This window comes from Spirosoma arcticum (assembly GCF_054779955.1).
Genome location: NZ_BAAGXG010000003.1, coordinates 230,686 through 288,356 on the forward strand (window position 1 = coordinate 230,686; position 57,671 = coordinate 288,356).

A 57,671-nucleotide genomic window follows, 5' to 3' on the forward strand; every position below is an offset into this window, starting at 1 on the left:
TGGCGGGCGGGCTGCTGCTGGGTCTCGCGCACCGCATTCGTCACACGTTCGGGGCGTTCAGTTCGGTGCTGGTGGCGGGCGGGTTGTCGGTGCTGTATTTCACGATTGCCATTGCCTTTGCCGACTACAAGATTTTCAGTCAAACGGCAGCTTTCGGGCTGATGGTGGTCATTACGGGCTTTGCTGTGCTGCTGTCCATTGCCTACAACCGCGTTGAACTGGCCGTGATGTCGCTGATTGGCGGATTTGCCACGCCGTTTATGGTCAGCACGGGTCAGGGCAATTATGTAGTGCTGCTGTCGTATCTGCTCATTCTGGATGTGGGTATGCTGGTGCTGGCGTATTTCAAGAAGTGGACGATTGTGCATTTGGTGGCCTATGGATTTACCGTGCTGCTCTACGGTTCCTGGCTCGGCCTGTACGTGCTGGATGCGCCCAACGCTCCGTATGGTGGCGCACTTATTTTCGCTACGCTGTTCTACATGGTTTTCATGGCCATGAACCTGATTTACAACTTACGGTCAGGAGCGAAATTCTCGGCGGTAGAAATTAGTTTGCTACTCAGCAACACCGCTTTTTACTACGCAGCCGGGATGTTGATTCTGGCGAACGTGCAGCAGGGTGCTTATCAAGGTTTATTTACGGCCGCGTTGGCAGTTGTGAACTTTGGTATTGCTACCTTACTATACCGACGCGGCACGATTGACCGAACGCTGATTTACCTGCTCATTGGTTTGGTTATTACCTTCGCCAGCCTAAGCGTGCCCGTGCAGTTATCCGGCAATTTCATTACCATGTTCTGGGCGCTCGAAGCCGTGCTGCTGCTGTGGTTAGCGCAACGGTCAGGACTGACGCTGCTGGCAACGGGAGCCGTGCTGGTGATGGGCCTGATGCTGATTAGCCTGACGATGGACTGGTCGGCGCTGTACGTGGTCGAGTCCATTCCCGCCCGGTCGCCCCTGCCCATTTTGATCAACAAAGCGTTCATCACCAGTTTAGTCGCTATCGGTAGTCTAGTGGTCACGAACCGGCTGTTGCGAAATCAGTTGTCGCCGTTTCAGTTCTGGGCGGGTCAGTTGAGCGTGGCGGCCTACCAACGCATCATTGGCTACCTGACGGTTATCATTACGTACTTCGCGGGAGCTTACGAGCTTGATTACCAAGCCACCATTGCGTTCGGATACGGCCCCAACCGGACCGTTTTAGTGGGTGCCTATAACCTAACTTTTGCCCTCGTCCTGCTGTTCATTGCCCGGCGGTATGCCGTGCGAAATTGGCTGTTGCAAGCGGCTGCGCTGGGTTTGCTTGTGCTGCTGTTATACGTGATGGTGTTCGACCCGGCGGTGCATGACCTGCTGGGTGCGTATGTTCAGGGCAATGAGCCGGGTCGGGTCGGTTATCCGGTTCATTACCTGAGTTTGGTTTGTGTACTTGGCCTGTTGTTTCTGCTGCACACCCTCCGGCCTTTGCTGACGCCCTTGCCCCCACTCATCGACCGACTTTGGCCCTGGTTTCTGGGATTCGTACTGGTTTACTCTGCCAGTTCGGAATTGTTTTCGCACGTAGTTTATTTCAACTTCTCGGGAGCCAACCTACCAGTTTCGCCCGCCCAAAAGGTCGCCGTGGCTACTCGCTACGCTGATCTGCTGACCCAGATCAACAAAGTAGGTTTACCAATTCTGTGGGGCGTTTGCGCATTTGCGTTCATGTACGTGGGTCTCACGCGCCGAAACCGCCAATTCCGCATCCTGTCGCTTAGTTTGTTTGCGCTGACTCTGCTCAAACTATTTCTGTACGACCTGCGGGGCATTTCGGAAGGCGGGCGGATTGCGGCATTTATTTCACTGGGTGCGTTGCTGCTCATTATTTCGTTCATGTACCAGCGCATCAAACGCCTGATTCTCGACACCGACGCTCCCCAACCTGCCCCCTCCGACGTATGAACAAACTAATCTGTCTGTTACTGTCGGGTTTGCTGATTCAATCGGCGGGTTGGGCACAGTCGTTTCGATTCCGGGCTACCGTCAATACGGTTGAGCAATCGGGTTTCCACCGGATTCTGTTGCCGCCCGGCGTAGTTGGCCATCTCAACGACAATCTGACCGACGTCCGGCTCTATGATGGTCAGCAGCGCGAAGTACCGTACCGACTCATCCGGCAACAACCCACGCAAACCGTGCCATTTGTGGATTATGAGCTTGTCAGCAAACAAGCGCTCCCGAATGTGGCGACAACGGTAATCGTCCGCAACCGGACCAAAAACCCCATAAGCTCCTTGGGAATTGTCATAAAAAATACGAACGTGGGCAAAAAGGGCCGGCTCAGCGGCAGTTCGGATGCTCAGAACTGGTACGCCATCGACGATAACCTCTGGCTTGAGCCGACGCAGGCCAACCAACGCACGACCGAAACGAAACGGCTTTCGTTTCCGCTGAGCGATTATGAATATTACCGCCTGGAAGTGAACGACTCATTGAGCACACCGTTGAACATTCTGCGGGTTGGCCGTTACGCCCCGGTGGCATCAGCGGGCGCATACACAGCCATTCCAGGCCTGGCCGTCACGCAACGCGACAGCAGTGACAAACGCACGTACGTTCACCTGACCCGAACCGACAATGCCCGATTCGATAGATTCATCTTTAGGACTGAATCGAATACGCTCTTTCGTCGGCGGGCTGAAGTTGGGCAGTTTCGCTCCCGGAAATTGAAGCGGGGTCGGATTGAGCAGAGTTTCGAGGTGGTGCGTTCGTTTGAGTTGAATACTGCCGACAGCAACATCGTGGACTTGCCCGGCCTAAAAGCCAAAGACCTGTACGTTGTCATTGCCAATGACGACAATCCACCACTCCTTATCCGCGACGTTCGGGCGTATCAATTGACGACCTATTTACTGGCGAACCTGACGGCCGGTTCACCCTACCAACTTCGCTTTTCGGCCGACGACGTTGCCGCTCCGGCTTACGACCCGACCCAGTTCAGCGTCAACGTACCGGCTAATCCGCCAATCATCACCGCGAGGACTATAATGGCAGATCAGGCTGGTGACGCGAACAACGGGTCGCTTTTTACCGACAGCCGCATTATCTGGCCCGCCCTGGGACTGGTGTTAGCGGTGCTGGGTCTTTTGTCGTACCGGATGCTGCGGGAGATGGGACAGCCGAACGGATGAGCCAGACCAAACCGCCAACTCACCTTACTTCCTCGAAGAAATACGTTTTTCGTTCGTTCTCCACGTCGTCGTAGGTGTAAATGGTGCGATGGCGGTTTTTGCGGTGATAATTAATCAGCACAAAATCGCCGATGCAGGCGCTGGTGTGAATGAGCAGCAATATCACCCAGAACAGCCAGTATGCCGGTAACAGAACCCAGCCAAAGAGCAAACCGGCCGTGATAATGACAAAAGGCAGCGCAGCTACAAACGCCAGTTCGCGCGTGGTAGCCGGGAAATTTTGGCTGTAGGCATACACCATCAGGCTTTTTAGCGAGTACCCATAGCCAATCTTAGGTGCGCCGACGCGTTTGAAAGCCAGTCCGTGGATAAATTCATGAATCGGCAGCAGGATGAAGAAGCCAATGAAAGCCGCGCCAATCTGCCACAGTAACGACCCTCCCTCCCCACTGGGCTGGCTCTTCAGTGAGGAGCCGCCCACGTACCCGATGACGCCCCCAATCAGCGCCAGGCCCACTAAAGGCAACCACCGCTGCAGACCGCGTTTGGGGCCAGTCTGGTCTGCTTTGGGAGTCATACCTAATTCGCGAACGATGAAGTGATTCATGTCGTCAAGGGCAAACGATTCGATCAGTAGGTAGCGGCCGGACGAGTGAAGCTGGTCGACGGTGGGGCGCATGAGGTCAGTAAATTAGTTTCTGTAACAAAGCAAAAGTGGGTTGGTTCTCCTGCAAAAGCAACGCTATGAAACAGATTGACCAACTGCTCCACTTATTCGGGGCCGACGATACCGCGCAACCGGCGGGCGTATCGCGTAAAGATTTTCTGAAAACCGCCAGTCGAACGTTGGCCGTAGGTGTAGCCGGTGGACTGGCCGCTTCCTGCAAAACGAACCAGGCTGCGGGCCGCTACCCAGCCAACCCGTCAACGGTCTACCGGTCACCAGCGGGTCAGCAGGTGCCGTCGTCGGCTCCCTACTCGCCCCCGGCCAAGGTGCCCCAAAAGGTAGATGAACCCATTGAGTTGGAGCCGTGGAAATCCGACGCCGACCGTAAATCGGCCCCAACGCCCACGCCCCTGCCCCGCGATCAGCGGGTGGGATACGCACTGGTAGGTCTGGGTCACCTGACGCTCGAAGAACTCCTGCCCGCGTTTGGCGAATGCAAAAAGTCGAAGCCGGTGGCACTGGTGAGCGCCAGCACCGAGAAGATGCAGAAAGTGGCCCAGCAGTACGGCATCAAGCCCGAAAGCTGCTACAGCTATGAGCAGTATGACCGGCTGAAAGACAACCCGGAGGTGCAGGCCATTTACATCGTACTGCCCAACTCAATGCACGCTGAATACACCATTCGGGGAGCGCAGGCCGGAAAGCATATTCTGTGTGAAAAACCGATGGCCAACTCCGCAGCCGAGTGCCAGGCCATGATCGACGCCTGCAGCCGGGCCGACCGCAAACTGATGGTCGCTTACCGGATTCAGTACGAACCGAATAACCGGATGATTCGCGACATAGTGCGGTCGAAACAGTTTGGCAGTCCCAAGTTTGTGGAAGCCTTCAATTGCCAGAGTTCGGCCAATCCGAAGCACTGGCGACACATCAAAGCGCTGGCCGGGGGCGGGGCGCTGCCCGACATTGGGTTGTACTGCCTGAACACCACGCGTTTTATTCTGGGCGAAGAGCCGACCGAAGTCTTTGGTTACCAGTATAGCACACCCGGCAACGCGCTGTTTCGGGAGGTGGAAGAGGTGATGTCGTGGCAGATGCGGTTTCCGAGTGGCGTGATTGCCAACTGCGCCACGCACTACAACGTGCACGAGTCGCGCCGGTATCGGGTGCTGGCCGAACGCGGCTGGATGGGTCTCGATCCGGGCTTCTCGTACCGGGGCATCCAGATGGAAACCGCCCGCGCCGACGGTATGATCGAACGAAAGGAAACGCCCATTCTGAGCGAGAAAAACCAGTTTGCCACCGAAATGGATCACTTTTCGGATTGCATATTGAGCAATAAACAACCGTTCACGCCCGGCGAAGAAGGTCTCCAGGATCAGAAAATCATGGAAGCCATTTACCAGTCGGCGCGGGACGGTCGGCCAGTGAAGCTGGCGGCTGTGAGCAAAAAAGACGCTTTCCGGGGACCGGAGCCGGACTTGCAGTAGAATGGCTCACCAGGTAAAAACACAAACAGCCGGGGCTTGCGCTCTGGCTGTTTGTGTTTGGTATGGTAAATTAACCTCGTTTGTAATATTTCATGGCTTCGGGCAGCAGCGCCTGCAAATCCCGAATCCGGCGGGTGTCCGACGGGTGCGTCGACAAAAACTCAGGCGGCTTGCGGCCGCTACCACCGGCTTTGGCCATGCGACCCCAGAAGTTGATAGCTTCCTGCGGATTATAACCCGCCATGGCCATAAAAATCAGCCCCAACCGGTCGGCTTCCGACTCTTGTTTTCGGTTGTGGGGCAAGGCCCGGCCAACCTGATAGGCAACCGGCAAAGCCGCCCCAACCGCCTGCATCAGCACCGAACTCGCCTGGGTACGGCTGTTTTCAGCGGCCACTCCGGTTACGATCTGTCCACCCTGCAACAAGCCGTTGGCCACTAAGCCTTCACTCATGCGCTCGGCACCGTGTTCGGCAATGGCGTGCGAAATTTCGTGGCCCATCACCGCTGCGGCCCCGGATTCGTTCTGCGTGTAAGGCAGAATACCCGTGTAAAAGGCCACTTTTCCACCCGGCATGCACCAAGCGTTGACTTGTGGGCTTTGGATCAGGTTAAACTCCCACTGAAATCCGTTCAGGCGGCTGCCGAGGTTATTCGCGTTTAAATACTGCTCCATCGCCTGACGCAGGTTGTTACCAACGCGCTGAACCATCTGCGCGTCATTATTTCCCCGAACAACGCGGCTGGTATCCAGAACGCCCCTGTAACTGGAAAAACTCAGCGGCAGCAGTTGCGCATTGGAAACGAGCTTAAGCTGGCTCCGGCCCGTGAGCGGCACCTTCTGGCAACCGATGGCTAAACCAATCAGCACCATAGCGATCATCATTTTCTTCATCGAATAATGGGGTTTTGTTAAGTACTTCATTCAACACTATACGACCGTCAACGTAGCGGCTTTGTTCAAATTTTTCCGAACGAGCGCGGTCAGGCTTGGTTTAGTTCTTAGATTTGTGCCATTCAGATTCGTTTAACGGACCGTCGTTTCTAATCGTTTTTCAACGCATCAAAGCAGGTTTTAGCCTGTGCTACTGATGAAAATTATCGCCGTTGGCCGCAATTACGCCGAGCATATCAAGGAACTCAACAACGCACAACCCGACGACCCGGTTATTTTCATGAAACCCGAAACGGCCATTCCGCTGAAAAACGAGCCGTTTTTCTACCCTGATTTCTCCAGCGACGTTCACCACGAAGTTGAAATTCTGGTCAAGATTAACCGGGTTGGCAAAAACATCGACGAACGGTTTGCGCACAAATATTACGATGAGATTGGCGTGGGCATCGACTTCACGGCCCGCGACGTGCAGAGCAAACTAAAAGCGAAAGGGTTGCCGTGGGAGTTGGCTAAAGGGTTTAACGGGTCCGCGCCGATCTCGGGCTTTGTACCGAAGGCCGACTTCGCCGATCTGCAAAACATCAACTTTCGATTAGATGTCAACGGCGAAACCCGGCAGCAAGGCAACACGAGCCTGATGCTGTTCAAAATTGATTACCTGATCGCATTCGTATCGCGGTATTTTCTGTTACAGCAGGGCGACATTTTGTTCACCGGCACCCCGAAAGGCGTCGGCCCGGTGCAAATCGGCGACCGGCTAACGGCCTATATTGAGGACCGCAAAATGCTGGAGTTTGACGTTAAGTAATGAATTGAACGGTATAACCGCCATTGGTCATCAGTGAGTAAAAAGCAAAGTTGGTTTGGGTGGTTAGTCTGGCTAATCAGTGCGGGTACGGCCTTTGGGCAACTGCCGACTACGCCTGTACCCGTTGGTGAGACGCTACGCACCGCGCAAACTCCGTCAACCGGCTATGTGCAGCCCGGCACAGTTCAGCCTGGTTATTTCCTGTTCCCAATCATGCCGGGCGGAGCCAATTCGCTGTCGGGCGGGATGGGCGATTTGCGGGCGAACCACTTCCACGCGGGTTTAGACATTCGCACGGGAGGCCGCGAAGGGTTGGACGTACACGCGGCTGCGGATGGGTATGTGTCGCGGATTGCGGTGTTCACGGGCGGCTACGGAAACGTCCTTTTCATCAAACATCCCAACGGCCTGACTACGGTTTATGGCCACCTCAAAACGCTGAACGACACCCTCGGCACGTACCTCCGGGAACAGCAGTACGCCCGCAAAACGTTTGAGATCGACCTGCGGCCCGAACCGGGTCAGTTCCCGGTTAAGCAGGGCGACATCATTGCCGCATCGGGCAACACAGGTGGGTCGGGTGGGCCGCACCTGCATTTTGAAGTGCGCGACGCTAAAGACAACCTTATTAATCCCCTGCTTTACGGCTTTTCGGAACTCCGCGATGAGATACCCCCCTACTTTGAGCGTATCGCCCTGAAAACCATGACGCCGACCTCACGCATCAACGGCGAATACCAGCGCGTCAGCTACGTCCCCGTTCGGCGGAGCGATGGCACCTACACGATCACGAAACCCATTACGGCGTCGGGGCTGGTGGGGCTGGAGGTGCTGGCGTATGACAAAACGAGCGGGTCCCCCTACCGCAACGGCATCAGTTGCTTAGAGATCCGGCTCGACGGCCGCGAGGTGTTCGCCTACAACATGAACAGCTTCCCTAACGAGCAAACACGGTTTATGAACGTTCACGAAAACTACGAAGTTGAGCAGATGACCGGTCAGCGCTACCACCGGGCTTACATCGCCGATGGAAACGTACTGAACCTCTATAAACTGCAAAGCAACGCTGCCTACCGGGGTCGGTTGCCGCTGTTAGATGGCCAGCCGCACGAAGTTACACTGACACTCTACGACGCCTTCGACCACGCAGCCCGGCTGACGTTTACGCTTCTGCCGGAAACCACCACGAGCAACTACCCTCGCGTGGATTCGGTTGACCGTCAGCTACTAAGTGATACAGTTGACTCCGAACAGGCCCGTGTAGCACCAATCATCAATGATCCAGTCATTGGAGCGCCGACCGTCGTAGCGCCGACCGTCACCATTACGACGGATGAGAACGTGTTGAAATTGACGGTGAAGAATATTTCAACAATTGATCCGCCGGTAGCCAAATTGTTCACGGGACGGACTATCACGGAGCAACCCGTGAGCTACGTGGGTATCAACCAGGCCATTTATCTCATAGATTTGCGCCGGACGATGCCCGACTCCGTACAGTTTGGGCGGGGCGTGGTGCGAACAAATTTCAAAAAGCGCATCATACCGGGCCGGGCGGAGGTTTTGGTGGATGGGAACGCCCGATTGGAATTCAGCCCCAAAACCCTGTTTGATACCCTGCATCTGGCCATACGACCCGTGGCGGGTGGTGGTCTGGAAATTAATCAGCCGACGATTCCACTCAATGATTACCTGACGGTTCAGTATGTTCCCAATTACCCAATTGCCATCGACACCATGCGTACGAAGGCGTATTGGACGAGTGGTGGACGGGAGAGTTTCCTGGGCGGAACGTGGACCAACGGGCGGATTCAGTTTAAAACCCGGTCGCTGGGGCGGTTTCAGTTGCTGACCGACGCTAACCCGCCAACGGTCGAGATTCTGTCGGCAACGCCGAAAGGCATCTCAGCTAAAATTCGGGACGACTTGTCGGGCGTTGCTCAGTTTCGGGCGCTGGTCAACGGCGAATGGGTGTTGATGCAGTATGATTACAAACGGGCGTTGCTCTGGTCCGACAAACTGGACCCAGACATGCCGTTTGAGACGGGTGCCGAGGTGATTGTACAGGTAAAAGACCGGTCCGGCAACATTGGCTCCGATAGCATAACGATTGAGGAACCGCGCCCGGTCGTCCGGCGAAAAGCCACGCCGAAACGCAGAAAAAGAAGGTAAAACTGTTTGTAGTTTGTGGTTAGCTGACGCCCGAAGGCTTGCGCCGGTCCCCCGGTGCAGTCAGTCCCGGCGGGAAACCGCAACTACAAACCACAAACCACAAACTTAAAACCCATGACCTTGAATATTGGCGACCCCGCCCCCGACTTCAGCAGCATCGACCAAACCGGTCAGCCCATTCGGCTGTCGGATTACCGAGGCAAAAAAGTGGTTCTGTACTTTTATCCCAAAGACAATACATCGGGCTGTACGGCTCAGGCGTGTAGCCTGCGCGACAGCCACGCCGATCTGCGGGCGGCTGGTTACGAGGTGCTTGGCGTGAGCGTCGATAACCAAACCTCCCACCAGAAGTTTATCAGTAAGTATAACCTGCCATTTTCGCTCGTGGCCGACACCAACAAGCAGGTGGTCGACGCTTATGGGGTCTGGCAGGAGAAGTCGATGTACGGCCGGAAGTACATGGGCACGGTCCGAACTACGTTTCTGATCGACGAAAACGGCATCATCATCGACATTATCGGCAAGGTCGATACCAAAAAACACGCAGAACAGATTTTAAAATAGGTGGCGTATCATGGTGATACGGCAACCCGGCGGCCACGTCCGGGTTTGCGTAAACAAAATCATTAACCTAACACCCGGACGTGGCCGTCGGGTTGCCGTATCACCAGTCTACCAAAACACATGGAACTCGAAAAACTCGAAGGCATCGCCACCGCCGTACGGCGCGACATTCTCCGCATGGTTGCAGCCGTTAACTCTGGTCACCCCGGCGGCTCATTAGGCTGCACCGACTTTATGGTTGCACTCTATTTTGAGATTATGCGCCGTAAGAAGGACGAAGATGGAAAGCCCATTTTTGACATGGACGGTCGCGACGAAGATTTGTTCTTTCTGTCAAACGGCCACATCTCACCCGTTTTTTACTCGGTGCTGGCGCGGGCGGGTTATTTCCCAATTGACGAACTGGCCACGTTCCGTAAACTGAACAGCCGCTTGCAGGGCCACCCCGCCACGGCTGAGCACATTCCGGGCGTTCGCATTGCGTCGGGGTCGCTGGGGCAGGGGTTGTCAGTGGCTAATGGAGCGGCTTACGCTAAAAAACTCAACGGCGACGACAAGCACGTGTACGTGCTGATGGGCGACGGTGAGCAGCAGGAAGGGCAAGTTTGGGAAGCGGCTCAGTTTGCGCCGAACAAAAAACTCGGCAACCTGACGGCCATCATCGACCTCAACCACGCCCAGATTGACGGCACCACGCAGAACGTGAATGACAACCGCGACCTGGGGGCTAAGTACCGGGCGTTCGGCTGGTTTGTGGATGAGATGGAAGGCAACGACATGGCCGACGTGATCCGGACGCTCCGCAAATCGCAGGAAGACCCGGAGGTGCCGACGATGATTCTAATGCACACTGAAATGGGTTTCGGCGTCGAATACATGGTGGGCAACTACAAATGGCATGGCACGGCCCCCAACGCTGATCAGCTTCAACAAGCGTTGAATGGCCTACCGCTGTCGGTGGGGGTGTCGGATTATTAAATGTCCCGAACAGCATGGCTCCGGCCACCCGGCCTGCTGTTTGCGTCTAAGATAAATGCAAACAGCAGGCCGGGTGGCCGGAGCCATGCTGTTCGAGACAACAAACATGAAAATCAAACGGGTTGTCATTGAAAATTTCAAGTCCATTGAGCGCATCGAGCTTATTGAGCCGAATCCGTTCACAGTCTTTGTCGGCCCCAACGGGTCGGGCAAATCGAATATTTTCGAGGCTTTGGAGTTTGTGAATATTGATTATGTATCTGATAGGGCTATTAACCTGTTTGGCGTAGATAAAATCGGCAGAAGAGTCGCAACGGCAGACAGTTTCAGCTTTCGGTGCGATTTAGAAGGCTTTAGCGTTGTCAAAAACCATATTTCACAGCGAACAGGAATTAGTACATCTGAAGGCTCCGAATTGCTTTTTGAGGCAGACATCAGGCGTATGATGTTTAAGTATGACTCTGACTATCAGCAATTTATTACAAACTTCGCCAGAATCTTCGTGCGCAATGACAGGATAGTAAAACAACCTTTTAAAGATGACAGTCGATTATCGTTAGATGCAAGTAACCTTGAACCTGTCCTAAAACGCATCTTGAATGAAGATGTATTACGATCCGAAATCTTCGAGTGGTTAGAGATGTTCGTACCAGGATTCACGGCAATTGAGATCGATGATAGAAATGAACTTCATTGGTTCGAGGGACATACCTCGGAGTACTTTACCAAAGACCTAATCTCAGACGGTACATACAATATTCTGGCTCTGCTGACTGCCGTATATCAAAGCGATGAGCCGCAATTTCTGTGTATTGAGGAGCCGGAAAACGGCTTACACCCTTTAGTAATTGAATCATTGATTTCATTCTTTCGAAATGTGTGCACTGAAAAAGGGCACTACATTTGGCTGAATACCCACTCGGCCTCGTTGGTTTCGCAACTCCAACCCAGCGAAATAGTGCTGGTTGAAAAGAAGGAAAGTGCAACAGTAATAAAACAGGTTGGTAGTCGAAATCTTTACAATTTGGAGGTAGACTACGCTTGGTTGTCAGGCGCACTGGGAGGAGGATTGCCGTGGTAAATGTTGGCTTTATGGTGGAAGGAGCAACCGAGCGGCTCATTATCAAATCAGTGGCTTTTCAGAACACACTTCATAAGATGGGACTGGAGGTAGCAGGCGACGTAATTGACGTGAGAGGTAGAATGAACTTGTTATCGGATAAGACTGATGGAATCCGCCAAGTATTATGGCAGAATGGAGCAGAGAAGTTGATAATTTTGACTGACAAAGAAGACGTAGCTTGCTATAGTAGTTTGAAAGCACAGATAAACACGCCTGTTGACTTGATTGCTATTGCAAACCGGACCATCGAAGCTTGGTTTTTGGCCGACTCAGAAACATTATCAACGTTATTTCAAACCAACTTTTATTGCGAGTTTCCTGAAGCAGTGGTCAGCCCAATTGACGCACTCAAAGCACACCGACAGCAGTTCCGGGGAATTGGTATTGGTGACAAGAAAGTGTTTGCCCGGACAATGCTCGCTAATGGCTTCACCATCGAGCAGGCGGCTCAGCACCCCAACTGCCCGTCGGCGCGTTATTTTCTAACTAAATTGCAAACCCTCGCTTCGGCGAACTGATCTCAAAACGAACGAAAACAGACGCAAGGTATTGCGTCTCTAACGAGATGAAAAAATACGAATACACCGAAAAGAAAGACACGCGCTCGGGCTTCGGCGCGGGCATCGCGGAACTGGGCCGCTCGAACCCCAACGTGGTAGCGCTGACGGCCGACCTGGCCGGGTCGCTCAAACTCGAAACGTTTATAAAGGAAAACCCAGAGCGGTATGTGCAGTGCGGCATTGCGGAGGCCAACATGATCGGCGTGTCGGCGGGGCTAACCATTGGCGGCAAAATCCCCTTTGCCACCACGTTCGCCAACTTCGCCACGGGCCGGGTGTATGACCAGATCCGGCAGTCGGTTTGCTACTCGAACAAAAACGTCAAAATCTGCGCATCCCACGCGGGCGTGACGCTGGGCGAAGATGGGGCCACGCACCAGATTCTGGAAGATCTGGGCATGATGAAAATGCTGCCCAATATGACCGTGATCAATCCCTGCGACTACAACCAAACCAAAGCTGCCACCCTCGCCATCGCCGACCACGTCGGGCCGGTGTACCTGCGCTTTGGCCGACCCGTGATTCCGATTTTCACCCCCGCTGACCAGAAGTTTGAGATTGGCAAAGCGTGGCACGTGAATGAGGGCGACGCGGTGTCGATTTTCTGCACGGGGCACCTGGTTTGGGAAGCCATCAAAGCGGGTGAAATGCTGGCCGAAGAAGGCATTGAAGCGGACATTATCAATATTCACACGATTAAGCCATTGGATGAAGCCGCCATTCTCGCATCGGTGAAGAAAACGGGGTGCGCCGTGTCGGCTGAAGAGCACATGCTCAACGGCGGTTTAGGCGACAGTGTGGCGCAGGTGCTGGCCCGCCACTTCCCCGCCCCGCTCGAATACGTCGGCGTGCACGACACGTTCGGCGAGAGCGGCACACCCGATGAGCTGATGAAGAAGTACGGACTCACCGCCGACAAAATCGTTGAGCAGGTGAAAAAAGTAATGACAAGAAAATAGGTTTGTAGTTTGTGGTTGGTGGTTTGTGGTTGGCTGACGCGTCGTATTGCTTACGCGTCAGCCAACCACAAACCACCAACCACAAACTACAAACTGACAACGAATGACTGACGCAGAACTCCTCGCTAAATACCGCGATCCGTCGAGCCGGAACTACGCCTTTAATCTGCTGGTGCGACAGTACCAGCAGAAAATTTATTGGCACGTCCGTAAAATGGTCATCGACCATGACGACGCCGATGATTTGGTGCAGGAAACATTCATAAAAGTGTGGAACAGCCTGGAACAGTTTCGGGGTGATAGTCAGTTATATACGTGGATATACCGCATTGCTACCAACGAATGCCTGAACTTCCTGAGCAAGAAACGCCGACGATTTTTTCTACCTATTGGCGACGTTGAAGGCGAATTAATGGAGAAGCTGGAAAGCAACTCTGACTACGTCACGTCTGGGGGGGAACTGAGCGGGGAGCAGGTGCAACTAAAGCTACAGAAAGCGCTGCTCAAACTACCCGACAAACAGCGGCTGGTGTTCAACATGAAGTACTTCGACGATATGAAATACGACGAGATTGCGGAAATAACCGGAACGTCGGTAGGCGCGTTGAAGGCGTCATATCATCTCGCTGTTAAGAAAATCGAGGATTATCTGACGAAAACGGATACAACCGATTAAACCTCAGTCATACTGATCTGTCAAATTCCAAACAACGCAGCAACTAAATCGTGTAACTTGTACACATGTAGCTAATGAATGATAAAAATCCTTTCCGGCTCGACGAACTACCACCCGAACACCCACTTCGGCAGCAGCCGTTTACGGTGCCGGATGGCTATTTCGACCAGTTGCCCACCCGGATACAAGCTCGGGTAACGCGTCGGCCCAAACCAGCCTTTTCGATTAGCTGGTCGTGGCAGCGAACGGCGGCTTCTCTTGCCGGAGCCAGTCTGATTGCCGTGCTGATCTGGCAAACGCTGCCCCAACGGCAGGAATCGCTGGGCAGCGAGGTGTTGACGGGTGTGAGCGATGAGGTGATTGCGGCTTACTTAGACGACCAGGGCATTGAGGCCGCTGAACTCGCCGACAGCCAGCAACTGCATTCTTCCTTAGGCAACGACACCACGGCCATTCAGTACCTGAACGTGAAACCAGCCGATATTCAAACAATAATTGACGAGCAGAGCGTACTGGATACCCAGCAGGCAGGCTCCTGATAGCAGGTTAATACACTACCCAAATGAAACAAGCATGGATTAACTGGCTGATTGTGTTGACCTTAACGGCTCACATAGCCGGAGCGCAGGATGACGCGAATGGACGCCAAAAAATTGAATCAGCAAAAATTGGCATGATTACTAACCGGCTGAATCTGACCACCGATCAGGCTCCTCAATTTTGGGCCGTTTACAATGAATATAACGGCAAAAAACAGGAGCTGAACCGGCGGGTTCGGCAGCTTAATAACCAACCGTCGCGGAGCAATCTTAACAACGATCAATTGGTGAATGGTCTGCGCGAAGTGAATGCAACCAAGCAGAAAATCGCCGATCTGGACGAAGAGTACCTGAGTCGGTTTCTGAAAGTTATTTCGCCCGCTCAATTAGCCGAGCTGTATAAAACGGAGCAGGTTTTCAACAAAATGCTGCTTCAGCGCCTGAATAACCAGAATAAGTAGCTGTTTTGGGAACACACAAAAGCCCGGTTCGATGAGTCAAACCGGGCTTTTGTGTGTTCGATTTACCCCACCCCCGGTTCCTCCCCGTGAAAAAAGTGGAGGGGTTGGGACGGTCGGCCGCTGCCGTGGGATAGAGCGCGATCAATACCGCACCACCTTGAATCGGGATATGCCACCGTCGAAGCGTATGGTCATTTTTTTTGTGGCAGCTTCGTAACCAGGACTGACAAACTCACCCCCGCCAACGTCCGTAAAATCGTCTAACTGTTCCAGATTGAGTGCGCTGTCTTTCTTGATTCGGCAACCTACTTCCTTCGGTACGCGCACCGTCACCGAAGCCGCCCCGACGTCTAATTTCACGTCTGACACATCCGCTTTCGCGCCTAATTTCAGGTCGAGATCGGCGGCACCAACAGCTATTTTCAGATTTCTGACGGTGTAAGCGCTGAGGTCCAGATCACCCTGTCCTGCGCCGAGAGCCACGTCCATTGTCCAAACCGGTTTCGCATTCAGATGAACATCGACGCGATTCTCAAACTTACCATTGGATAGATTGACTTCCTGATTTTCTTCGGTCGGTTTAAGCTCAATCGTCGGAATGTGCGTCGTCGCGTCGCGGTCGACCGACATCGAGTAGCTACCAACGCTCTGCTTCGTATCGGCTTTGATGAGGTCGCCTGTTGGGTCGCTGATGATGAAGCGGCCCGCACCTCCCGACAGTTTCAGTACGGCTTCGCGGGTTTCGGCGTCCATCGACTCCGAAAACGTGTTAGTCTGCACCTTGTCTGTATCGGCATCATTCCGGCGTTCGCGTTCCGACCGATAGGCTTCATCCGCATTTTCATCATCGCCGTTTGTGTCGTCGTCATTATCGTCATCATTGCTGTCATCGTCATTCTCATCATCGTTGTCCTCATAATTCCACCGCATGCCATAATTGTCACGGTCGCGGGCGAAGAAACCGAACAGCGTAGTGGGCACGGCAACGGCCAGCATAATTGTGGTGATAAAAGCCGCTGCATTGCCGCGCCGTTCCAGGATCAGGTTAACACCCGCCAGAATCAGCAGTACCGGCCACAGGTTCACGAGTGAGTGCCAGTCTACGTCTAACCAGCCCGCCCGCCGGGCCAGGAATAAGACGCCAAACGTCAGCAGAAATATACCCCAGAATAATCCGTTTCGGCGTTGCATGATCAAATGGGGTTGTTGGGGTTGTTCAGGTCGTTCGGACTATTGGGATCATTGAAATTGTTGCGGTTCTGGTCGAACGGCGTTTTGATCCGATCCCGGAAAATCAGCCACAGCCCGATAGCAATCAGGATAAACGGCCACAGATCGCTGAAGTCGATGTCGAAATACCGGTCGATCAGGAACATAACGCCGAGCAAAATCAGGATGGCTCCACCGATAAGGCCCCGGTCGGGAGATGCAGGTTGATTGGGATTGTAAGGGTTCATAGAAAAAACAGGGTTTGAATACACGGTTAATTGATTGACGGATGCCCCGAAAGGCTGCTTCGGCATGGCGATCCACAAGATAGCGTAAATCAGCAAGGCCGGAAAACCCGGTAATGGAATGCCGATCAGGAAAAGTAGCCGCACCACCGTGCGATTCAATCCAAAATAATGGGCTAAGCCCGCACATACGCCCCCGATCATAGCCTCGTCGGAGATGCGTTCCAATCGTTGTTTCATGGCTTATAGTGTCTAAAACCGATGTAAACGTAGCAGGTAGCGGTGTCGTGAAGAAATAGAATTAGACAAATGGACGCGCGTATTGATGGATGTGTGTTTTGACTGATAGTAGGTTATACACAGTAGTAGAAACCGCACCGGCGGACCGGTAAGGGATTACGTCTCTACCTCAATTGCTTCCAGAATGTCCATTAACTCGCCAAACTCTTTGCTGCCGGGTCGCTCTTCATTACCTCCACTGAGGGCAATGCCCCGCACGGGCAGGTCGGTCAGTAGACCGTGGATATTGCTGACTGATATTCCGGTGCCAAGCAACACCGGATAGCGGCTTGCCACCCGTTGCAGTACGATTTTAAGGTCATCGTCGAGATGTAGTGTTCCATTACTTTCGAGCAGTACATACTCGGCTCCGGCCGAACCAGTCAGAAAGAGTGTATCAAGTTGGTCGAGCGTCAATTGTGACAGATTGGCGCGAAGAATAATCGGCCTTCCGAACGTACCAAGATACGGCAGCAGGGCCGCTTCGTCAACCTCCAGCAGATCGGGTTGGTAGGTGTCGAGCAGTTGCTCAATGACGTCAGGATCGGTGCTCGTAGTTTCGCCCACGATTAGTACGCCAGCCACCCACGAGCGCATTTCGGTAAATTTAGCAGGTTCAACATAGTCCGGTGAGTCGGCGTCCATTGAGAAACCGAGCATATCGACGCCCATGCCAGCGCAGTAGCGGGCATCGCTGAGGTTGGTGACGTTGGAGATTTTAACGAGGGTTTTCAGGGCCATCTTTTCAGTGATCAGTGGTCAGCCAACAGTAATTAGTGTACTGAACAGGACCGCTAAGTTAGGAGCAGTCACAATTGATAGTGTACTGTTCCACACCGGAAATGTTCGGCATCGGACACGTTTTGTCCGAAATCGTACACCCCCGGCTCAACAAAACCTGCTTTCAGCGCTTCAGGACACGATCCTATGAATTGGCCCTTTATTTGTTCTACAAACATTGATTATACCAATACGCATGAAACGAACGTACTTAGGTGAGTTTGAAGAAGTGGTCCTGCTAACCGCAGCCGTGCTCGGCGAGGGCGCGTACGGCGTGGCCATTACCGACGAACTGGACCGGCAAACGGGCCGCTTGGTGAGCATTAGCGCGGTTCATGCCGCCCTCCACCGGTTGCAGGAAAAAGGGATGCTCTCGTCCCGCTTAGGCGATGCCACCGCCGAACGGGGCGGACGCCGGAAGCGCCTGTTCACCGTCACGGCGCTGGGCAGCCGGGCCTTGCACGACATTCGGGCGGTACGTGAGCAATTATGGGCATCCATTTCGCCAAACGCCTTACCCGCCGTCAGTATATGAAATCGCCTGAAACGTCTCACCCACCCCGCGCGGCCGACCGTCTGCTGACCTGGTTTTGCGCTCCGCATCTACTGGAAGAAGTGCAGGGCGACTTGCACGAACGCTACGGCCGGGACGTGCAAATGGCCGGTGTCCGAACCGCGAACTGGCGCTATTGGCTCAACGTGCTCCGGTTTATGCGCCCGTTCGCCATCAAGCGGAAGCAAAGCGAGTATTCTTCACCTTTTCTGCTAAACCCTGACATGTTACGGAATTATCTCAAAATCGCACTGCGCCAGTTGTGGCAAAACCGGCTGTTTAGCCTGCTTAATATTACAGGATTGACGGTCGGACTGGCCGTCAGCACGTTCATTGCGCTTTACGTCTGGCATGAGTTTCATTACGACCGCTTTCAGCCGTTTGCCGACCGCACGTATCGAATTCTGGGCACAACGAAATTTGGAGAGCAGGACATCACGTTTTCCAGCATCCACGAATCGTTCGGGCGGGAAGTGAAACGGCAAATTCCCGACGTAGCACAAATAGTCCGGTATTCAGACGGGCTGGGCGATGTTGTGCTACAGTCAGACCCAGACCATCGATTTAAGGAAATAAATATTGGCTATGCCGACGCTGCCTTGTTACCAGTGATGGGGTATAAACTACTTCAGGGCGACGCCAAAACGGCCCTGAGCGAACCAGGGCGAATTGTACTGACCCGTCAGTTGGCCGAGAAGTATTTTGGGCGTCAAAATCCGTTGGGCAAAACGCTGCTGTTCGACAAGCATTTTCCGCTCACCGTTTCGGCCGTGCTTGATGACTTACCAACTAATTCGGTCATCGGGTTCAATGGGTTAGTTTCACTGAGTTCCATGCCGACACTGGGGACACATCAGCAGGGCGCGTTCAAAGGTGGTGGTTTTCTGAGTACCTATGTAGTCCTGCGTCCGGGGGCAAACGTCAGCGCGGTAGAGAAGAAATTACAAAAAATAAAAGCGGACGTAAAGTTCGCCGATATCACCGCCAAATACTTTCTTGAACAACTGCCTTCACTCCATCTTGACAGCCGTAGTGTTCCGAAGGATATCCGACAATCGCTCTACATTCTGCTTACGATTGCGCTAATTATTCTGTCATTGGCGATCATCAATTACGTTAGTCTGACTACCGCCCGCGCCACGAAACGCGCCCGCGAAGTAGGGATTCGCAAGGCCATCGGCGGGCAGCGACGCGAACTGATCGGTCAGTTTTTTCTCGAATCGTTTCTAACTACCACGCTGGCCTTCGGTTTATCGTTGGTGTTGGTTCGGGTCATGTTTCCTTGGGCCAACCACACCCTCGATCTGCACATGGACAACCGGGTGCTGAGCCAGGGGCCGTACTGGGGCCTACTGCTCACTTTGTGGGGTAGCTGTTCGTTGCTGGCCGGAACCTATCCGGCGTTGTCGCTCTCCGGTTTTCGGCCCGCGCTGGTGCTGAAAGGTGCCGTAAGTTCGCGGTACGGGGGTGCCAGGCTGCGGCAGGTGTTCACAACGATTCAGTTCACCACCTGCATTGGCTTGCTGATTTGTAGTCTGGTGCTGTACACCCAAATGCGGTTTTTACGCACAAAAAATCTGGGTATCACTCGGGCACAGGTTGTGGCTATATACATCGACGGCGACATGGTACCGCAGTTTCCGGCCCTTCGCGACGCGGTACGGCAATGGGCGGGAACTGACAATGTAGCCATGACAAACACAAAGTTGTTCACCAACAACATAATGACGTGGTTTTTAACTGCCGAGAAAAACAAGAAACAACTTGCTGTTAACGCCCTAACCGTTGACAAACCTTTTTTCAACATGATGGGTGTCCGTTGGCAGCACCAACCCATTGGCTGGGAAACTGGCCCTGTTACCAAGGAATTGACGATTTATAATCAGACCGTTATGAAAGAAGCGGGCATCAGCGGTAATCCACTGCAACAACCCGCCCCCTTCAAAGATCAACCCGTTAACGGAGTCGTGGCCGACTTTCACGTACGCAGCCTGCACGGGCCGGTATCGCCGATGCAAGTAACCGTCGTTAGTGACACAAACCGTTCGGTCATAGCAAGCGGTGGTTATCTACTGGTTCGGTTAAAGCCAGAAACCAACGTACCGGAAGCTCTCGCCCAACTCAAGACAATCTACGACCGCAACCAGCCACCCGCCCCGTTCGACTATTATTTTCTGGATGATGCGTATGATCGGTTGTACGCCAAAGAAGCCCGGTTAGCCCGGCTGTTTAATGGGTTCACGGCCCTCACCTTACTCGTAGCGTGTTTGGGATTGCTCGGATTAATGACATTCTCGGTCGAAGTGCGCACCAAAGAGATTGGGGTGCGAAAAGTGCTGGGCGCCAGCGTTACCAGTCTTGTGGCGCTGCTCTCGAAAGACTTTCTGAAGTTAGTCATCATTTCGATTCTGATTGCTTCACCCGTTGCGTGGTATGCCATGAACCGGTGGTTACAGGACTTTACTTATAAGATCGACATTGAATGGTGGGTATTTGCCCTGGCGGGCGGTTTAACAACAGGTATTGCCCTGCTGACGGTCAGTTTTCAGAGCATCAAAGCCGCGCTAACGAACCCGGTCAAAAGCCTGCGTAGCGAGTGAGCGTATGAATACATCTCCTACCCCGCCCCACTGGGCCGACCGCCTGCTGACCTGGTTCTGCGCTCCGCACCGGCTGGAAGAAGTGCAGGGCGATCTATACGAGCGCTACAGCCGGGATGTACGAGTAGTAGGTGTCCAAACTGCCAACTGGCGCTACTGGCTCAACATGCTGCGATTTATGCGACCGTTTGCTGTTAAGCGCCAACCGAGTGAGTATTCTACACCTTTTTTGCTAAACCCTGATATGCTACGCAATTACTTGATCACCACTCTGCGCAGCCTTCGGAGAAATCCGGTTTACACGGCTATCTACCTGACGGGCTTAGCCGTTGCCCTGGCGTTTGGGCTGCTCACGTTCACGTTTGTTCATCACGAGTGGTCATTCGACCGGGCGTATCCAGACGCCGACCGCCTTTACCGCTTCGAGTCCACCGACTTGTTCGACTTCGATAAAATACCGGCCCGCTCCCCGCTTAATCTACCCTTTTTACCCACCGAAATACACCGGAGTTTTATCTTTCCGGTGGTGTTCAGTCAGGAGATCAGGTCGCAACTCCCCGAATTGCAGGACGTTCTACGCGTCACGGGACTGAGCGATGGTTTAGTGCGACATGACTCCATCACAGTGCACGAAGAAGCCATCGTGTTTGCCGATACGAACTACTTCCGCTTTTTTGGTCGACCGCTCATCATTGGCCAGCCCGACCGAGTACTCGCGGGCCTGACAAATGCCGTTATCTCTGAGACCCTTCGCCAAAAACTATTCGGCCCGAGAAATCCTATTGGTCAACCCATTCAGTACGAGAGTCAACTCTATACAGTTTCGGGAGTGATGCAAAACCCGGACGATAATACATCGTTTCCATCCGAATTGATTCTACGGGTGGAAAGCCAGTCGAATTATCAGAGTAACCTCACTCAGCGATACAATAACAGTAACGTGTACACCTTGGCAAGACTACTGCCGAGTGTTAGCCTCGACCGGGTACGGGCTAAATTGAAGAGTCTTGGGCCACTTTTATTTAAACAGCCCCTCGACGACCGGCGCAATGCTTCGCTACCAAACAGTCCTCAGATTAAACCGGACGATTTTCTGCTGACGATCCGTCCGCTGACCGACACCCATTTTTCGTTCAGTGATCGCTGGGAACGGGCCGTCTCACCGACCAATGTCTACCTACTAATTTTTATCAGCCTGTTAATTTTGCTGGTGGCCGGGCTGAACTACATCACCATTTCGCTGGCGAAGCTGGGCGGGCGATTGCAGGAGGTGGGCGTTCGGAAAGTGGTCGGGGCGGTGCCGGGTCAGTTAGCGGGTCAGTTGTGGATCGAAACGGTGCTGGTCGTCAGCCTTGCCTCGCTGCTAGGCATCCTGATAGCCGTGATCCTGTTGCCAACCTTTAACAACCTGACCGACCGGCAGTTTCAGGTACTGGATTTGTTGCGCCTACCCAATCTGGCGGGGTTGCTGGCCATCGGATTAGGGATCAGTACCCTCGTCGGTGTATATCCCGCTTACCTGTTTGCCCGGTTCCGTCCCACCCTATTTTTGGGTCAAAATCGCACATACCGCATCAACCCAACGCTGATTCAGGGAATGATGACTACGCAGTTTACAATCTCGCTGGTGCTGGTGATGGCTGCGCTGACCATGTACCAACAGTTGGCTTACGTCCGCAATCGGGATTTAGGATTGAACAAAGAGTTGGTTTTGAAGGTGAAGAATCTGCGGATATTCGATGAAGGCGTTGGGCCGGTGCTTTACGACCGGATGCTACGCTATAAAAATCAAAATGCCGACATACTGAGCGTTGCGGGTAGCGCGGGCGGTTACGGGGAGGGCGGTTTTAACCGGAATGGCACGATGATCAACGGTCAGCAATACTGGGTGCTGGAACAGTATGTCGATTATAATTTTTTCAGTTTACTGGGCATGTCGATTGCTCAGGGCCGATCGTTTTCCCCGGTTATCTCATCCGATACGGCCAGCAGCGTTCGAGCGGTAGTTATCAATAAAACGCTGGCGAAACTGCTGGGTCGAGATTTGATTTTTAACAAACCCCTGGATGTGCTCAACGGCCGAACCGTGGTGGGTGTGGTGAACGATCATAACATCGAAGACCTCACGAAGGCTATTGCACCGGCTACCTACAAATTAGCGTCGAAGTACTACGGCACGTTTTACCTTAAACTCACCCCCGGCAACGTAGCTGCCAAAGTAGCCCGTATTGCCCGCGACTGGCCACCGTTGGCCGATGGGCAACCGTTCGAGTACTCCTTTCTGGATCAGGATCTGGAAAATCAATACCGCGATTATCAGCGCTGGACTACGCTTACCCAACTCGCCACGGCTATTGCCTTACTCATTGCCGCGCTGGGTTTGTTTGGCCTGTCGGGTATTCACGCGCTAAACCGACTCAAAGAAGTAGGCATTCGCAAAGTGATGGGAGCCACAACTCAGCAACTGTGGACGCTACTGAACCGCCGAACGCTGACGTTGGTAGCGATTGCTTTTGGGCTGGCAGTTCCCCTGTCGGTTTGGCTGATGAACCGCTGGCTGGCCAATTTCGCTTACCACATTTCTATCGGTTGGGAATTGGTAATGCTGACCGGCCTACTGGGTTTTCTGACGGCCTTGACCGCCGTCAGCTACCACTCGTTGCGAGCCGCGCTGATGAACCCGGTGGAGAGTTTACGGAGCGAGTAGCCGCGCGCAACGCTTAACAATTCTTAACAGCCATTGCTGCCTGTTTATCAATATCTTGCTCCCGGAAATAATGCTCCTCAAAAGCAACGTTCCGATTAACGGCTGTGTCATTGGCATGAGCCATTTTCTGACCACCTGACCTTCATGTATCGAGTCATTTGTACCACACTCCTTTCTTTATTGACGTACTATTTGTCGGCTCAAAGTACGCCAGCGAGCAACGTCCCCATCGAGAAGAAACAATACCATACCAAAAAAATGGTCAGCTCGCCCATTAAATTGGATGGTGTCCCTGACGAAGCAGCCTGGGACGCCGTGGCCTGGGGTGGCGATTTCACGCAGTACCAACCCAACGAGGGCAAAGGCCCGTCGCAGCCAACGAGTTTCAAAATACTCTACGACGATAAGTTCCTGTACGTTGGCTTTCGTTGTGCCGATGCCGCTCCCGATTCGGTCGTCAAACGGATGAGTCGGCGGGATGAGTTTCCGGGCGACTGGGTCGAAATCAATATTGATAGTTACCACGATAAACGCACCGCTTTTTCGTTCTCACTGTCGGTTTCGGGGGTGCGGGGCGATGAGTTTGTCTCGCAAAACGGTAACAACTGGGACACGAGCTGGAACCCGATCTGGTACGGCAAAACGCACCTCGACACGCTGGGCTGGACCGCCGAAGTGAAAATTCCGCTGAGCCAGTTGCGCTACGGCAACGAGGCCGAAAAAGTCTGGGGCATTCAGGTAACCCGGCGGCTGTTTCGCAAAGCCGAACGCTCCATCTGGCAGTATATTCCGCAAAATTCGGGCGTGTGGGTGAGTGGATTTGGGGAGTTGCACGGCCTGACGAACGTGCCCGCCCAGAAACAAGTTGAAATCGCGCCGTACGTCGTGGCCCGCACCGAAACGTACCGCAAAGTAGAAGGCAACCCCTTCGCCACCGGTGCCGATTCAAAAGTCACCGTTGGGCTGGATGGCAAAGTAGCGGTAACGAGTGACCTGATTCTCGACTTCACGGTCAACCCCGATTTCGGACAGGTCGAAGCCGATCCCTCACAGGTCAGGATCGATGGTTTTCAGAATTTCTTCGAAGAACGTCGCCCATTTTTCATCGAGAGCCGCAACATTTTCGATTATCAGCTCACCGGCTCCGAAGCGGGCGACGATTATGATTCAGACCTCTTGTTCTACTCGCGCCGGATTGGCAGCTCGCCCCACGGCAATCCCTCATTAGCCAACAACGAATACGCGAATATTCCCCAGAATACTGCCATTCTGGGCGCGGCAAAATTCAGCGGCAAAACAAAAAAAGGCTGGAGCATCGGCGTTCTCGAAAGCATCACCCAACGGGGCATGGCGCAGATCGACCGCGACGGCGACCGACGCAGCGAAGTAGTGGAACCGCTCACAAGTTATTTTGTCAGTCGCTTACAAAAAGACATCAACGCGGGCAACACGGTGCTGGGCGGCATTTTTACGGCTGTCAACCGGGAAAACAATCTCAACAATCAACTCCATACCGGCGCCTATTCGGGTGGGCTGGATTTTTTGCATTACTGGAAAAACCGTACCTGGTACATTCGGGGAAACGTCGTTTTTAGCCGCGTGGAAGGCTCCAAAGAAGTTATCGCGAACACGCAGCGGGCGTTTGAGCATCTTTTCCAGCGCACCAATGCCCCGGAAGTGGTCGTGAACGAAAACCGCACGTCGCTTACGGGTACGGGCGGCACCATCCGGTTTGGGAAATCGGGTGGTAAGTCGGGCAAGTTAGGGCAGGTGTTCAAGTTTGAAACCGGCGCTACGTTCCGTTCGCCCGAACTGGAACTGAATGACATTGGCTTTATGCTCACGGCCAACGAGATCAACCATTTCACCTGGGCCGGGCTACAGTACCCCAAATCGTTTTCTGTTTTTCGCTCGGCCCGCGTCAACTACAACCACTGGTCGCGGTGGGATTTTGGTGGGCAGTTTCTCTATCAGGCTTTCAACACCAACGCGCACGCCAACTTCAAAAACAACTGGCAGGTGGGCGGTGGCGTGACCTGGAATCCGTATGAGGTATCGAACAATGCCCTGCGGGGCGGGTCGTCGCTGCGCCGGCCGGGGGCCATTGCGCAGTGGGCGTACGTTCAGAGTGATTCGCGCAAAAAAATGGTAGCCGACCTGAATGTGTCTACGGTGTGGGGGTTTGAGCAAACCGTGCGAAACAGTAATTACAGCGTGGGGCTTCGGTTGCAGCCCCTCGATGCGCTCAACATCCAGTTAAGTGCGGGTTACAGCAACAACTGGCGGAAACAGGATCAGTTCGTAGACAACGTGTCGTACAAGGGTCAGACCCGCACGATTGTGAGCGAGGTAAGCCAGAAAACGATGCGCTACACCCTGCGCCTGAACTACAACATCACCCCCGACCTCACGCTTCAGTACTACGGTCAGCCGTTTATCACGCGCCCGCTTTACAAAAACTTTGCTTACGTGACCGACCCGCTCAACAAGGTGTATGACAAGCGGTTTCGTCGGTTCAGGGCGGGAGAAATCCGTTTAAACAGCGACGGCTACGCGGTTGATGAAAACCAGGACGGGTTGACTGATTATACTTTTGGCAAACCTGATTTCAATTTCGTACAGTTCCGGTCTAATCTGGTCGCTCGTTGGGAATACAAGCCGGGGTCTGAAGTGTACTTGGTCTGGTCGCAGGGCAACACGCCTGATGTAGCCACCGACCTCGATTCACCGCTGAACGGCAGCCTGTTCGACAACGTGTTTGCCCAGCAGTCGCGCAATATCTTTTTGGTGAAGCTAACCTACCGGTTTTTGAAGTAGGAGTTAGTTCGAGGGACTATTATGTCAGAATGCGAAAAATTTTGTTGAACGGAATCTCAATACCAACAACAGGGTCTTTAATAATTCCCTCCGTAAACGTTAGCTTTCCTCCATCTAACGTGCGAATAACTACCGTTTGCAACAGCGGCACGATAATCCAGACAGATTGAACACCAGCCGGAAAATATACCGTACTGATTTTATCCGTGATTTCGCTCAGAGCCTGCTTGGGCGATAACACTTCAACCGCAATAATTGGCGCTTCCGTAAAGTAGATGATGTCAGTATTCCAATCTTCGGGAAGGTTTGGAAAAACCGAAATATCAGGCTTGACCGGCTTTCCGTTCAGTTTCAACTCCAACTCTGGAAACGTATCAAAATCGCTGTCGAACAATTCAAAATGTGTGCAAATGCGCTGAATGGTACGTGAATGATTGACAGACATAATGTCCTCGGAATGAAATTCTCCGATTAAATCGTACGTTGTCTCTTCCATCGTTCATTGAATTTTTCCAGAATGAATGTCTAAAGATAGCCAAAAGCCGCTGGCTTTACCCGGAAACCAAACCCGGCCTGTTGATTGTTCGCTATGAAGTCGGTAATCGTACCGAACACTTTATAAATCGGAGGGCTTTGAACCCTCGCAGATCACACAATGAGCAAACACGGACGTATTTTGGTCGCCATGAGTGGCGGCATCGACTCGTCGCTGGCAGCCGTCATGCTGCACGAACAAGGCTACGAAGTCATTGGCATGACCATGAAAACGTGGGATTATGCCTCCTCGGGCGGGACTAAAAAGGAAACCGGCTGCTGTAGTCTCGATAGCATCAACGACGCCCGCAACATTGCCGTTAGTCTCGGCTTTCCGCATTACATCTTAGACATCCGCGAAGAGTTCGGCGACGCCGTCATCGACCATTTCACGGGAGAATACCTCGAAGGTCGCACTCCCAATCCGTGCGTGATGTGCAACACCCACATCAAATGGGACGCGCTGCTCCGCCGGGCCGACCGGCTTGACTGTGCCTCCATCGCCACGGGTCACTACGCACACATTCGTGACGAGAATGGCCGGTATGTGCTTTCGAAAGGCGTCGATACGCTGAAAGATCAATCCTACGTGTTGTGGGGCGTGTCGCAGGCCAGTTTGAGCCGGACGGTGCTGCCGCTGGGACACCTCCGCAAATCTGAAATTCGGGACATGGCCACCGAACGCGGGTTCATGGAACTCGTGACTAAGTCGGAATCCTACGAGATCTGTTTCGTGCCCGACAACGACTACCGGGGTTTCTTGAAACGGCGCGTACCGGGTTTGGAAGCCGACGTCGCGGGTGGTAATTTTATTATGGAAGGCACCAGCAAAATTCTCGGCAAACACGAAGGCTATCCGTTCTACACCATCGGTCAGCGGAAGGGATTGGGCATGGCGTTTGGGCAACCGATGTTCGTGACCGAGATTCGCAAAGACACGAACGAGGTGGTGCTGGGTGTGGACAAAGATTTGTTCCGCGATGGCATGATCGTGAGCAAACTGAACCTGCAAAAATACCCCGTCATCACCGGACCGATGGAGACCGTTACCAAAGTGCGTTACAAAGACGCAGGCACCCCGGCCACGATTTCTCAAACAACCGACCCGCGCACGGGCGACGACCGCATCGAAGTGCTATTTCACGAAGGCGTGTCGGCCATTGCGCCAGGGCAGGCCGCCGTGTTCTACGAAGGCGACGACGTGATTGGGGGCGGCTGGATTATGAAGAGTTTTCGACGGTCCGACGCTCGGCAGGGGGATGCATGGCAAAGCGAGTGCGCTGATGTAGACCGCCAGTCGGTTGCGTCTTCATTGGCTGCTCAGCTTGCTGGATGATCCAAAGTAATCCATTGATTCTAAATAAAGAGCCGGTCGTGATGAGAAAATCGCACCGGCTGTTTACTTTGTTGGCTAAACTAATCCCAGTCGATGAAACTATTCCTGTTGCTCACCTGTCTTGCGCTGCATTCAACCACCTGCCTGTATGCTCAATCATCACCGACACCACCCAAAGGCCACCCCAACACCAATACGGCAGGCTGGAAGCCGCTTTTCGAGTCTGACCTGTCCGACGCAGGATTTCCCAAAGGCGTCTGGACCACATCAGAGGGCGTCCTGACGGCCAGCGCCGACAACACCATCTGGACGGCCGTACCCTACGATGATTTTGTGCTGGATTTATTGTTTATGACGGCCGACGGCACCAACAGTGGCGTGGTTGTTCACTGCTCCGACACGACTAACTGGATTCCTAACTCCGTCGAAATTCAGATTGCCGACGACTACGCCAAACAATGGGCCGAGTCGCCCACCAACTGGCAGTGCGGGGCATTATTCGGCCATCAGGCCCCCACAAAAAGCGTGGTCAAAAAACCTGGCGAGTGGAACCGCTACACCGTAACCTGCCAGGGCAAAATGATCTACATTGTGCTCAACAATCAGTTGGTCAACAGTATCGACTTAGCCAAATTCACGTCGGCTAAAACCAACCCCGACGGTTCGCCCGTACCCGAGTGGCTCAACAAACCCGCTGCCGACCTGCCGCTGCGTGGCTTCATCGGTTTGCAGGGCAAACATGCCGGAGCACCGATTTACTTCCGAAATATGAAGATTAAGGTGTTGTAGTGCCGAATCGGCACTACATACGCCCGGCGGTTGTTGTGTCTGTATGCAACCCGAATCCCAAACCCGCCACAGCCGCGCCCTGCCCGAACTACGTTTTTCGCTCAACCTGCTCTACGTTGGGCGGTTTTTGCTGGGCATGAAAGCGCCGTCAGCCACTGATCTGGACGCATTCGATGAACGCATTGAAACCGTTACGGATGAACTGGTTGCCACAGAGCTTCTTCATGAAGCGGCCATTTTAGCGGGCGACGTTTTGTCCACGCCCAACCCCGAAACGGCTTCTCAAACCGACCCCACGTAAGCCGCAATCACCGGTTGCAAGCGCGGGAGGATCGCTTCGATCTGTGCTTTTTCGTCACCGGTCCAGTGGCGGGGCTTGTCAAAAACGCATGGTTGCAGAATACCCCACAGTTGTCCGTCCTGTTGAATGTGGGCGTGAATCAGGGCACGGTGTCCGAAGGTTTCCCGCTCGAAGCTGCGGTTCAGCACGTCGGGCGTGGCGGTTTCCACGTCGTCTACATACACGGATGGTTTCATGGTCAGCCCGGCGCGGATAAGCGGATCTTCGGCAGGCAGGTCGGTGGTGTCAGGTTGCCAGTCGGGTTGGATGGTGTTCTTGTCCGGAACCTGGTCATTTTTTCGCCAGCAGAAAGCGGTTCGGCCCCGCGCTTGATCGGGCTGACGGACGTATAGAAAACACCGGTCGGCATTGAGTGCGAGACCCACCGTCTGCACAATGTCGCTGAGCGTTTCAGCGGGCGAGTGGCCCTTTAGTAGCAGCGCGTCGATGGCTGCGGGGAGTGATTCCATGATTGTCATGTCCATTTAACTGGTCTATCATCCCCCGGGTTTTTAGAAATTACGGTGCTAAATGCATCGGCCCAACGTTTGGGGTTCGCAGCAAACCCGTTTCTTTGCGCTCGCATACAACCTCCCCTGCTCATGCCCGATTCTCTCTTTGATATCCATTCGTGGGCCGCTCTGTTCGATATGGACGGCGTTATTGTCGACAACACCAACTTCCACATCAACGCCTGGCTGCAATTTTCACAGCGTCACGACCGGCCCATTACGAAAGATCAGTACCTCGAAAACATCAACGGGCGCGTCTCTGCCGATGCGATGGCCTATATGTTCGGGCGCACGGTATCGGCCGACGAGTTAGTTGAATTTACGGAACAGAAAGAAAGTATTTACCGGGAATTGTACGGCCCGCATCTCCAGCCTGCACCGGGATTATTGCCATTTCTGGATGACCTGAAGGCCGAAAACGTCCGGTTAGCCGTGGGCACATCGGCCCCGGTGAGCAATGTCCTTTTCACACTCGACGGTTTGCCACTGCGGCCCTATTTCGACGCCATCGTGGATGCCAGCATGATCCGGCACGGCAAACCCAACCCCGAAATCTACCTCACAGCCGCCCAACGCGTGGGCATCGACCCATCCCGTTGTATCGTTTTCGAGGATGCCTTTGCGGGCATCGAAGCAGGGTTGCGGGCGGGCATGAAGGTTGTTGCCCTCGCCACGACGCACACGCATGACGAACTGAAAGACTCCGGTGCTGCGCTGGTTGTCGATGACTTCACGGGGCTAACGGTTAATGCGGTACGGGCACTGGTTGACTGAGTAAAACCTTACTTTTGCAACAAGTTTGTTCTTACGCATGACACTACCTGAATCGTTTATTCCCGCTGAACACGGCTTTTTCTTCCCCGCCGAGTGGCACCCGCATATGGCTACCTGGCTGAGCTGGCCGCACACCGAAGCGTCGTGGACCCGCGACCGGCAGGAACTGATGTTTCCGGCTTACATCGAGTTCATTAAAACCATTGCCGAAAGCGAACCCGTTTGCATCAACGCCCATAACGAAACGGTGATGCAGGCGGCCAAATTGCGGCTGCTGCTGGCCGGAGCCGATATGAGTCCCGGCGGGGAACCGCGCATCACGCTCCTGCCCCACCCCACTAACGATTCGTGGTGCCGCGACCACGGCCCGGCGTTTCTGATTAATCCGGCAAGAAAAGAGCGGCTGATCGTCAACTGGGGCTACAACGCCTGGGGCAATAAATACCCGCCCTACGACCGCGACGACCTGATTCCAGTCCAGATTGCGCAATACCGGCACTTAGATTATGTAACGCCGGGCATCATTATGGAAGGCGGTTCGGTGGAGTTTAACGGAGCCGGAACGGTGCTCACCAGCCGGGCGTGTCTGCTCAATCAGAACCGCAACAGTCACCTTACGCAGGCCGATATTGAGCGGTTTTTGTGTGATTATTACGGCGTTCAGCAGGTGCTGTGGGTGGAGGAAGGTATCGTGGGTGACGACACCGACGGCCACATCGACGATACGGTTCGGTTTGTGAACGAAGACACTGTTATTGCCGCCTACGAAGCCAATCATAACGACGACAACTATACGTTTTTGCAGGACATTCACCGCGAACTGCGTGTGATGCGCCTGCCAAACGGCAAGCAGTTCACTATTGTCGAGTTACCTATGCCTGATCCCGTTGTCATCGATGGGCTGCGGTTACCGGCGTCTTACGCGAACTTCCTTATCACCAACGGGGCCGTTATCGTGCCAACCTTCCGTTGCAATAAAGACCAAACCGCTCTGGACATTATCGGTCAATGCTTCCCCAACCGTAAAATCGTCGGCATCGACTCGACCGATATTGTGTGGGGACTGGGAAGTTTCCATTGTTTAAGCCAGCAGGAACCTTCCAGTGAACAATAAACAGGTATCAGTCAACAGCCAACAATTATTACTGGCTGTTGACTGATACCTGCTGGCTGATACCTGTTCACTGATAAATGTAATTATGTACGATAACAAAACCTTCCGCTCGGTTACCAACACCAGCAACGGCGAGGTGAGCAGCGAAACCACATTTTACTACCACCAAAAGGGCCAGATTGTCTGGGCTGATTATGCGGGTGGAGCCATCACGAAAGGTTTTTTGATTGCCACCGTGCAGGACGACAACAGTTTGGACATGCGCTATCAGCACGTCAATACGCAGGGTGAGTTGATGACCGGCCGTTGCCACTCCACACCCGAACACCTGCCTGACGGTCGGCTTCGGCTCCTCGAACGCTGGCAATGGACCAGCGGAGATGGTTCATCGGGGGAATCTGTAGTTGAAGAAGTAGGTTAGTTGAACGGGCGCGTCGCCAATAAGCGCCCAAACGAATCGTTGTTAATTCACGAATGTTTTCACCACCGAATCTGTTGTCAGTTAACCTAAAAGCAGTTAATTCAGACGCTATGCGCCAACTCACCGGCGGTTTCTTGCTGGCCTACCTCCTCATCGCCTGCAAAACAACCGCGCCAGTGGTTCAGCAAACGCCCCCGCCACCCGTCATTCTCTCGCTGGGAAACAAGGCGTTTACCACCGATGATTTTTTCCAGTCGTTCACCAAAAATCAGTTGTCGTCGGACTCGGCCCAACGCACCGATATCAATCAGTATTTCGATCTGTACACTAACCTGAAGCTGAAGGTTGTGGCCGCCGAGGACGAAAAGCGCGACACAACGGAAGCCTTCCGGGAAGAGATGAATACCTACCGCAAGCAACTCGCGCAGTCGTACCTGACCGATAAAGTGCTGGTCGAATCGTTGGCGGCTGAAGCCTATCAGCGGATGCAGCAGGAGGTCAACGTGTCGCATATTCTGGTGCCAGTGGTCGAAGATGCGGCCCCGACCGATACGCTAACCGCTTACCAAACCGCCCTCGCACTCCGCAAACGGGCGCTGGATGGTGAGGATTTTGCCACCTTAGCCCAGGCAAATTCAGGGGACGCAACCACCGCTTCAACCGGCGGTAACTTAGGTTATTTCACGGCGTTCTCGGTCGTTTATCCCCTCGAAACAGCAGCCTACACCACGCCCGTTGGAACGGTGTCGCTGCCCGTTCGGACGCGGTTTGGCTACCACCTCGTCCGCGTCAACGACCGGCGACCGGGCCGGGGAACCGTGCGCGTGGCTCACATTCTGGTACGTATAAGTCCGGGAGCCGATGAAAGTGGGCAACAGGCAGCGCAGCAGCGCATTGACGCAGCCTACGCCCGACTGCAAAAAGGAGAATCGTTCGAGACGGTCTGCCGGGACGTATCCGACGATGCCACGTCTCGAGCCAACGGTGGCGTACTCCCCGGCTTTGAAACGGGTCGGCAGGTGCCTTCGTTTGAAGAAGCCGCCTTTGCGCTGGTCAAACCCGGCGATCTGTCCAAACCCGTGCGCACCAACTACGGCTGGCATATCCTTAGGCTCATCGACCGGCGGGGTATTGGCTCGTTTGCTGACTTAGCCCCGGCCCTACGTCAGCGCGTCACAACCGACACCCGCGCCGACGTGCTGCGGCAGTCGACCGTGCAGCGGCTGATGAAGGAATACCCGGTTCAGGAGGTGAAGCCAACCCTCGAAAACGCCCTTCAGAAAGCCGACAGCACGTTGCTGCTCGGACGGTGGCGGCAACGCGAGCCGCTCGAAACCAGTTTGCAGGACAAGCCTATCCTGACTATTGCCAATCAATCATACACCGTCAATGAGTTTTTCGACTACGTTCGGCAGCGGCAGCAACCGCCCCGGAATCCAGCCATGACCGCCACAACGCCCGGTTCAGTAGCATCCACTGCTGGCTCGCCATCCGTTGCCATGCGCCGACTCTTCGACCGCTTCGTGGGGGACCGGTTGATTGAGACTGAAGAGAAAAACTTAGATAAAAAATCTTCTGAATTCCGGGCCTTGCTCAATGAAATTCGTGATGGAGTGCTGCTTTCTCAATTGATGGAGGAGAACGTCTGGGAGCGGTCGATGGTGGATTCAACCGGTCAGCAGCGGTATTTTGAGCAGAACAAGGACAAGTACCGCTTTCCCGAACGGGCGGTGGCCACCATCGTTGTAGCACCAAACGATGCCCTGCTCAAACAAGCCACCGATATGCTCAGGGGCAACCCACCGTATCAGCTCCGGCGGGCGGGCGCTACGCTTACGTATGACCAGAACCAAACGGCCTTCGCACCCAGTCAGCGCGAAAGCCTGTTCGAGGTGCTGTCGGTCCTGCTGCGCAACCCCGATTACCTGGTTGAGGTGAGTAGCTCACACGCCCCGGCTGAGGGCGACTCGGTTTCGGCCGGACGCATCCGCTCCGTAGTTCGTTATTTGCAACAAAACGGCGTATCGCTCAGCCGAATCGCCGAGAAAGATTATCAGGGCGCACGACCGGGACCTGTTTCCAAAGACCCCGCCGTTCAGCGCACGGTAACGTTTCAGTATTTCTCAAATGCGAAAGCCGACGCAGCTAAAATTTTGAGTGCTCAATTTCAAAAAGAGTCCGGCAACTCATCGGCGGGCGACCCGGCCATAACAGTTACGGAAGGTTTGTTTGCGAACGGCATGAACCCTTACCTCGATGCTGCCGGCTCCTGGAAACCCGGCACCACGGTATTGCATCCGGCGGGGAAGGCCGTGTCGGTGTCCATCAGCCGCATTGAACCAGCCCGTCCCAAAACGTTTGCCGAAGCGCGTGGGGCCGTTATTAACGATTACCAGGCCGTGCTGGAAAAGCAGTGGCTGGCTCAGCTTCGCCAGAAGTATCCCGTTAAAGTCAATGAAGAAGAGATAAGAAAATTGGTTAAATGAGAAAGAGAGTTGGTCAGTCGATGAGCCGGTCAGTTGGTGAGTAGCTGACTGACCGACACATTGACTGACCAACTCACTGACTGATTTCCCTTAAAAATGGTTAAAAATCAGCGCGTACGACGTTCCCTTCGTATCTTTAACACATGAAAAAAGTAATCAGCAGTGCACTTATCGGGTTGGTTGGCTGGTGCCTGACCGCCCCCGTTTTTGGGCAGGGTCAGGGCGTGAGTCTCAACAAAATCATTGCAAAAGTTGACAACTACTACGTGCTCCGGTCGGATCTGGAAGAAACCGTTCAGTCATACGCTGGCCAGAACCAGACGGCCCCGCCCAAATGCCAGTTGCTGGAAAGCCTCGTTATCAACAAGATGATGCTCGCCAAAGCCGAAATCGACTCGGTTGTGGTGGAGGAGAAAATCGTGGACAGCGAACTCGACCAGCGCATGGCCTACATGGTGCAGCAATTCGGCTCCGACAAGAACATTGTTGAAGCTTACGGCAAGAGCTTAGAAATGCTCAAAAGTGAACTGCGCCAGCAGGTGAAAGACCAGAAGATTGTGCAGAAAATGCAGCAGAAAATTACGACCGACGTGAAGGTGACTCCCCGTGAGGTTCGTAAGTTTTTCGACGCTATTCCGAAAGACAGCCTGCCCTACATGCCTGCCGAAGTGGAAGTAGGTCAGATTGTACGCTTTTCTAAACCGACCAAGGAGCAGAAAGAAGCGCTGCGCCAACGCCTGTTAGACTATAAAGAGCGCGTACTGAAGGGCGAGGATTTTGCCAAATTAGCCAAAGAAAACTCCGAAGATGTTGGCTCAGCACCCAGCGGGGGCGACCTCGGTTTTGCCAAACGCGGGGCCATGGTAGCTCCGTTTGAGGGCGCGGCCCTGAAGCTCAAGCCTAATGAAATCTCCGACGTCGTGGAATCGGATTTTGGCCTGCACCTGATTCAACTCCTCGAAACGCGCGGGGCCGAATACCACGCCCGCCACATTCTGCTCCGGCCCGACTACAACCGCTTGGACGTAACCGGGCCAACGCAGTATCTGGACAGTCTCAGAAATTTGATTCAGATCGACTCGCTGAAGTTTGAAAAAGCTGCTCACGACTTCTCAGACGACAAAACCACCGCCGATGCGGGTGGCCTGCTCCGCGAGCCGCAATCGGGCAGCAGCCGCCTGGCGATGGACGGTTCGATGGAGTACGCCATGTTCCAAATGCTCGACACCATGAAAGTGGGCAGCATTTCGGCTCCGCTTCCTTTCCGTACTGAAGATGGCAAAAGTGCGGTACGGTTATTGTATTTCAAAAGCAAAGTGCCGCCCCACACCGCCGACTTCAAAGTGGACTTCGAGAAATTGCAGAACATTGTGCTGACCAACAAAAAGAACCGCGCCATTGATGAGTGGTTCCGTAAGTCCGTTGCCGACGTGTATATCACCGTTGACCCCGAATTCCAGGATTGTCGTATTTTTGGCACCACGCAAAACAGCGCGGCCACCTTGGGCAGCGGAAATTAATGACTAATGAGTAATGGATAATGTAGAATGGACACTGATCTGCCGGTCATTATTCATTCTACATTATCCATTATTCATTGTTAACTCTACATTATTCATTTTACGTTAAATCATGCCTTACACATCAGATGTTGCGGCTGCGGAAGCCCTTACCAGTTCCTATCAGAAACTCAAAACCGAAATTTCAAAAGTCGTTATTGGTCAGGACGATACGGTTCGGCTGCTGCTGACCGCCATCTTCTGTCAGGGTCACTGCCTGCTGGTGGGCGTGCCGGGATTAGCCAAAACGCTACTGATTCAAACGATTGCCGGGGCGCTGGATCTCGATTTTAACCGGATTCAGTTTACGCCCGACCTGATGCCGTCCGACATTCTCGGCTCTGAAACGCTCGATCAGGAGCGCAATTTCAAATTCATCAAGGGACCCGTCTTCGCCAATATCATTCTGGCCGACGAGATCAACCGGACGCCCCCCAAGACGCAGGCGGCTCTGCTCGAAGCAATGCAGGAATATTCGGTCACCATTGCCGGTCATAAGTACGGGTTAGGTCGGCCGTTTTTCGTGCTGGCGACGCAGAATCCCATTGAGCAGGAAGGAACGTATCCGCTGCCGGAAGCGCAGTTGGACCGGTTCATGTTCAACATTTTTCTGGACTACCCTTCCTATCAGTCGGAGCTGGAAATTGTCAAAAGCACGACGTCCGATAAGAAATACGACGTGCAGCGGGTGGTGACGGGCGAAGAAATCCGGGAGTTTCAGCAGTTGGTACGCCGGGTGCCGGTGGTCGACAACGTGGTTGAATACGCCGTTAAACTCGTTCACAAAACGCGCCCCAACACGGAGATGGGGGCCGCCGATGCCAACCAATATTTGGAATGGGGCGCTGGCCCACGGGCATCGCAGGCGCTGATTCTGGCCGCTAAATGCAATGCCCTGCTCACGGGTAAATATTCACCCGACATTGAAGACGTGCGGGCCGTGGCTATGCCCATTCTGCGTCACCGCTTGGTGCGCAACTTTAAAGCCGAAGCAGAAGGCATTTCCGTCGAGCAGTTGATAAAGCGGATGATGTAAATTATAAAAGTCGTAAGTCGAAAGAGTCATAAGTGCTGACGCAATAACAATACTCACATCAGCACTTATGACTTTTTCGACTTACTGACTTACGACTCTTTTCTTTCCTTATTCGTCCGGCCGAGGTAATCGTCGTTACCCATGCCGGTCGAATCATCATCGACACCCGATGCATCGACGTTTTCGGTCTCGATGTTCACCAATACGGCCTTTCCTTCGGCTTCTTCCTGAGTTTGGGTCTGACGCCCTTCGTTGGATTCCATACTGCGTTGCTGGTTTTGTTTATTTATGCAACCACAAATGAGCCGCCGGGTTTACAGTCATCAGGGGTTACCTTGCCAAATCTTGCCGCACGGGCGGCCCGGCCACTGCGACACCGCCGTTGGAATTAATTAGGGAGAAGCGTTTTATCAGGTACTTATCAACTGGTTTACTGGATTGGCTCATTGCGTTGCTGGGCAAAAAGCCAGTCCAGTAAGCCGGGCGTTTTTTCAACATCTTCCCAGATATTATGACCGGCATTTGAAAATTCGGTATAATGAGGTTTTCCGCCTGCTTTTTCAATTCCCCCAATCATATCCCGTGAGCCGCTCACTGGAACGTTCCTATCCTTCTCTCCATGAAAAGCCCACACAGAAACGTTCGTGAGGGTATGAGCCAGCGTTGGGTCACCTTCTCCACAAATCGGAATGGCTGCGGCAAACAGTTCTGGATGCGTACTGATGAACTGCCACGATCCATAACCACCGCGCGAGACGCCCGTCACGTACCGTTTTCTTTTGTCGATTGAGAACGACTTATCCAGAGCAATAATAGTTTCAATAGCCAGTGGAGCCATAGAAGGCATATTGGGATCACCGCCCCAGCTGGTATTTGGTGGGCATCGCGGCACAAAAAGAAAGGAAGGGTATTTTTTTCTGTTTTCTTCAGTAGATAACCACTGAGCTGGCGGGCAACCGTCAATCTGCCGCACATTATCGTCCGCGCAGGAATAAGGCAGGCATACCACCAGCGGGTATTTTTTTTGGGGGTCGTAGTGCAGTGGTTTCAGGAGTCGATACAGCATCGTGTCTCCCTTAGTGCTGACATATCTTCCAGCGTCAAAGGGCTGCGCCAACTCCATCGCCCGGCTGGATACGTGGGTCTGCCCATAACCTTCACCCGCTATTCTGACGCCCAGTACCAGCGTACAGATAGCGAGCAGGACCACAAGACCCATCAAGAAATCTGACCCTTTAAGCTGAGTTGTATCCTCGCTCTGGTTCTTTACACGTTTTGCCTCACCCAAAAAATTCAGGATGAACAAAACAGGCAGTAAGCTGCCAACTAACGTAGTCCATTGCCTGATCTTATCCAACGTGGGATGAATCGAGACTGACTGGAAATCTATGTATAAGATCAAGGCTGTCAGTTGAGCAAGGCCCAGGATTAGATAGCAAACGCCCGCCGTTTTTAGCCAGTACCTTTCTCCTGCCCTGGACACGATCAGGCTGATTGCGTAAACGATACCAGCACTGACGACAAGAAAGAAGATAGGGGTCGTATAAATTACTAATTCGCGGTTCAGAAAGAGTAACCACCTGAATGTAAATACACAAAAATTAGCTGCGGTAGCCAGTAGCCCCGCCTGCAGGGCAAACCTGTGTTTTTTGTTATGGTGATACAGCAACATGAATACGGATGCTGCCAGAGAAATCAGACTCACCAGGAAAAACCAACTACTTATTGATTGCAGCGAGACTATTCCTATACCAAGCTGAAAATGAATAACACTCTGGAGTAAGCCAGCAGCCACAGCCAGTCCTAAACTGAAGTTTGCATAGCTGTAAAAACGGTTGGTCATCATGATCGGGAATTCAGATAATCCGCTGACAATGATACGCTATAAATGCAGATCAATAACCGTGAGCAATGATGTACACATCGGCAAGGCGACCCGTTAACCTTTCAGAAACCAAACTAACTCTGCGGACACGCGTATGCCCACCCGATCCCCAATCCGTAAGTCGTCGCGAGTGGTCAGCAAACGCACCCGGACGTAACGCGACAACTCAACCTCAACTTCGGAGTGGCTGCCTTTGAAGAACACCGCCTGAACCGTAGCCGCCACCCCGGTTATATCGAGTTTTATTTGCTCCGGTCGTAGACAGATTAATGCTTCGGGTAAATTAGGCTCGGGTAACCCCAAAGCGGGCAGGTGTTTTGCTTTCAAGATATTAACCGAACCCGTCAGACGGGCGGCATAAGCCGTTGCCGGTTGGTGGTACACAACTAACGGCGGGCCGAGCTGCACCAACCGGCCGTCGCGCAGAACACCCAGCGTGTCGGCAAGGGACAGTGCGTCGGTGGCCTCGTGGGTAACGAACAGGCAGGCCGTCGCGCGTGACCCTGCCTGTTCCTGTTTAATTAGATCGAACAGCAAATCGCGGATTAAAAGCCGGTTGGGCAAATCGAGGTGGCTGAACGGTTCGTCCAGCAATAATACCGCTGGCTTGTCGGCGACGGCGCGGGCAATGGCGGTGCGCTGCCTCTCCCCCCCCGACACCTGACGCGGCAGTCGGTGCTGCACGTCGGTCAGGCGGCAGCGTTTGAGCAGTTCATCAACGCGGAAATCGCGGTACGTCTTCTCAGAAAAACGCAGGGCATAAGCGATGTTCTCACGAATCGACACGTTGGGCATCAACTGATACTCCTGATGCACGAGCCGGATTTGTGGATGACCCGCCACCAGCACCTCGCCCGGCCCCGGCACCCGTTCACCGGCCAGCCGCACCTCGCCCGCATCGACGTCGGCCAGCCCCGCCAGCAGATTCAGCAGCGTACTTTTACCCGAACCACTAGCCCCCAACAGTCCCATAATCCGGCCCGGTTCGAGCGTGAGCGACACGTTGCGGACGGCTTTGACATCGTCGGCGAAGGATTTGGAAAGTTTATGAGCCTGTAGCAAATTAGAAGTTAACCGTTATTTTTTTGCCAGCGCGTATAGGATAAACACCAGCAACAGGAAACCGGCTATCAGCAGCCCTATTTTCCAGGCTGATTTCGGCCGGTCTCCCGCGATGCGCCCCGTTTGGCCGTTAATGATGAAGCGGTAGGGCTTGCCGTTGTAGACGTACGCGCAAATCCAGAGCGGCAACAAAATGTGCTTAAACGTTAGGTTAGTCAAGCGGGTACTTACGTTGAGACTACGCTGGGTGTCCCCGCCTACTTCGCCGGAGCAGGCGTTTTCTTCCCGCGCCCGAATATCGGCTTCGGCCCGGCGGGTGCTATCGGGCAGGTCGATGCTGTACACTTCCGCTTCCCAGCCCAGCAGAAAACGCGGGTCATAATCAACAACGGCGGTCAGGTCATAGCTGCTGGCTTCGGCGACAGTCTCGTGCTGGTTGGCAAGCTGCTGCGAAGCCATCGTCAGTACGTCGTCGTAAAAAGCCGAATGCGAGCCACTGCGCGGCTCCCAGCGAACGCGCTGCTGTTGCTGATTAACCGTGCCGCCCTTGCCGTCGGGCACCGGCACCGTCACGTGGTAGTAGAATCCGGCTTCGGCTTGCCAGTTGGAGTCGGCTTGGGCGTCGAAGGTGAAGAAAGGGATGTAGATACCCCGAAAGTTATCGGGCGTGGCTCCAGCCTTCAAGTCGGAAGGAGCCAGCCAGTCGTCACCGATCCAGCGTTTGAACCGTTCAGCCGCCTGTTCGCGCGACAGTCGGAAGGGCAACACACCCACCGGTTCAATGAGCCGGGTTTTGCGGGCTTCGGAATTGATATTCTTGGTCCCACAAAACGCACAGGTAATCGTGGGCACGTCGGCGTTAGCGGTCAGCCTGGCTCCGCAGTTGGGGCAGCCGAACACTTGCTTTTCTTCCGTTACGGTGCTTATCAGCTGTTGGCTATTAGCCTGATGCGCGTTCAGGGGGCGCTCGTGCAGTTTATTTTTAGTGAGCGGAATCGCTTGGGTGCTCCCGCAGTGGCCGCAACTGAGTTGCTGCTTCTCGGGCGAAAACTGCATCTGTGAGCCACACGTTGAACATGGAACCCGAAACAGACCCGCCTGAGTTGGTGATTCCATTGCCTATTCGGTGCGGCTACCGGTTGGGAGATAAGAAAACAAAGGGACAATCAAAGTTTCGCTAACAACTCGGCTTTCTTGGCCGTAAACTCCTCTTCGGTCAGCACCCCAGCGTTTTTGAGGTCGGCTAATTGCTTCAGTAATTCCATCGTTTTGGCTTTATCATCGGCGGCTGGCTGAGCGTTTTGCGCGTTGGCTCCTCCCATGAAATTCCCTAAGCCGCCCATCAGGATAGACGTACCAGCCACCCCGCCTTCTTCGGCCGCTTTTTCGAGCGATACCCCCGCCTGAAACTGTTGAAAACGGGCCATATCGCCCGCCATGTTCATCTGGGTCGTCTTGTCTAGGAACGCTTCGACTTCGGGCGGCAGGCTGGTGTTCTCGATGTAGAACCGCGTCAGTTCCAATCCGTAGGGCGTGAAGTCGTTTTGCAGCATCGGATGTAGCTTTTCGCCTACCTCCTGATAGTTGCGGGCCAGGTCGAGTACCGAAACACCCAGTTCGGCCACCGTGTCGGAGAACTTACTAACAATAGCCGTGCGGAGTTGCTCTTCCAGATCGCCAATGCGTACGATGGGAGCCGTACCGCCAAACTCCCGGATAAACAGACGCCCGTCGGTAACGCGCAGCGCAAACACGCCAAACGCCCGCACCCGCACCTGCTTGAACTCCGGATCGCGCACGATGATCGGGTTCTGCGTACCCCATTTCAGGTTGGTAAATTGCCGGGTCGACACAAAATATACATCGGCTTTGAAGGGCGACTCGAACCCGAATTTCCACGACCGCAGCGTGGTCATGATCGGCATGTTTTGGGTGGTGAGTTCGTAGCGACCGGGTGGATACACGTCGGCAATCTTGCCTTCGTTCATGAACACCGCCACCTGCGACTCCCGAACGGTCAGTTGCGCTCCGTATTTGAGGTTGTTGCCGTTGTCGGGAAACTTCCAGATCACCATGTCGGACGAACCGCCGTGCGACGGTCCGACATCCACCCAGTCAATAACCTCAATTAGTTCGTTGCGAATGAAATCGAAAAGGCCCATCGGCTGGTGTTTTTTGGTTAGAATGCGTGGTCAGACCGTGGTCAAACATACGAAAAAAGCAACCCTAATCAGATTCACTTCGGTGAATGGCCGGTTAGACAGGATAAGCGGTTAGCCTACGCTAAAAAATAAAATTTGTGCTCAAAAACTCAGATTTGTGCTGGCCTACGATCTCGTTCAAAATAGCTTTGTTATCGCTCGTGTCCTTCGTCGCCACCGCCGACCGGATGGAGAACGACCGCAGCGCATCCTCCACTGACAGCGTTCCCTCGGCCGAATCTTTACGGCCCGTAAACGGAAACGTATCCGGTCCGCGCTGACACTGTGCATTAATGTTGACGCGGCTCACCAAGTTCACCAGCGGGTCGATGAGCCGGGCAATGGCGTCGGTATCAGTTCCGAAAATGCTGGCCTGCATCCCGTGATCATCCGTGATAAGGTACTCAATAAATTCCTCCTCATCGTCATAGGCCACCACCGGTACAATCGGACCAAACTGCTCTTCGCGGTAGAGCCGCATCCCTTCGCGCACCGGATACACCACTGCCGGGCGGAACAGCGACGCCAGTGTTTCGCCACCGCCTTCGTTCACGACCGACGCGCCCCCTGCTTCGGCATCGGCAATAATATCGGCTAAGTACTGCGTCTTGGCGGGTTCGGGCAGGGGCGTTATCTGCGTACCACTGTCCCAGGGCATACCGGCTTTTAGCTTGCTGACTTCGGGGTTGAAACGGCGCAGGAACTCGCCGACGATGGAGCGGTGCGCCCAGATAATTTTGATGGCGGTGCACCGCTGCCCGTTGAACGACAGCGAACCTAACAAACACTCTTTTACGGCTACGTCGAGGTCAGCATCGGGCAGGATGATGGCCGCATTCTTAGCATCGAGACTCATAATCGACCGGAGCCGGTTCAGCTTGGGGTGCTGCCGCTGTAACTCGTCGGCCACGCGGCTGGAGCCGATCAGCGTCAGCACGTTGATTTTGCCCGACTGCATCACGGGCGGCACCACGTCGGCTCCGCGCCCGTAGAGCGAGTTGACAACGCCCTTCGGGAAGCTCGTTCTGAACGCTTCCAGCAGCGGGTAATGCAGTAGCGAACCGTGTTTGGGCGTTTTGAACAGGATCGTGTTACCCATCAGAATGGCCGGGATGAGCGTCGTATAGGTTTCGTTGAGCGGATAGTTGAACGGCCCCATCGCCAACACAACACCAAGGGGCGACCGGCGAATTTGACCGATAATGCCCTCCTCCATCCTGAACCGCGACGAGTTGCGGTCCATATTCTTGAGCGTGTCGATGGTGTCGTAGATGTACTTCACCGTCCGGTCGAACTCTTTGGTGGCGTCGGCGAGGTTTTTACCAATCTCCCACATAATCAGGTTAATGACTAATTTTCGCTGTTCCAGCATCTTGCCCACAAATGTCTCCATGCAGGCAATCCGCCCGGCCACCGACATCTGCGGCCACTCGCCCCGGCCATTGTCGTAGGCGGCTACGGCCGCATCCAACGCTTCGAGCGCTTCGGTGGGACCCGCCACCGGATAACTGCCTACCAACTGGCGCTGCAACGTACCGTCGGGGCCGGGCACGCAAACCGGCGAATACACCTCAGAAACTTTACCGCTCCACTGGCGCATTTCGCCGTTGAGCAGGTACTCGCGCTGGTGAATGGGTTCGATGCGATACTCAGCCGGAATTTGCGAAACGTCGGCCGGAAACAGGTTTGACAGTGAGGAGGTTTGGGTTGCGTTCATGTGGTTTTATTAGGTTGGATTCGCTCAACAGAAGGGAGAACGGCGGCAAACTTCACCATTCGCCGGGCGATTTGCAACCCACTTTGAAACAAAACGCGCGTGCTCCCGTAGTTTAGCACCAGCCAATCACACACGGATTGACTATTCCAACCCTCCTGCCATGCCTTTACTCATCACCATTCTTGGCCTTATTGTCCTCATCCTGCTCATTTCGCACGTTCGGCTGCATACGTTTCTGGCCTTTTTGGTGGTCTCGCTGGGCGTGGGATTATTGTTGGATATGTCCCCTACCCTTATTTTAGGAGCTATCCAGACGGGTATTGGCAGTACATTAGGGTCTGTTTTGAGCATCATTGCGCTGGGAGCCATGCTGGGCAAGCTGGTGGCCCAAAGTGGGGCTGCTCAGCGCATAGCAACGAGTATGATGACGCTGGTGGGCGTTAAAAACGTTCGGTGGGCTTTTTTAGTAACGGGCTTTATCGTCGGATTACCGCTGTTCTATTCCGTTGGTTTTCTGCTGCTGGCCCCCTTAGCCATTACCGTGGCGCATCGGTACAAACTACCGGCGCTGTACGTTGGATTACCCATGCTGGCGTCGCTTTCCGTCACGCAGGGCTATCTGCCCCCGCATCCGGCTCCGCTGGCTATCCTCCATCAATTCAACGCTGATATGGGCCTGACGCTGTTCTACGGCATCATCGTAGCCATCCCCGCCATCCTTATTTCGGGAATTGTGTTCGGCTCAACGGTGAAACGATATACGACGCTCCCAAACCAATCGCTCATTGCTCCGGACCTGACCGACGAGCAGATGCCCTCAACGTCCGTCAGTTTCCTGACCGTTTTACTGCCTATTCTGCTCATCGGCGTGAGTACGGTATTGAGTCCGTCTTTGCCCAATGGCTCCTTAGCTAAACAGGCAATCTTATTCGCAGGTGAACCCGTGGTGAGTATGTCCATTTCGGTGCTGATCGCTATCCTGACGCTGGGTGTCCAACGGGGCAAGTCTATGACCGAGGTCACGGACCTGCTGGCATCTTCGATCAAAGACGTGGCTATGCTTTTCCTGATTTTCGGCGGAGCGGGCGGCTTAAAGCAGGTACTGACCGATGGTGGCGTGAGCCAGTCCATCGCCGACCTGATGCAGAACTCCTCGCTGCATCCCTACGTGCTGGGCTGGGGTGTGGCCGCTATCATCCGCGTGTGCGTGGGATCGTCTACTGTATCGGGCATCACGACGGCGGGGTTTGTGCTGCCGCTGCTGAAAGTATCGGGCGTGGAGCCGAACTTGATGGTGTTGAGTATTGGGGCGGGCAGCATGATGTTTTCGCACGTCAACGATACCGGCTTCTGGCTTTTTCGAGAGTATTTTCAGTTGTCGATGGCTGACACGCTCAAAACATGGTCCGTGATGGAAACCTTGGTCTCGGTTAGTGGCTTAGCCGGGGTAATGGCGCTGAGTTTAGTGGTTGGGTAGCAGCCCGCTGGGGAGAAACTAATTCAGTAATTGACAGAAATTACATACATTGGTCCTGTGTTGTACCCTAAGCGCACTGACCCGCTTTTCATTCATCCTTGTAAACGTGTTAACTCATGAAAAAGCCATTCTCTTTCTTACTAATCAGTTTTGTAGCCGGTGCAACCCTATCTGCCGTTCAGGCGCAAACAATCGACTTAAAACCCGTGTGGGAAACCGATACGACGTTGCGGACACCCGAATGCGTCCTGTTTGAGCCGGGCAAAAACGTACTGTACGTAGCCTGCATCAACGGGAATCCGACGCTGGAAAATAAGACCAGTTACGTTTCTAAAGTCGGTCAGGATGGCAAGGTGATCCAGTTAAAATTTACCGAAAACCTCAATTCCACCAAAGGAATGGGCATTTCGGGCGATAAACTGTACGTCACCGAGATGACGCAGGTTGTGGAAATAGCGCTGGCTACCGGCAAAATCCTCAACCGGTATCCGATTGAAGGGGCCAAATTCCTCAACGACATCGCCGTTGATGCTAAGAAGGGCGTGGTGTACGTGACGGACTCCGGCGACAGCAAAGTCTGGGCATTAACCGGGGGAAAAGCCAGTGTCGTTTTAGCCGGTGCACCGCTCAAGGGACCCAATGGTCTCCTGTTCGAGAACGATCAGTTATTGATCGGCAACGGCGACGGGTCATTGCTCACGATGAATCCAGCCACGAAGAAATTAGACACCGTAGCCAAGGGGATGGGGGGTATTGATGGCATTGTGGCTTTGGGAAACAAGGAATACGTAGTCACGGAATGGGGCGGGAAGATTTGGCACGTCCGGGCGGACGGCACCACCGAGTTGAAAATAGACACGTCGAAAGAAAAAATTAATTCAGCAGACATTGGCTATAATCCAACCACCAAAGTCCTATTTGTACCTACTTTTTTCCACAATACCGTAAAAGCCTACTCGCTTAAGTAAGTTTTATTCGAATTGGCTCGGAGCGTGAAAATTCAACGGAAATAGGGCAGTTATAAACAGAAAGAGCGCTGACTGTCAGCGCTCTTTCTGTTTATAACTGCCCTTAGTAGAGCTTTTTGTACCGGGTGCCGGACTCGAACCGGCATGTCCTTGCGAACAATGGTGTTTGAGACCATCGCGTCTACCGGTTCCGCCAACCCGGCGTTGAAATCGGTACGTGTGTCAAACGTGGGTGCAAAAGTAAGCGTTAATAGACAATGTACAATGAGTAATGTATAATTCTGTGAGGTTCCCCTTTCTTGATTATGCATTATCCATCATTCGTAACGCAACGCTTCGATGGGATCGAGTTTGGAGGCCCGCACGGCCGGGTAAATGCCCGCAAACAAGCCCACCGCTACGCAAACGACGATGCCGAGACCCATCCAGGCCCACGGCACAATGAACCCGCCCTGCCCCCGGCTAATCAGCGTAGCAATCAGGTTGCCCACGCCAAGTCCGAGAATCACCCCGCCCAGTCCGCCCAGAATACAGATCACGATGGCCTCGATCAGGAACTGCTCCCGGATGCGCTGGGGCGTGGCACCAAGCGACTTACGGATGCCAATTTCGCGGGTGCGCTCCGTCACCGACACCAGCATGATGTTGAGCAGGGCAATGGCCGCGCCCAGCAGCGTAATGAAACCGATGCCGAAGCCGCCAATGCGCAGGTAGCCGGTAATATTTCCGGTCTCTTTGGCGAGCTCGTCGGCCCGCTCAATATCGAATGAGTCGGGTTGCCCGAGCGGGTCGCGCCGAACCTGCCGCATCGTGCCCCGTGCTTCGCCAATAGCTTCGTCCTGATCCGATACGCTCGGCACCGACGCCGTGATGTCGAACGTCTGGCGCTGCGACCCGGCCAACGCGCGGGCATTGTCGAGCGGAATGAGGATGATACGATCATCACCCCCACCCGAAAAACCGCCTTTCTTGGCCAGCACACCCACAATTTTATACTGATTGCCCGACACCCGGATCACCTGATTGAGTGGGTTAAGCTTCTTTTCAAACAGCTTAGTGGCAATCTCACTGCCAATAACGGCCACGTTAAGCCCGTAATCAACATCGTTCTGAGTCAGGTTCCGGCCGCTCTGGAGAACAAATCCTTTCACGGTCAGGTAAGCCGCATCGCCCCCCGTCAACTGCACGTTGGGATTGGTTTTTTTAGAGCCGAACTTAGCCTGGGCGGCTCCGGTCACCACCGTCGACACGGCAATGGTGGCCCCGTAGGGAAACCGCCGTTTAAACTGCACAGCGTCGAAATAGTCGATGGGTTCGTCCTGTTTCTGCACCCGCCCCCCCCGCCGAAAGGCGTCCTGCCGGGCTACAATGCTAAATGTGTTGGCACCCAGTCCCGACAAACTGCTGTCTACCGAATTTTGAATTCCGTCAATAGCTGTCAGAATACCCACGAGCGAGGTAATGCCGATGGCAATAATCAACGATGTCAGGATAGTGCGCAGCCGGTTACCCAAAATGGAGCGCATGCCTTCGCGGATGTTTTCAATGAGGTTCATTTAGCACAATAATTGCTTATCTTTCGTTATGACAAAGCTACCATACGCCTTACTAATCGGAAAGCCAATGAAACGGTTGCTGTTACCGCTTATCCTTATTCTGACGCTGACAAGTTACGGTTGGGCGTCCAAAATTCTGATTCCCATGGACGATACCCAAAAGAATCACCTAAAGGCTTATGGCATTGCGTATTGGGTACTGAAAACGCACGATACCGAAATCGACTGGTTGCTCAACTACCGGGGCGGCTCGTTTATGATGCCGCAAAGTCAGGCGTTTATCAATGAAATGGTGATCCGGGGTGTTAGCTACGAAGTCATTTCTGATGCGCAGTCGGGGCAGATTTTGGCGGAAGTTGGCGCTGCCGATGCCAACATGGATGCGGTGAAGTTGCAAAAGCCGCCGAAAGTAGCCGTCTATTCGCCCAAGACTAAGCAACCCTGGGACGACGCCGTGACGATGGTTATGGCCTACGCCGAAATTCCGTACGATGTGGTGTTCGATGAAGAGGTGATGAACACCAAACTGCCCGAATACGACTGGCTCCACCTCCACCACGAAGATTTTACGGGGCAGTACGGTAAGTTTTTTCACTTCAAAGACCAGCCCTGGTACATTGCCCAAAAGCAGGAAGCCGAGTCGATTACCCGAAAATTTGGTTTCTCGAAAGTGCCCCAGTTGAAGCGGGCCGTGGCCCAGAACATCCGCGATTTTGTGCTGGGTGGCGGCTACCTGTTCGCCATGTGCAACGCCACCGATACGTACGACATTGCGCTGGCAGCCCAAAACACCGACATTGTCGATTCCTTCTACGACGGCGACCCGGCCGATCCGAACGCCAGCAACAAGTTAGATTTCAGCCAGACGTTTGCCTTCCGAAACTTCCAGGTCTACACCAACCCGTACCTGATCGAATTCTCGACCATTGACAACCAGCCCGAAGAGCGCGGTTTGAGAGAGGACAACGATTACTTTACGCTGTTTCAGTTCTCGGCCAAGTACGATCCCATTCCGACGATGCTGACGCAGAATCACCTGAACGTGATTAAGGGCTTTATGGGCCAGACGACCGCGTTCAAGAAAAACCTCATCAAGCCCGAAGTCGTGATTATGGCCGAAAATCGCTCGGCGGGTGAGGCCCGGTACATTCACTCACCCTACGGGCGGGGCTTTTTCACGTTCTATGGTGGCCACGACCCGGAAGACTACCGCCACGAAATCGGTGAGGAACCGACCGATCTTAATCTGCATCCGAACTCGGCCGGTTACCGACTGATTCTCAACAACATTCTATTCCCGGCGGCTAAGAAGAAGAAGCAGAAAACGTAAACGATGAACGCTGCAAACCGACGGGTCACCTGTCGGCTAATTTCACCGGCACGTAACTTCGGTGCTATTAAACCACTCACTCCACTCCGTTCATTAATGAATAATTTTTACAGCAACGCCAAAGCGCAGGCCGGAAAACACAATTTCAGGGGCGGTAGCTTGCTGGTGGTGGAGGACAATCCTGACCATTGGATGCTGATCCGACATGGGTTACAGCAGCAGTTGCCGGAGGTAGATTTCGCGTGGGCAGCAACCGCCCCGCAGGCCCTGGAGTATGTCCATACGGGTGTAGACCAACACTTAGAATTACCCCGGCTGATCTTACTGGATTTGTACCTGCCTGAGCGACAGGACGGTTTCAACTTTCTGACCGCGATCAGAACTGCCACGCCAGTTCTGCAACGGATACCGGTTGTTGTGCTGAGCAGTTCACATCATAAGGAGGATGTTAGGGAGGCTTATCAATTAGGCAGCTCGTCTTACTTAGTGAAACCCACCGAACCAGGCGAATGGGAAGCTTATTTCAAAGCGATTTTTGAGTATTGGGGCCGAACGGCTACGTTGCCAGGCGCCCCTCCCCGGTAGGTAGAATTGATAACCAATAGCTGCTGTTCCTAGTTTACCCGCTGCATGGTAAAAAACTACACCAAATGGGGGTTGAACAAACGGCGCAAAGACGGGTATTGGTTGTTGACGACGACGAGGACGATATATTTTTTCTGTCGGCATTGGTCAAGGCCCATTTTCCCGCTGTTACACTAACGCCAATCTCTCAAAGCGATCAGGTAATGACTTATCTACAGGACGTGGACAAGCGGCCTACCCTGATTTTTATGGACCTGGACATGCCCCTGTTAAGCGGTTTGGAGGTGCTGCTGCAAATTCGTCGGCAGGCGGATCTAAACGCGATTCCGGTTATTATCTGGTCTGGGCATCTGAATCCCGGCGACGCAGACCGCTGTTATGAGTCTGGAGCGGCAACGGTCATTGCGAAAGAAGCGTCGCTACGTGCGATACACCAGACAGTTGAAGGCATTTTCAATTATTGGTTTAACCTGGTTCGGCTACCATAGGCATAGTCTGTCAGTTTACCTTTCTAATTCGGGCTACCCAACCGCCACCGCCAGCCAGTTGAACGGGTACTTTGGCCCCTGAAGAGATCTTAATCACTTCCTTTTTGTAATCAGTACCATCGCGCCCGGCGTTCAGACCATCTTTAAAGACCTCAGCTTCGTAGGTCCCGCCGGGTAAAAAAGAAAAATCAAGCGTCAGGTCACGAGGGGTCCAGTTGGTCATGGCCCCTACAAACCAGGTATCGCCCTTCCGCCGGGCCAGAGCTACGTACTCGGCGACTTTGCCATCCAGCGCCACCGTCTCATCGAACGCAGCGGGAATTTTTGTCATAAAATCCGTGCATTCCTGCTCTTTTATGTACGCCGTGGGGCTATCCGACAGCATCTGAAAGGGCGCTTCAAAGACTACAAACTGAGCCAGTTGATTACACCGCGTACCCTTGGCTAAGGGTAAATTATTGATCGGTCGAAAATTGGCCTGATTTACATTCCGAAACGCGCCTGAGGTATAATCCATTGGTCCCGCCATCATCCGAATAAACGGGATGCTCACTGTGTAGCGGGGCTGATCTTCGTTGGCCCACTTGAAGTTCTCCAGGCCCTTCACGCCTTCGTAGCCGATGACGTTAGGGTAGGTTCGCTGTAGTCCGGTTGGCTTAAAAGCGCCGTGGTAATCGACCAGTAGCTTATTGTCGGCCGCGAGTTTGGCAATGTCGTAGAGCGATTTTACGGCTACCTGATCGTCCCGGTCAATGAAATCAATCTTGAAGCCTTTGACGCCCATCTTCGCGTAGTGCGGAAACGCTTTCTCCATCTGCTGGTTAATGACCGACCAGTAGGCCCAGATCACAACCCCCACCTTTTTCTGCTTGCCGTAATCCACAATCTCCTGCATATTCAGAGCGGGATTAACCTTCATCAAGTCTGCCCGATCCGACCAGCCAGCGTCGATCACGATGTATTTCACCTGGTTAGCCGCGGCAAAGTCAATGTAGTATTTATAGGTTTCGGTGTTGTTGCCCGCCTTGAAATCAACGTGCGAAATGGTCCGGCTACTCCACCAATCCCAGGTAGACTGCCCCGCTTCAATCCAGGACGCATCCGCAATCCTGGAAGGGGCCGCCAGTTTCTGTACAATATCGTTGTTGAGCAACTCTTTATCCTGCTCGCTGATGGCAATGGCACGCCAGGGAAATTGGCGGGTGCCCGCCGTTTTGGCAATGTACTCGGCCCGTTTGGTCGGAATCAGATTCATGTTTCCCGAACCACCCAACTGAGCTTCCAGTGGGTAAGGCGCGTAGACACTTTTAAAGCCTTTCCCACTTTCATTCAGGTTAACGTACATGCCGGGATAGTCTTCCAGGTCGGCTTCCAGCAGCACCACTTTTTTGTTCTGACCTACATCAACCAGCAGAGGCAAAAAAGCCAGCGAGTCTTTGGGAAACTGAGACAGATTAATTTCGTGATACAGCGCTTCAAACGAAGAGTTGAAGTTTTGGCCACCCCGGTAATCCCATTGAATTGGAATGAAGGCCTTGTGGTCGTCGGTGAAATTGACGTTGGCTTCTTCGGCCTTCACGATCAGTTCTCCTTTGCGCTTCGTGAAAAACCGATAGGCTACCGCGTCGTTATACACCCGAAAAATGACGCCGTAATCGCCTTTGCAATTCAGGGTAAGCTGATTGTACTGATCCGCAATAACGGCTTTCTTATAATTGATAGCCTGAATGGTGGCATTAACTTTCTGCACGGGCGCGGAGGTGATCCGGGCATTATCGCCCAGCACGTCGCCCCCTTCCAGTTGCAGGGCAATTGCCGAGGGCGCAATGAGTGGCTGCCCCTTGTGCATCACCGACCATTGCAGCTTATTGGCCGCATCGAGGTGCACGCTAAGGTTGCCGTCGGGTGATTTGAGGTCGTATTGTTTACTTAGCTGCGCCTGTAACACGAGTGAGCTTCCTAAGAACAGGAACAGAACGGCACCGTATTTTTTGCTCATCTCAATTTTAGGAGTAGGATTTGAAAAATAGACTTAACTGATCGGAAACAACTGTGTTTGTCGATGAGAATGCATTACGTTCGCCGACTAATTTCAGCTGCTCACGTGTGCAATTGCCGACTCAAAGCTACCGCCCCATACCCGGACGGCATAGGGCAGTTTGTTACCAAATGGGGGTTGCTATGTTAAGCCGTGGCCGCTTTCTGCTTCTCGGCGGCAAACTGCGAGGGAATCATTCCGTACTCCTGCTTAAAGTACTTGGCAAAGTTCTTGGGGCTGTTAAAGCCCACTTCGTAGGCCACCTCGGCCACTGTCAACTGGCTCTTGCCCAGCAGTTGAGCCGCCCGGCGCAGCCGGATGATGCGGATAAACTCAATCGGCGATTTATCCGTTAGAGCGAGCAGTTTTTTATACAGATGCACCCGGCTCATGTTCATTTCGTGGCTTAGCTCTTCTACCGAGAAGTCCGCGTTAGCCATGTTTTTCTCGACGATGGCCAGTGCTTTCTGAATCAGTTTGTCGTCGAGCGACGTAATGGTAATCTCGCCCGGTGTAATGTCTACCGGCGGCTGGAGAGCTTTCTTGAGCAGGTTCTGCTGCGCAATCAGGTTCCCGATGCGGGCGTGCAGAAGCTGTGCGTTGAAGGGCTTGGTGATGTAATCGCTGGCGCCCGTCTCAAACCCTTCCAAGCGCTGCTCTTCGGCCGAGCGGGCGGTTAGCAGCAGCACCGGAATGTGGGCCGTGTGCCGGTCGGCTTTGATCCGGCGGCAAAGCGCAATACCGTCCATTTCGGGCATCATCACGTCGCTCACGACTAAGTCGGGGCGGTGAGCTTGCACCAGATTCCAGCCTTCTCTGCCATTGGCCGCTTCCAGCAGGGTGTACTGCCGACTTAGGTTGTCTTTCAGGTAGAACCTAAAATCTTCGTTGTCTTCCACCAGCAGAATCACCGGTTTCTTAACCCCGTTTTTTGCTGGCTGACCAGTATCGGGCAATGGCACGTAGACCGCTTCGGTGGGTTCGGCGGATTCCTGAACCGGTTGGTTGAGAACCCTAAAGTCGGCTTCGGTTCGCAACGGCAACCGAACCGTAAACGTGCTGCCTTGGTTCGGTTCGCTCTGGACCGACAACGTACCGCCGTGAAGCTGCACAAACTCCTTAGTGATGGCCAGCCCAATGCCACTGCCCTGGTTGATGAGGGTGCCCGGCAGATCGCTCTGAAAAAACCGCTCGAATATTTTTTCCTGCTGCGCCGGGGCGATGCCAATGCCCGTATCGGTTACCCGAATCATCAGCCACGGTTCGACGTCGGCGGTTGGCGGGGCGTCGGCTTCTGCACCAGCGGGGTAGTGCAGGGTAAGGGCTACGTGACCCTGCTCCGGCGTGAATTTAAAGGCGTTGGACAGCAGGTTGAACAGAATCCGCTCTACCTTGTCCTGATCGAAGACCGCGTCCAGCTCCGCTACGTTGGCGTCGAACATAAAGCTGATGTGCTTGCGTTCGGAGAGGTCGGAGAACGAGTAAAAAATCTCGCGGCTGAAAGCCACAATATCCTGGCGGGTGGGGCGCAGGGTAAGGCCTTGCACCTCCATTTTCCGAAAGTCCAGCAGTTGATTAACCAAGTTCAGCAGGCGTTTGGCGTTGCGGAAAATCAACTGAAGCTGCCGCTGCCTGCCCGTGTCGTTATCGTCATAAATAAGTTGTTGCAATGGACTGATAATTAGCGTCAGTGGGGTTCGGAACTCGTGACTGACGTTGGTAAAAAACCGGGTTTTCATTTCGTCTACCTCGCGCATCTGCCGGGCATACTGCCGGTCCTGCTCTATCTGAAAGTTCAGCCGCGCCCGTTCCAGCAGCACCCAGCGAGCCAGCAGCAACAGTGCCACCACCAGCAGGCCATACAGCTCGTAGGCCACCGGACTGCGCCAGAACGGCGGCAGGACCCGGATGCGGAGCCGGATGGACGACTCGTTCCAGTCGCTGTCGTTATCGGCCACGCGCACCCGAAATACGTAATCACCGGGGTTAAGATTGGTAAACGTGGCTTTCCGAACCCGGCTGTCGGCGGTCAGCCAGTGGTCGTTGAAACCGTCTAACTTATATTGATACCGCACCTTCTCGGGATTGAGAAAATTGAGGGCGGCAAACCCAATCGAGAACACGTTTTGCCGGTGCGTCAGCGTAATGGCGTTGCTGCTGCTAATGGACTGCGTTAACGGCACCGAACCATCGACTTCCTGACCAGGCCGAACGGAATTGTTGAACACCTCGAAATCAGTCAGCACGACCGATGGCCGGATGGTTGACGGTTTTAACGTTTCGGGGCGAAAAAGGGTAAAGCCGTTCGCTCCGCCAAAAATCAATTCGCCCCGGCTGGTGCGGAGAGCCGCGTGCTGGTTAAACGCCCGGCTCGGCAAGCCATCCGATTCATCGTAGTTTTTAAACCGATACGTTGGTTCACCCGCTCCGTTCCGCCCAATGGTCAACTGCGAAATGCCATTGGGCGTACCGAGCCAGATGGCGTGGCTGGCGTCTTCCACAATGGTTTGAATGGCATTATCGGGTAATCCGTCTTCCAGTCGAAACGCCTGAAACGTTTCCGTCCTGGGGTCGAATCGATTTAATCCGTCAAAGGTGCCCACCCAGATGATACCCTGACTGTCTTCAAGCAGCGAAATGATATTGTTGTTACTCAACCCTTTAGGATCGTTATTATGGTTGTAGTACCGTCGAAACTGACCCGTCTTACCGTTCCTGATGTTGATACCGCTGGACGTGCCAACCCACAAGTTACCCGCCCGATCCTCCACAATGGAGGATATATAGTTGGAATGATTGAATCGGCTATCGCCACTCCACTGACGATAAAATCGCCGTTGCTGCCGGTCGAAACGGTCGAGACCACCGCCGAGCGTACCAATCCAGAGGGTGTGCTGGTGATCTTCAAACAGTTCCCAAATGTTGTTGTTCGACAGGCTGCCGGGCTTGCCGTCGTGCCTGTAGGTTGTAACCTGACTGCCCCGGAGAGCGTATAGCCCGCCCTGATACGTGCCAACCCAGAGCGTCTGCTCGTGGTCGAGCAGGAGGCTGACCACCACGCTGTTGGGTCCGGCAGCTTTGGCAAACGCGGCCGAAGGCGTGAAGCGATTGGCAGCCCGGTCAAAGTAGCTCAGTCCCCCGCCGTTGGTGCCAATCCAGAGATTCCCCTTTTTATCTTCCACGAAATGGTTTACGTCGTCGTGGCTCAGGCTGTTCGCATTCGCAACCCGGTGGCGATAGAGCGGAAACCGCAAACTGTTTTCGTGGTAGTAGCTGATGCCCTGCTTGAACGTGCCGACCCAGATGATGCCGTCGGCATCCCGGTGAAAATCGTAAATGCTGTTCTGACCGATAGTCGTTTCGTCGGTAGCCGCGTGGAGCAGGTAGCGAATGGTGCCATTCTTTTTGTCGATCAGGTTAATGCCACCGTGGTCAGTGCCGATCCAGATGAGGCCCCGCTCATCCTGGGTAATGTCGCGAACGAGGTTATTATTGAGCGAAACGGTCCCAAGAACGGTCTTCGCCTGATTCACCCCGCCCGGCCCGGTGGTTTGGCCGGGGCGATTCCGCTGCAGGTGGGTTAGCTGGTTGGTCCGGCTATCGAGAAAGAAAACGCCCTGGGCATCGTCGTTGGCATACAGCCACAGGTCGTTGTCGGTGTCGATAAACAGCCGGTAGTCGTGCCGGTCATTTCGGGTCATGTTCAGCAACCCATCCGTGCGATACACAACCCGGTGGGTCTGCGGGTTCAGCTTCTCCAGCAGTCCCGACCGGTGTACGAGCCAGATGTTTCCCCGATGATCTTCGTGCAGGGCCGTGAGGCTGTCATCGGCGGGGGTGCCGCTGTCGGTGGGCCGGTGACGCACCGGCTCCGTTCGTTTCGTGGCGCTCCGGTAGCGATACAGCCCGGCCGTTGTCAGCAGCCAGTAGTTGCCCCGCCGGTCTTTACGAATGTCGGTGAGGGTTGTGGCGGGCAGACCCATTGCCTGGAGGAGTGGCGGCAACTGGCGGTAGAATTGTTCGGTAACCGGGTCATACACGGCGTATCCCCGGCGCGTACTGACCCACATCCGGCCAAACGGGTCTTCAAAAATACGATTGACGTAATTATTGGGAATCGACGTCGAGTCGCTGGGTGAGTGGCGAAACACCCGGAATGAATACCCATCGTAGCGGTTCAGGCCCGACATGGTACCAACCCACAAGAAGCCCCGGCTGTCGCGGGTTATGCAGTTCACCTGATTGTTAGACAGCCCTTTGGTGGTCGTTAGCCGTTTGAACGCATACCCAGCCGATTGGGCACCGGCTTCGGACAGTAGCCCGGCCATGAGCAATGCACCTAAACCAACGATATAAACTATAACCCGCATCATGCTTCTTCCCAACTGTTCAACCCTGTGAATGCGTACGCAATACAGTATAATTTTGGCCACTTATGTAGTGGCAACTTGTTAAATTATTCGCCTTAAAGTTTGACTTATAGTAATACAAGCCGTTAAAGATAATTCATAAATGCCTACTTCAGCCAGAGTGTAGTCAAAGAAAATTTTACCGTTTTTAGCAGCAAACAGATTACGTTTTGAGGATCAGTTGCGAGCGTTAGCCGGGTTGATTTAATGGTCAACCTGGGTAAGAAACAGCCGCACTACCCCTATAAAATCAATAAATTCTCCAAAGGTTTACATTTTATACCCTCAATAGAGACATTCTGTACCCCTGTGACTGATCTGACTAATCGTCATTTGTAGGGCATTACCAAAATCACCGAGAGTTGCACGGGTGGGTTTGCGTAGCGTTCATCAAAATTTAAACCCCTACTCGTATGATGCTTTTCTTCCAGTCAAACACATTCACGTTCCGGCCGGGAAAACCGGAATTTCCCGCCCACAACCAATCAGTCAGTCTGCCCGTCGGCGGGCCAACGTCAACGCCCAAACCAACGGTCAGAATTGACAGTAAGCTCAGAGTGAACCTCGTCCGCAGTTTGGTGGTGGTGTTGCTGACCTGCTTCGTCAGTACCTATAGCCACGGGCAAACCATTGTGCAGCAGTACGGACAACTGCGCGTGAGCGGCAACCGAATTGTCGACAAAAATGGCACGGCCATTCAATTGCGGGGTATGTCGCTCTACTGGAGTCAGTGGGTAGCTAAGTACTACAATTACAACACCATCAAGTGGCTCCGCGACGACTGGAAAATCACCGTTATC

General features: G+C 53.7%; 48 protein-coding genes and 1 tRNA gene (2 of these 49 only partly in view). 32 read left to right on the forward strand and 17 right to left on the reverse strand.

The window, feature by feature from the left end; genetic code table 11:
- Both ACYVHB_RS08230 and ACYVHB_RS08235 read left to right on the forward strand, forming a co-directional pair.
- On the forward strand, window positions 1–1,943 hold the 3' portion of the coding sequence (locus ACYVHB_RS08230) for a DUF2339 domain-containing protein (protein ID WP_461051222.1). The gene continues 541 nt to the left of window position 1, outside the view; the window shows 1,943 of its 2,484 coding nt (coding positions 542–2,484); the start codon falls outside the window, past its left edge; the stop codon is at window positions 1,941–1,943.
- Complete coding sequence (locus tag ACYVHB_RS08235) at window positions 1,940–3,172, forward strand: hypothetical protein (RefSeq protein WP_461051223.1); 1,233 nt, start codon at window positions 1,940–1,942, stop codon at window positions 3,170–3,172. Before ACYVHB_RS08230 ends, ACYVHB_RS08235 begins: the two co-directional genes overlap by 4 nt.
- Window positions 3,173–3,191: 19 nt before the next feature.
- Here the strand turns inward: ACYVHB_RS08235 and ACYVHB_RS08240 are convergent, their stop codons facing one another.
- A complete protein-coding gene (locus ACYVHB_RS08240) occupies window positions 3,192–3,851 on the reverse strand; it encodes a DUF3267 domain-containing protein (RefSeq protein WP_461051224.1) in 660 nt (219 codons plus the stop codon).
- Window positions 3,852–3,916: 65 nt separating this feature from the next.
- Between ACYVHB_RS08240 and ACYVHB_RS08245 the strand changes: the two genes are divergently transcribed.
- Window positions 3,917–5,329: a Gfo/Idh/MocA family protein gene (locus ACYVHB_RS08245; protein WP_461051225.1), complete on the forward strand. Its 1,413-nt coding sequence runs from the start codon at window positions 3,917–3,919 to the stop codon at window positions 5,327–5,329.
- Between the two features lie 70 nt (window positions 5,330–5,399).
- On the opposite strand, the gene ACYVHB_RS08250 is transcribed toward ACYVHB_RS08245, so the two are convergent.
- Window positions 5,400–6,224 (reverse strand): M48 family metallopeptidase, encoded by an 825-nt coding sequence (locus tag ACYVHB_RS08250; RefSeq protein ID WP_461051226.1) that lies wholly within the window; start codon window positions 6,222–6,224, stop codon window positions 5,400–5,402.
- 196 nt (window positions 6,225–6,420) lie between these two features.
- Here ACYVHB_RS08250 and ACYVHB_RS08255 point away from each other — a divergent pair, with 196 nt between their 5' ends.
- The 10 genes from ACYVHB_RS08255 to ACYVHB_RS08300 all read left to right on the forward strand — a co-directional run bounded on the left by ACYVHB_RS08255 (window position 6,421) and on the right by ACYVHB_RS08300 (window position 15,064).
- Complete coding sequence (locus tag ACYVHB_RS08255; protein WP_461051227.1) at window positions 6,421–7,032, forward strand: fumarylacetoacetate hydrolase family protein; 612 nt, start codon at window positions 6,421–6,423, stop codon at window positions 7,030–7,032.
- A gap of 213 nt (window positions 7,033–7,245) precedes the next feature.
- Window positions 7,246–9,204 carry a M23 family metallopeptidase gene (locus tag ACYVHB_RS08260; RefSeq protein ID WP_461051540.1) on the forward strand — a complete coding sequence of 653 codons (1,959 nt, stop codon included), beginning with the start codon at window positions 7,246–7,248 and terminating at the stop codon, window positions 9,202–9,204.
- Between the two features lie 114 nt (window positions 9,205–9,318).
- Window positions 9,319–9,768 (forward strand): thioredoxin-dependent thiol peroxidase, encoded by a 450-nt coding sequence (bcp, locus tag ACYVHB_RS08265; RefSeq protein ID WP_461051228.1) that lies wholly within the window; start codon window positions 9,319–9,321, stop codon window positions 9,766–9,768.
- Between the two features lie 120 nt (window positions 9,769–9,888).
- The gene (locus ACYVHB_RS08270; protein WP_461051229.1) at window positions 9,889–10,746 is read left to right on the forward strand and encodes a transketolase; all 858 of its coding nucleotides are present in this window, start codon (window positions 9,889–9,891) and stop codon (window positions 10,744–10,746) included.
- A gap of 55 nt (window positions 10,747–10,801) precedes the next feature.
- The gene (locus ACYVHB_RS08275) at window positions 10,802–11,827 is read left to right on the forward strand and encodes an AAA family ATPase (RefSeq protein ID WP_461051230.1); all 1,026 of its coding nucleotides are present in this window, start codon (window positions 10,802–10,804) and stop codon (window positions 11,825–11,827) included.
- A gap of 11 nt (window positions 11,828–11,838) precedes the next feature.
- Entirely contained in the window at window positions 11,839–12,387 is a 549-nt protein-coding gene (locus ACYVHB_RS08280; protein ID WP_461051231.1) for a hypothetical protein, read from the forward strand.
- Between the two features lie 47 nt (window positions 12,388–12,434).
- Entirely contained in the window at window positions 12,435–13,388 is a 954-nt protein-coding gene (locus ACYVHB_RS08285; protein ID WP_461051232.1) for a transketolase family protein, read from the forward strand.
- 103 nt (window positions 13,389–13,491) lie between these two features.
- The gene (locus ACYVHB_RS08290; RefSeq protein WP_461051233.1) at window positions 13,492–14,064 is read left to right on the forward strand and encodes an RNA polymerase sigma factor; all 573 of its coding nucleotides are present in this window, start codon (window positions 13,492–13,494) and stop codon (window positions 14,062–14,064) included.
- 74 nt (window positions 14,065–14,138) lie between these two features.
- Window positions 14,139–14,603 carry a hypothetical protein gene (locus tag ACYVHB_RS08295; protein ID WP_461051234.1) on the forward strand — a complete coding sequence of 155 codons (465 nt, stop codon included), beginning with the start codon at window positions 14,139–14,141 and terminating at the stop codon, window positions 14,601–14,603.
- A 23-nt stretch (window positions 14,604–14,626) separates the two neighbouring features.
- A complete protein-coding gene (locus ACYVHB_RS08300) occupies window positions 14,627–15,064 on the forward strand; it encodes a hypothetical protein (protein ID WP_461051235.1) in 438 nt (145 codons plus the stop codon).
- Between the two features lie 141 nt (window positions 15,065–15,205).
- Here the strand turns inward: ACYVHB_RS08300 and ACYVHB_RS08305 are convergent, their stop codons facing one another.
- The 3 genes from ACYVHB_RS08305 to ACYVHB_RS08315 form a co-directional block, all read right to left on the reverse strand.
- Complete coding sequence (locus tag ACYVHB_RS08305) at window positions 15,206–16,255, reverse strand: LiaI-LiaF-like domain-containing protein (protein WP_461051236.1); 1,050 nt, start codon at window positions 16,253–16,255, stop codon at window positions 15,206–15,208.
- Between the two features lie 2 nt (window positions 16,256–16,257).
- Window positions 16,258–16,758 carry a PspC domain-containing protein gene (locus ACYVHB_RS08310; protein ID WP_461051237.1) on the reverse strand — a complete coding sequence of 167 codons (501 nt, stop codon included), beginning with the start codon at window positions 16,756–16,758 and terminating at the stop codon, window positions 16,258–16,260.
- A gap of 156 nt (window positions 16,759–16,914) precedes the next feature.
- Window positions 16,915–17,538 (reverse strand): beta/alpha barrel domain-containing protein, encoded by a 624-nt coding sequence (locus ACYVHB_RS08315; RefSeq protein ID WP_461051238.1) that lies wholly within the window; start codon window positions 17,536–17,538, stop codon window positions 16,915–16,917.
- Between the two features lie 235 nt (window positions 17,539–17,773).
- Here ACYVHB_RS08315 and ACYVHB_RS08320 point away from each other — a divergent pair, with 235 nt between their 5' ends.
- From ACYVHB_RS08320 to ACYVHB_RS08335, 4 genes are all read left to right on the forward strand, one after another.
- Window positions 17,774–18,112, forward strand: a complete 339-nt coding sequence (locus ACYVHB_RS08320; RefSeq protein ID WP_461051239.1) for a PadR family transcriptional regulator — start codon at window positions 17,774–17,776, stop codon at window positions 18,110–18,112.
- Window positions 18,109–20,730 carry a permease prefix domain 2-containing transporter gene (locus tag ACYVHB_RS08325; protein WP_461051240.1) on the forward strand — a complete coding sequence of 874 codons (2,622 nt, stop codon included), beginning with the start codon at window positions 18,109–18,111 and terminating at the stop codon, window positions 20,728–20,730. Before ACYVHB_RS08320 ends, ACYVHB_RS08325 begins: the two co-directional genes overlap by 4 nt.
- Before the next feature lie 4 nt (window positions 20,731–20,734).
- Entirely contained in the window at window positions 20,735–23,437 is a 2,703-nt protein-coding gene (locus ACYVHB_RS08330; RefSeq protein WP_461051241.1) for a permease prefix domain 2-containing transporter, read from the forward strand.
- 144 nt (window positions 23,438–23,581) lie between these two features.
- Complete coding sequence (locus tag ACYVHB_RS08335) at window positions 23,582–26,254, forward strand: DUF5916 domain-containing protein (protein ID WP_461051242.1); 2,673 nt, start codon at window positions 23,582–23,584, stop codon at window positions 26,252–26,254.
- 19 nt (window positions 26,255–26,273) lie between these two features.
- Here ACYVHB_RS08335 and ACYVHB_RS08340 read toward each other — a convergent pair whose 3' ends face one another.
- Complete coding sequence (locus tag ACYVHB_RS08340; protein ID WP_461051243.1) at window positions 26,274–26,750, reverse strand: Uma2 family endonuclease; 477 nt, start codon at window positions 26,748–26,750, stop codon at window positions 26,274–26,276.
- Window positions 26,751–26,909: 159 nt separating this feature from the next.
- Here ACYVHB_RS08340 and mnmA point away from each other — a divergent pair, with 159 nt between their 5' ends.
- The 3 genes from mnmA (at window position 26,910) to ACYVHB_RS08355 (ending at window position 29,214) form a co-directional block, all read left to right on the forward strand.
- Window positions 26,910–28,124 carry a tRNA 2-thiouridine(34) synthase MnmA gene (gene mnmA / locus ACYVHB_RS08345; protein ID WP_461051244.1) on the forward strand — a complete coding sequence of 405 codons (1,215 nt, stop codon included), beginning with the start codon at window positions 26,910–26,912 and terminating at the stop codon, window positions 28,122–28,124.
- Window positions 28,125–28,217: 93 nt separating this feature from the next.
- Complete coding sequence (locus tag ACYVHB_RS08350) at window positions 28,218–28,913, forward strand: 3-keto-disaccharide hydrolase (protein ID WP_461051245.1); 696 nt, start codon at window positions 28,218–28,220, stop codon at window positions 28,911–28,913.
- Window positions 28,914–28,956: 43 nt separating this feature from the next.
- On the forward strand, window positions 28,957–29,214 hold the full coding sequence (locus tag ACYVHB_RS08355) for a hypothetical protein (protein WP_461051246.1): 258 nt from the start codon (window positions 28,957–28,959) through the stop codon (window positions 29,212–29,214).
- Here ACYVHB_RS08355 and ACYVHB_RS08360 read toward each other — a convergent pair.
- A complete protein-coding gene (locus tag ACYVHB_RS08360; RefSeq protein WP_461051247.1) occupies window positions 29,196–29,723 on the reverse strand; it encodes a GAF domain-containing protein in 528 nt (175 codons plus the stop codon). The genes ACYVHB_RS08355 and ACYVHB_RS08360 overlap by 19 nt on opposite strands.
- A 132-nt stretch (window positions 29,724–29,855) precedes the next feature.
- Here ACYVHB_RS08360 and ACYVHB_RS08365 point away from each other — a divergent pair, with 132 nt between their 5' ends.
- The 6 genes from ACYVHB_RS08365 to ACYVHB_RS08390 all read left to right on the forward strand — a co-directional run bounded on the left by ACYVHB_RS08365 (window position 29,856) and on the right by ACYVHB_RS08390 (window position 37,155).
- Window positions 29,856–30,539 carry an HAD family hydrolase gene (locus tag ACYVHB_RS08365; protein WP_461051248.1) on the forward strand — a complete coding sequence of 228 codons (684 nt, stop codon included), beginning with the start codon at window positions 29,856–29,858 and terminating at the stop codon, window positions 30,537–30,539.
- A gap of 37 nt (window positions 30,540–30,576) precedes the next feature.
- The gene (locus ACYVHB_RS08370; RefSeq protein WP_461051249.1) at window positions 30,577–31,653 is read left to right on the forward strand and encodes an agmatine deiminase family protein; all 1,077 of its coding nucleotides are present in this window, start codon (window positions 30,577–30,579) and stop codon (window positions 31,651–31,653) included.
- A gap of 85 nt (window positions 31,654–31,738) precedes the next feature.
- Complete coding sequence (locus tag ACYVHB_RS08375; RefSeq protein WP_461051250.1) at window positions 31,739–32,074, forward strand: n-acetylglutamate synthase; 336 nt, start codon at window positions 31,739–31,741, stop codon at window positions 32,072–32,074.
- Between the two features lie 110 nt (window positions 32,075–32,184).
- Window positions 32,185–34,560, forward strand: coding sequence for a peptidylprolyl isomerase (locus ACYVHB_RS08380; protein WP_461051251.1), 2,376 nt, complete (start codon window positions 32,185–32,187; stop codon window positions 34,558–34,560).
- 143 nt (window positions 34,561–34,703) lie between these two features.
- On the forward strand, window positions 34,704–36,080 hold the full coding sequence (locus ACYVHB_RS08385) for a peptidylprolyl isomerase (protein ID WP_461051252.1): 1,377 nt from the start codon (window positions 34,704–34,706) through the stop codon (window positions 36,078–36,080).
- A gap of 112 nt (window positions 36,081–36,192) precedes the next feature.
- Window positions 36,193–37,155, forward strand: coding sequence for an AAA family ATPase (locus ACYVHB_RS08390; protein ID WP_461051253.1), 963 nt, complete (start codon window positions 36,193–36,195; stop codon window positions 37,153–37,155).
- Between the two features lie 89 nt (window positions 37,156–37,244).
- Here the strand turns inward: ACYVHB_RS08390 and ACYVHB_RS08395 are convergent, their stop codons facing one another.
- The 6 genes from ACYVHB_RS08395 to ACYVHB_RS08420 form a co-directional block, all read right to left on the reverse strand.
- Entirely contained in the window at window positions 37,245–37,418 is a 174-nt protein-coding gene (locus ACYVHB_RS08395; protein WP_461051254.1) for a hypothetical protein, read from the reverse strand.
- Between the two features lie 167 nt (window positions 37,419–37,585).
- A complete protein-coding gene (locus ACYVHB_RS08400; RefSeq protein ID WP_461051255.1) occupies window positions 37,586–39,001 on the reverse strand; it encodes a carboxylesterase family protein in 1,416 nt (471 codons plus the stop codon).
- A 93-nt stretch (window positions 39,002–39,094) separates the two neighbouring features.
- Entirely contained in the window at window positions 39,095–40,102 is a 1,008-nt protein-coding gene (locus tag ACYVHB_RS08405; protein ID WP_461051256.1) for an ABC transporter ATP-binding protein, read from the reverse strand.
- Window positions 40,103–40,117: 15 nt separating this feature from the next.
- On the reverse strand, window positions 40,118–41,218 hold the full coding sequence (locus ACYVHB_RS08410; protein ID WP_461051257.1) for a TFIIB-type zinc ribbon-containing protein: 1,101 nt from the start codon (window positions 41,216–41,218) through the stop codon (window positions 40,118–40,120).
- Between the two features lie 50 nt (window positions 41,219–41,268).
- Window positions 41,269–42,264, reverse strand: a complete 996-nt coding sequence (locus tag ACYVHB_RS08415) for an SPFH domain-containing protein (protein ID WP_461051258.1) — start codon at window positions 42,262–42,264, stop codon at window positions 41,269–41,271.
- 121 nt (window positions 42,265–42,385) lie between these two features.
- Window positions 42,386–44,020 (reverse strand): NADP-dependent glyceraldehyde-3-phosphate dehydrogenase, encoded by a 1,635-nt coding sequence (locus tag ACYVHB_RS08420; protein WP_461051259.1) that lies wholly within the window; start codon window positions 44,018–44,020, stop codon window positions 42,386–42,388.
- Window positions 44,021–44,180: 160 nt separating this feature from the next.
- On the opposite strand from ACYVHB_RS08420, the gene ACYVHB_RS08425 reads away from it, so the two are divergent.
- Together ACYVHB_RS08425 and ACYVHB_RS08430 are read left to right on the forward strand one after the other, a co-directional pair.
- Entirely contained in the window at window positions 44,181–45,497 is a 1,317-nt protein-coding gene (locus tag ACYVHB_RS08425) for a gluconate:H+ symporter (protein ID WP_461051260.1), read from the forward strand.
- 116 nt (window positions 45,498–45,613) lie between these two features.
- Window positions 45,614–46,465: an NHL repeat-containing protein gene (locus tag ACYVHB_RS08430; RefSeq protein WP_461051261.1), complete on the forward strand. Its 852-nt coding sequence runs from the start codon at window positions 45,614–45,616 to the stop codon at window positions 46,463–46,465.
- A gap of 119 nt (window positions 46,466–46,584) precedes the next feature.
- Here ACYVHB_RS08430 and ACYVHB_RS08435 read toward each other — a convergent pair.
- Window positions 46,585–46,668: transfer RNA gene (locus ACYVHB_RS08435), tRNA-Leu, on the reverse strand.
- Between the two features lie 114 nt (window positions 46,669–46,782).
- Entirely contained in the window at window positions 46,783–48,021 is a 1,239-nt protein-coding gene (locus tag ACYVHB_RS08440; RefSeq protein WP_461051262.1) for an ABC transporter permease, read from the reverse strand.
- 67 nt (window positions 48,022–48,088) lie between these two features.
- Between ACYVHB_RS08440 and ACYVHB_RS08445 the strand changes: the two genes are divergently transcribed.
- From ACYVHB_RS08445 to ACYVHB_RS08455, 3 genes are all read left to right on the forward strand, one after another.
- Window positions 48,089–49,351, forward strand: a complete 1,263-nt coding sequence (locus tag ACYVHB_RS08445; protein WP_461051541.1) for an asparagine synthetase B — start codon at window positions 48,089–48,091, stop codon at window positions 49,349–49,351.
- Between the two features lie 96 nt (window positions 49,352–49,447).
- Complete coding sequence (locus tag ACYVHB_RS08450) at window positions 49,448–49,936, forward strand: response regulator (RefSeq protein WP_461051263.1); 489 nt, start codon at window positions 49,448–49,450, stop codon at window positions 49,934–49,936.
- Window positions 49,937–50,001: 65 nt separating this feature from the next.
- Entirely contained in the window at window positions 50,002–50,424 is a 423-nt protein-coding gene (locus ACYVHB_RS08455; protein ID WP_461051264.1) for a response regulator, read from the forward strand.
- Between the two features lie 10 nt (window positions 50,425–50,434).
- Here the strand turns inward: ACYVHB_RS08455 and ACYVHB_RS08460 are convergent, their stop codons facing one another.
- Both ACYVHB_RS08460 and ACYVHB_RS08465 read right to left on the reverse strand, forming a co-directional pair.
- Entirely contained in the window at window positions 50,435–52,423 is a 1,989-nt protein-coding gene (locus ACYVHB_RS08460; RefSeq protein WP_461051265.1) for a glycoside hydrolase family 97 protein, read from the reverse strand.
- Window positions 52,424–52,608: 185 nt separating this feature from the next.
- A complete protein-coding gene (locus ACYVHB_RS08465) occupies window positions 52,609–56,835 on the reverse strand; it encodes a hybrid sensor histidine kinase/response regulator transcription factor (protein WP_461051266.1) in 4,227 nt (1,408 codons plus the stop codon).
- Between the two features lie 449 nt (window positions 56,836–57,284).
- On the opposite strand from ACYVHB_RS08465, the gene ACYVHB_RS08470 reads away from it, so the two are divergent.
- Window positions 57,285–57,671, forward strand: the start of a protein-coding gene (locus tag ACYVHB_RS08470) for a cellulase family glycosylhydrolase (RefSeq protein WP_461051267.1). 1,437 nt of this gene lie beyond the right edge of the window; the window shows 387 of its 1,824 coding nt (coding positions 1–387); it begins with the start codon at window positions 57,285–57,287; the stop codon falls past the right edge of the window.

Excerpts from the sequence above, each read along its gene's own strand:
- ACYVHB_RS08235 (WP_461051223.1), top strand. The coding sequence starts at position 1,940 with ATGAACAAACTAATCTGTCTGTTACTGTCGGGTTTGCTGATTCAATCG.
- ACYVHB_RS08240 (WP_461051224.1), bottom strand. The coding sequence starts at position 3,851 with ATGCGCCCCACCGTCGACCAGCTTCACTCGTCCGGCCGCTACCTACTG.
- ACYVHB_RS08245 (WP_461051225.1), top strand. The coding sequence starts at position 3,917 with ATGAAACAGATTGACCAACTGCTCCACTTATTCGGGGCCGACGATACC.
- ACYVHB_RS08250 (WP_461051226.1), bottom strand. The coding sequence starts at position 6,224 with ATGAAGAAAATGATGATCGCTATGGTGCTGATTGGTTTAGCCATCGGT.
- ACYVHB_RS08255 (WP_461051227.1), top strand. The coding sequence starts at position 6,421 with ATGAAAATTATCGCCGTTGGCCGCAATTACGCCGAGCATATCAAGGAA.
- ACYVHB_RS08260 (WP_461051540.1), top strand. The coding sequence starts at position 7,246 with ATGCCGGGCGGAGCCAATTCGCTGTCGGGCGGGATGGGCGATTTGCGG.
- bcp (WP_461051228.1), top strand. The coding sequence starts at position 9,319 with ATGACCTTGAATATTGGCGACCCCGCCCCCGACTTCAGCAGCATCGAC.
- ACYVHB_RS08270 (WP_461051229.1), top strand. The coding sequence starts at position 9,889 with ATGGAACTCGAAAAACTCGAAGGCATCGCCACCGCCGTACGGCGCGAC.
- ACYVHB_RS08275 (WP_461051230.1), top strand. The coding sequence starts at position 10,802 with ATGCAAACAGCAGGCCGGGTGGCCGGAGCCATGCTGTTCGAGACAACA.
- ACYVHB_RS08280 (WP_461051231.1), top strand. The coding sequence starts at position 11,839 with ATGGTGGAAGGAGCAACCGAGCGGCTCATTATCAAATCAGTGGCTTTT.
- ACYVHB_RS08285 (WP_461051232.1), top strand. The coding sequence starts at position 12,435 with ATGAAAAAATACGAATACACCGAAAAGAAAGACACGCGCTCGGGCTTC.
- ACYVHB_RS08290 (WP_461051233.1), top strand. The coding sequence starts at position 13,492 with ATGACTGACGCAGAACTCCTCGCTAAATACCGCGATCCGTCGAGCCGG.
- ACYVHB_RS08295 (WP_461051234.1), top strand. The coding sequence starts at position 14,139 with ATGAATGATAAAAATCCTTTCCGGCTCGACGAACTACCACCCGAACAC.
- ACYVHB_RS08300 (WP_461051235.1), top strand. The coding sequence starts at position 14,627 with ATGAAACAAGCATGGATTAACTGGCTGATTGTGTTGACCTTAACGGCT.
- ACYVHB_RS08305 (WP_461051236.1), bottom strand. The coding sequence starts at position 16,255 with ATGCAACGCCGAAACGGATTATTCTGGGGTATATTTCTGCTGACGTTT.
- ACYVHB_RS08310 (WP_461051237.1), bottom strand. The coding sequence starts at position 16,758 with ATGAAACAACGATTGGAACGCATCTCCGACGAGGCTATGATCGGGGGC.
- ACYVHB_RS08315 (WP_461051238.1), bottom strand. The coding sequence starts at position 17,538 with ATGGCCCTGAAAACCCTCGTTAAAATCTCCAACGTCACCAACCTCAGC.
- ACYVHB_RS08320 (WP_461051239.1), top strand. The coding sequence starts at position 17,774 with ATGAAACGAACGTACTTAGGTGAGTTTGAAGAAGTGGTCCTGCTAACC.
- ACYVHB_RS08325 (WP_461051240.1), top strand. The coding sequence starts at position 18,109 with ATGAAATCGCCTGAAACGTCTCACCCACCCCGCGCGGCCGACCGTCTG.
- ACYVHB_RS08330 (WP_461051241.1), top strand. The coding sequence starts at position 20,735 with ATGAATACATCTCCTACCCCGCCCCACTGGGCCGACCGCCTGCTGACC.
- ACYVHB_RS08335 (WP_461051242.1), top strand. The coding sequence starts at position 23,582 with ATGTATCGAGTCATTTGTACCACACTCCTTTCTTTATTGACGTACTAT.
- ACYVHB_RS08340 (WP_461051243.1), bottom strand. The coding sequence starts at position 26,750 with ATGGAAGAGACAACGTACGATTTAATCGGAGAATTTCATTCCGAGGAC.
- mnmA (WP_461051244.1), top strand. The coding sequence starts at position 26,910 with ATGAGCAAACACGGACGTATTTTGGTCGCCATGAGTGGCGGCATCGAC.
- ACYVHB_RS08350 (WP_461051245.1), top strand. The coding sequence starts at position 28,218 with ATGAAACTATTCCTGTTGCTCACCTGTCTTGCGCTGCATTCAACCACC.
- ACYVHB_RS08355 (WP_461051246.1), top strand. The coding sequence starts at position 28,957 with ATGCAACCCGAATCCCAAACCCGCCACAGCCGCGCCCTGCCCGAACTA.
- ACYVHB_RS08360 (WP_461051247.1), bottom strand. The coding sequence starts at position 29,723 with ATGGAATCACTCCCCGCAGCCATCGACGCGCTGCTACTAAAGGGCCAC.
- ACYVHB_RS08365 (WP_461051248.1), top strand. The coding sequence starts at position 29,856 with ATGCCCGATTCTCTCTTTGATATCCATTCGTGGGCCGCTCTGTTCGAT.
- ACYVHB_RS08370 (WP_461051249.1), top strand. The coding sequence starts at position 30,577 with ATGACACTACCTGAATCGTTTATTCCCGCTGAACACGGCTTTTTCTTC.
- ACYVHB_RS08375 (WP_461051250.1), top strand. The coding sequence starts at position 31,739 with ATGTACGATAACAAAACCTTCCGCTCGGTTACCAACACCAGCAACGGC.
- ACYVHB_RS08380 (WP_461051251.1), top strand. The coding sequence starts at position 32,185 with ATGCGCCAACTCACCGGCGGTTTCTTGCTGGCCTACCTCCTCATCGCC.
- ACYVHB_RS08385 (WP_461051252.1), top strand. The coding sequence starts at position 34,704 with ATGAAAAAAGTAATCAGCAGTGCACTTATCGGGTTGGTTGGCTGGTGC.
- ACYVHB_RS08390 (WP_461051253.1), top strand. The coding sequence starts at position 36,193 with ATGCCTTACACATCAGATGTTGCGGCTGCGGAAGCCCTTACCAGTTCC.
- ACYVHB_RS08395 (WP_461051254.1), bottom strand. The coding sequence starts at position 37,418 with ATGGAATCCAACGAAGGGCGTCAGACCCAAACTCAGGAAGAAGCCGAA.
- ACYVHB_RS08400 (WP_461051255.1), bottom strand. The coding sequence starts at position 39,001 with ATGATGACCAACCGTTTTTACAGCTATGCAAACTTCAGTTTAGGACTG.
- ACYVHB_RS08410 (WP_461051257.1), bottom strand. The coding sequence starts at position 41,218 with ATGGAATCACCAACTCAGGCGGGTCTGTTTCGGGTTCCATGTTCAACG.
- ACYVHB_RS08415 (WP_461051258.1), bottom strand. The coding sequence starts at position 42,264 with ATGGGCCTTTTCGATTTCATTCGCAACGAACTAATTGAGGTTATTGAC.
- ACYVHB_RS08420 (WP_461051259.1), bottom strand. The coding sequence starts at position 44,020 with ATGAACGCAACCCAAACCTCCTCACTGTCAAACCTGTTTCCGGCCGAC.
- ACYVHB_RS08425 (WP_461051260.1), top strand. The coding sequence starts at position 44,181 with ATGCCTTTACTCATCACCATTCTTGGCCTTATTGTCCTCATCCTGCTC.
- ACYVHB_RS08430 (WP_461051261.1), top strand. The coding sequence starts at position 45,614 with ATGAAAAAGCCATTCTCTTTCTTACTAATCAGTTTTGTAGCCGGTGCA.
- ACYVHB_RS08440 (WP_461051262.1), bottom strand. The coding sequence starts at position 48,021 with ATGAACCTCATTGAAAACATCCGCGAAGGCATGCGCTCCATTTTGGGT.
- ACYVHB_RS08445 (WP_461051541.1), top strand. The coding sequence starts at position 48,089 with ATGAAACGGTTGCTGTTACCGCTTATCCTTATTCTGACGCTGACAAGT.
- ACYVHB_RS08450 (WP_461051263.1), top strand. The coding sequence starts at position 49,448 with ATGAATAATTTTTACAGCAACGCCAAAGCGCAGGCCGGAAAACACAAT.
- ACYVHB_RS08455 (WP_461051264.1), top strand. The coding sequence starts at position 50,002 with ATGGGGGTTGAACAAACGGCGCAAAGACGGGTATTGGTTGTTGACGAC.
- ACYVHB_RS08460 (WP_461051265.1), bottom strand. The coding sequence starts at position 52,423 with ATGAGCAAAAAATACGGTGCCGTTCTGTTCCTGTTCTTAGGAAGCTCA.
- ACYVHB_RS08465 (WP_461051266.1), bottom strand. The coding sequence starts at position 56,835 with ATGATGCGGGTTATAGTTTATATCGTTGGTTTAGGTGCATTGCTCATG.